Below are 54,605 nucleotides of genomic sequence, written 5' to 3'. Positions count from 1 at the left end.
ATCGGCCCCTTTTCGGTGACCACAGCGGTGATCAGCTCCGCCGGAGTCACGTCGAACGCCGGGTTGAACACATTCGTCCCGGGCGGTGCGACCGGAATGCCGGAAATGGTGGTGATCTCCTCCGGCGCCCGTTCTTCGATGACGATGGATTCGCCCGATTCCAATTCCGGGTCCACTGTGGACGATGGCGCCACGACGACGAACGGCAGCCCGTGCCGCGCGGCGGCGATCGCCAGGCCGTAGGTGCCGATCTTGTTCGCCACATCGCCGTTGGCCGCGATCCGGTCCGCGCCCACCACGACGCAGTCGACCATCCCGCGCGCCATCGCGGCGGCCGCCGCGGAATCCGGCAACACCCGGTGCGGCACGCCCGCCTCGGCGAGCTCCCACGCCGTCAGCCGCGCGCCCTGCAGCAGCGGGCGGGTTTCGTCGGCGAGCACGTACTCCAGACGCCCGGCCGCCTGCAGGTGCCACACCACGCCGAGCGCGGTGCCCCACCCGACCGTCGCCAGCCGCCCGGCGTTGCAGTGCGTGAGCAGGCGCAGCGGGCGGCGCGGGCACTTCTCCAGGATGAGCTCGGCGGCGCGGGCGGAGGCCTCGTGGTTGAGCCGCTCGTCCTCGTCGAGCAGGGCGAGCGCCTCGGCGAGGACGGCGCCGGGACCGTCGACGAGCCGGGCCAGCGCGCGGGACACGCCCCAGCTCAGGTTGACCGCGGTGGGCCGGGCGGCGGCCAGCCGCTCGGCGTCCGTGCGCACCGCCGCCGGGTCGTCGGAGGCGAAGGCCGCCAGCGCGGTGCCCAGCGCCCCGGCGCCGCCGAGCGCGGGCGCGCCGCGCACGGCCAGCCTGCGGATCGCGTCGATCAGTTCGTCCACGGTGGTCAGCCGCAGCGTCCGGTACTCGCCCGGCAGGGCTACCTGGTCGATGATCTCGACGGCACCGTTCACCCAGTCGATGGTCCTGCGCACGTCTTCCATTGAACGCCATCGCGAGCCAAGCTGGGGGAGCCGCCACGAGGGAGGTGCATCCGATGACCGGTCGCACGAAGTACCTGCTCGACGAGTCGGACCTGCCCACGACCTGGTACAACGTGATCCCCGACCTGCCGGAGCCGCCGCCCCCGCCGCTGCACCCCGGCACGCGCGAGCCGGTCGGGCCGGACGACCTCGCGCCGCTGTTCCCGCAGGCGATCATCGGCCAGGAAGTCACTCAAGATCGCTTTGTCGACATCCCCGGCGAGGTGCTGGACGTCTACCGGCTGTGGCGGCCATCGCCGCTGTACCGGGCGCGGCGCCTGGAGAAGGCGCTCGGCACGCCGGCCCGGATCTACTACAAGTACGAGGGCGTCAGCCCGGTCGGCTCGCACAAGCCGAACACCGCCGTGCCGCAGGCGTTCTACAACGCGGCGGAAGGCATCCGGCGGCTGACCACCGAGACCGGCGCCGGGCAGTGGGGCAGCGCGCTCGCGTTCGCGTCGGCGACGTTCGGGCTGGAGTGCGAGGTCTGGCAGGTGCGGGCCTCCTACGACCAGAAGCCCTACCGCAAGATCATGATGGAGACCTTCGGCGCGACGGTGCACCCGAGCCCGTCGAAGGAGACCGCGGCCGGGCGCGCCGTGCTGGACGCGGACCCGGACTCGACCGGCAGCCTGGGCATCGCGATCAGCGAGGCCGTCGAGCAGGCGGCCGCCGACCCGGACACCCGGTACGCGCTGGGCAGCGTGCTCAACCACGTCCTGCTGCACCAGACGGTGATCGGCGAGGAGGCTCTGCTGCAGTTCGCGCAGGCGGGCGACACGCCGGACGTGATCGTCGGCTGCACCGGCGGTGGGTCCAACTTCGGCGGGCTGGTGTTCCCGTTCCTGCGGGAGAAGCTGGCCGGGCGGATCGACCCGGTGATCCGCGCGGTCGAGCCCGCCGCGTGCCCGTCGCTGACGCGCGGCCGCTACGCCTACGACTTCGGCGACACGGCCGGGTTGACGCCGCTGCTGAAGATGCACACCCTGGGTCACGACTTCATCCCGGACCCGATCCACGCCGGCGGCCTGCGCTACCACGGGATGGCGCCGCTGCTGTCGCACATCTACGAGCTGGGCCTGGTCGAGGCGCTCGCGGTGGGGCAGCAGGAGTGCTTCGCCGCCGGGGTGCGGTTCGCCCGCGCCGAGGGCATCATCCCGGCGCCCGAGCCGACGCACGCGCTGGCGGCGTGCATCCAGGAAGCGTTGCGTTGCAAAGAAACCGGGGAGGAGAAGGCGATCCTGACCGCGTTGTGCGGGCACGCGCACCTCGACCTGCCCGCCTACGCCGCGTACCTGTCCGGGCGGATGACCGACAACGAGCTGCCCGAGTCGGCGCTCGCCGACTCGCTGGCGGGGCTGCCGTGACCTCGGGCGAGCACGCGTCCCTGACCTACACGTCGTACCTGGCGCTGGACGACCTGCTGGCCGCGCAGCACCCGCGGTCGGAGGAACACGACGAGCTGCTGTTCATCGTGATCCACCAGGTGTATGAGCTGTGGTTCAAGCAGATGCTGCACGAGCTGGCGCACCTGCAGGCCAGGCTCGAAGCCGGCGACACCGCGCACGCGATCCGCACCCTGCGGCGGGTGCTGACGATCCTCAAGGTCGTGGTCGCGCAGATCGACGTGCTGGAGACGATGACGCCGAGCCAGTTCACCAGTTTCCGCACCCGGCTGGACGCGGCGAGCGGGTTCCAGTCGGCGCAGTTCCGGGAGCTGGAGGCGGTGCTGGGCCGTCGCGACCCGGGGATGGTCGCGCACTACCCCGAGGACAGCCCGGCGCGGAAGCGGATCGCGGCGGCGATGGCGCGCCCGTCGCTGTTCGACTCGTTCCTGACCTACCTGTCGGTGCACGGCTACGACGTCAGCGGCGACCGCCGGAAGCTGCTGCTGGGGGTCTACACGGACGACGGCGGGCCGGCCACGGTGGCCGAGCACCTGGTCGACCTGGACGAGGGCGTGCAGGAGTGGCGGTACCGGCACGTGAAGATGGTGGAACGCACGATCGGCGACAAGGCGGGCACGGGCGGTTCGTCCGGCGCGAAGTACCTGCGGGGGACGCTGTTCAAGCCGCTGTTCCCGGACCTGTGGGCGGTGCGCGCCGACCTGTAGCGGCCGCGAACGACCAGCCCGGCGCGGCACCGGGGAACTCGCCGGGCTGGGGAACTCACCGGGCGCGGCACCGAGACTCGCCGGGCGTGGCGGGTTGGCTGTTCAACGTGGCGAGTTGGCCAGTCCCGGGCGGTCAGGCGTCGCCCAGACGGGCCAGCAGCGGGTCCAGCGCGGCGGGGTCCTCGACGTGCGCGTTGTGCCCCAGCCCCGGCAGGATCACCGCGCCGTCCGGCAGGTTCTCGGCCGGGCACATCGGGTCGTGCTCGCCGGCCGCCAGGATCACCGGCGCTCGTGCCGCCGCCAGCAAGCCGTCCAGGTCCGGGGCGCCCACCCCGAACGCCGCCTGGTCCAGCGCCAGCCGCCAACCCTCGGTGCGCTCGCGGCCAGCGGTCGACGCGCCCCCGCCCGGCGCGTGTTCAACCACCGCCGAGCCCTCCACCAGCCCGCTGTCCACGATCGGCGAGTCGGCGGGCACCAGGCCGTGCAGGCCGGAGACCTTCAGCCACCGCGCCGCGGCCTCGTCGCGGGAGCCGAACACCTTCGCCGGCCGCCCGGCCTGGTCGGCGGCCCGCGCCAGCTCCTCGTCGCTCCAGTGCACCTTCATGCCGAGTCCGCAAGCCCCGCTCACCCGCACCCCGAACCAACCGCTCGCCAGGGTGAGGGCCACCACCCCGCCGAGGGAGTGCCCCAGCACCGCCACCGTCGTCCCGGCAGGCACGACCTCGGCCACCGCGGCGGCCAGCGCCCCGAACGAATACCGGGGGAGCGGTTCCGACCGGCCGTGGCCGGGCAGGTCGGGCACGATCCAGCGGCCAGGCCACCGCTCGACCAGCCCGTTCCACACCGCCCCCGTCGCGCCGAGGCCGTGCAGGGCGAGCAGGGTCGGTCCGTCGGAACCACCGGTGCGCACGTGCATCGCCCGATCTTCCCATGGCTTTTCGCCCGAAGAACGCTAAGTTTCTCCTCAGGAGCCGACGGGAACGACCTTCCCGGGAGCTCCACCCACAACCGGTACCCCTCCGCGGCGCCACGAACGTCGCCGGACGGGTCGCAGATGAGGAGTCACCACCGTGACGGATGGAGTGTTCGGCCGCGAAAGCGGTCACGAACAGGTCGTGTTCTGCCAGGACCAGGCGACCGGCCTGAAGGCGATCATCGCGATCTACTCGACCGCGCTCGGCCCCGCCCTCGGCGGCACGCGCTTCTACCCCTACAGCCGCGAAAGCGACGCGCTCGACGACGTCCTCGCGCTGTCCAAGGGCATGGCCTACAAGAACGCCCTCGCCGGGCTCGACCTCGGCGGTGGCAAGGCCGTCATCATCGGCGACCCGGCGACCACCAAGACCGAGGCGCTGCTGCGCGCCTACGGCCGGTTCGTCCAGTCGCTCGGCGGGCGGTACTACACCGCCTGCGACGTGGGCACCTACGTCGCCGACATGGACGTCATCGCCCGCGAGACCCGCTTCGTCACCGGCCGCTCCCGCGACGACGGCGGCGCGGGCGACTCCTCGGTGCTGACCGCGTTCGGCGTGTTCCAGGGCATGCGCGCCGCCGCCGAGTTCCGGTGGGGCAGCGCGGACCTGGCCGGCCGGCACGTCGGCGTCTCCGGCGTCGGCAAGGTGGGGCACATCCTCGTCGGGCACCTCGTCGACGCCGGCGCCCGGGTGTCGGTCACCGACGTGTCGCAGGCCGCCGTCGAGCGCGTGAAGGCCGCCCACCCGGCGGTCGAGGTCGTCGAGGACAACGCCACGCTGCTGCGGATGCCGCTCGACGTCTTCGCGCCGTGCGCGCTCGGTGGCGCGCTCAACGACACCACGGTGCCCGAGCTGGGCGCCGAGATCGTGTGCGGCGCCGCGAACAACCAGCTCGCCCACCCCGGCATCGAGAAGTCGCTGGAGGACCGGGGCGTGCTGTACGCGCCGGACTACCTGGTCAACGCGGGCGGCGTGATCCAGGTGAGCGACGAGCTGCACGGCTTCGACTTCGAGCGGGCCAAGCGCAAGGCGGCAGGCATCTTCGAGACGACGAAGGCGGTGTTCGAGCTGGCCAAGGCCGAGGGCGTGCCCCCGGCGACGGCCGCCGACCGCCTGGCGGAGCGCCGCATGTCGGAGGTCGGCAGGCTGCGGTCCATCCTTACCGTGTGACACCAGGGAAGATCTTCGAAGCGGCGGGCGTGCGGGGTTGGCTGCACGCCCGCTGCCTCGACTGCGGCGGCGAAACCGGTCACCACCCGGACGAGCCGGTCGTGCTCGCCTCCGTCGTCAAGGTTCCGCTCGTCCTCGAACTGGCCCGCCAGGTCGCCGCGGGGCAGCTCGACCCGGCCGATCGCCTGCGGGTCACCGCGGCCGACCGGCTCGGCGGCACCGGCACCGCGGGCTGCGCCGACGACGTCGAGATGAGCCTGCGGGACGCGGCGTTCTTCGCGCTCTCGGTCAGCGACAACACCGCCGCCGACCTGCTCTTCGACCGCGTCGGCCTGGACAACGTGCGCTCGCTGCTGCGCGAGCTGGGGCTGGTGGACACCCGCGTCATCGGTTCGCCGCGCGACGTCGTCGCCACCATGGCCGAGGACATCGGCGCCCGCGACGCCGCCGACTTCGCCCGCCGCTTCCCGGCTCTGTCCGCCGAGGAGGTCTTCGCCACCCGCGCACTCGACCCGCTCCGGACCTCGGCGAGCACCCCGCGCGACATGACCACACTGCTCGCCGCGATCGCCGGCGACACCGCGGGACCGCCCGAGGCGTGCGGTTGGGTCCGGCAGCTGATGGGCCAGCAGGTCAACTGGCACCGCCTCACCGCCGCCTTCCCGCCCCAGGTCCGGGTGTGGGGGAAGACCGGTTCCCTGCTCGCGGTGCGCAACGAGATCGGCGTCGCCGAATATCCCGCGGGCGAGCGCTACGCCGTCGCGGTGTTCACGAAGGCCCCGACGCTCGAATCGCGCCTGCCGGACGTCGACCACGCCATCGGCGAGGCCGCGAAGGCCGCGATCGAGGAGATCGTTCACGAGCGCCCGAACACCACGCTCCACGGCCGCTGCACCGGGTCCTGAACCGGCGCGAGCGTGGTCACCCCGTCCCGCGCCAGCACGTCCGCCACCACGTCCGCCAGCCGCGCGGCCTCCGGGTGCGGGTTCACCGCCGGCCAGGCGACCGACATCCGCCACGACAGCGACCCCGCCGCCAGCGGCCGCCACACCACGCGCGGCTCCTTGCGCGCCACCAGACCCTGGTCGAACGCCACGCCCTGCCCGGACAACACGAGCCCCAGCACGAACTCCGGGTTCCGCGCGTGCCGCACGTGCGACGGGCGGAAACCCTGCTCCCAGCACGTCCGCAGCGTCGCGTCGTACAGGCCGGGCGCGGCGGCCCGCGGGAACAGCACCAGCCCGTGCCCGGCCAGGTCGCCCAGCGCCAGCTCCGACCGGGCCGCCAGCGGCGAATCCCGCGGCAGGACGACCCCCAGCGGCGTCTGCACCGCCGGACCCAGTTCCAGCCCCGAGACGTCCACCGGGTGCTGCAGCAACCCGGCGTCCAGCTCGCGGTCGGCCAGGAGCCGCACCTGCTCGGTCGTCGTCAGCTCCTGCAGGTCCAGCCGCACGTCCGGGCACGCGCGGCCGAACTCGGTGAGCAGGTCGGCCAGCACTCGCCCCGCCAGCTCCGGCGGCACGCCGACCCGCAGCGCGTCGATCTCGCCGCGGTGCGCCTTCCCGACCAGCGTGCGCATCCGCTCCCACCGGGCCAGCAGGTCCCGCGATTCGGCGAGCAGGATCTGCCCGGCCTCGGTCAGCTCGACGCGACGGCTGTCGCGTTCGAACAGCCGCGCACCGAGGTCGTCCTCGAGCCTGCGGATGCGCTGGCTCAGCGGCGGCTGGGCGATGCCGAGCCGGTCCGCAGCACGTCCGAAGTGGAGTTCTTCGGCGACCACGACGAAGTAGCGCAACGCGCGCAGTGGGTCCACCCTGCGACGATATCCGCCGGCGTATCAGGGCAGGCCAGGACTGGTCTTGGACAGCCGTACCACTTCCGTGCTGGGCTGGCGCCATGACTGATCGACTGAGCAGGCGCGGGGTGTTCGGGGCGGGCCTGGGGGCCGCCGCCGTACTCGCCGGCGTGGCGCCCGCGGCCGCCCGTGCCGCGACCGGCGGGGGACTCACGCTGCGCTGGTGGGGCAACAACAGCTGGGAGATCCGGATGCCCAGCGCCGACGGCACGACCACGAAGACCGTCCTGATCGACCCGTGGCTGACCCGCTTCCGCACCGGCACCTACTCGCCGGAGGGGGCGGACCCGAAGACCCGGCTGTCCGTGGACACCGGCCTCATCGACCACTACGTGGACAGCGGCGAGTTGCGGGCCGACCACATCCTGGTGACCCACGGCCACTACGACCACCTGACCGATGTCCCTTACCTGGCGCGGAAAACCGGGGCGACCGTGTACGGGACGGAAACGCACCTGAACCTGATGGCCGCGCTCGGCGCTCCGGAGGACCAGCTGGCGGTCGCGAGCGGCGGCGAGTTCCTCACCTTCGACGGCTACACGATCCGGATCCTGCGCTCACTGCACTCGGCGTCCGGCGCGCGGGCGGCGGTGCCGTTCCCGGGAACGCGGCCGGGTCTCGGGCTCGGCCACCTGCCAAAACCGAAATATATTCAGGATCTTGTGGAGGGCGGAACGCTCGCGTACCACGTGACCTCCGCCCGCGGCGGCAGCGTGATCGACTTCGGCGGATCGAACTACGTCGAGTCGGAACTGGACGGTCTGCGTCCGGATGTGGTGCTGCTTCCCGCCGGTGGCGGCAAGATCGCCGACTACGTGGGCCGCCTGCTGCGTGTGCTCGGGCAACCGCCCTATGTGATCCCCACGCACTGGGACGACTTCGACCACCCGCTGACCGAACCGGCCCGCGACTGGGGCGGCCTGGACGCGCTGCGGTCGGCGGTGGCGGCGGCGTCCCCGGCCTCGCGGTTCGTCGTGGTCGACCACCTGCGGACCTTCGCGCTCTGACCCGGGTCGGCGTGGGTGCCGGTCAGGGCACCCACGCCGTCCGGTCAGCCGCTCTTGCGGCGGAAGGTGCGCTTGCTGGCCGCTGGGCCGTGTCCGTGGACGTGGCCGCCCTTGCCGCCCCCGCTGTCGTGCTTGCCGGACGACTGGGCGTTCGCCTGCTTGCGTTCGAGGGCTTCGCGGAACCTGCGCTTGACGTCGTCTTCCGAATCATTCGGTGAACTGTTCTCGGACATACGACCTCCTGGGTGTCACGCGCTTGCTCGTCCAGCCTCCCAGGCCCGGTCCACCTTGGCGAGCCGTTTTCGTCACGATTCACGGCGGTGTTGACTGGCGCGCCAACACGAGGGAGCTACTGTTACGCCATGGCGAAGTCTGCTCCCGTGCCCGGCCGTCCGCGCTCCCGTGACGCGGCGGGGCTGCCCGCGGTCACCCCGGGTCGCATCATCGACGCGGCGCTCGAGCTGACGGCCAGGCACGGGGTGGAGTCGTGGACGCTGCGCCAGCTCGCCGGCGCGGTCGACGCCTACCCGGCGGTGATCTACCACCACGTGGGCGACCGGGACACGGTCGTGACGGCGGTCGTCGACCGCGTCATAGCCATGTACGAGCTGCCGCCTGCCGAGATGGAGTGGCGCGCCTGGTGGCGCCAGTTCCTCACCAACCTGCGGCTGGTGTTCATGCGCTACCCCGGCGTGGCCCGGCGGGTCGCGCTCAACGGCCCCTCGGTCGAGGCGGGCGGGCCCACTGTGGACCGTGCGATGAGGACACTGCTGGGCGCCGGGTTCGAGCAGGACGAGGCCGCCATGGTGTGCCGCCTGCTGGTCAGCCAGGCCTGCCTGTTCATCTCGCTGGAGGACGACCAGCGCAAGGCCGGCGAGGTGAAGGCCCAGATCTCCAGCGGGTGGGGCGAGCCGACTGCGGACCCGGACCTGGCCGGTCTGGCCACGCTCAGCGAATCGGTCCACGAGCGCCTCGCCGACCCGGCGAAGAACCGCGACTACTTCGGCGAGCTGTTCGACTACGCCGTGGACCGCGTGCTGGACGGCGTCCAGGTGCGGCTCGACGAGATCGAGCGCGGCTCCTGACCGACGCGAAACGGGGCCGCACCGGATCGGTGCGGCCCCGTTTTCACGTCCCCGTCAGGGGCAGACGATCTTCGGCTGCGGGTTGTAGTGCACGGTGCGGGTCTCGCGCTTGACCTCGCGGCCGGTCTTCGCGTCCCGCAGCACCCGGGTGTCGCTGGTGGTGAAGCCCTGCGCCCCGTTGGAGGGGTGGCAGTTCTCCGCCGGGCCCGGCTTCTCCTGCGGCGGGACGAAGTTCGACCGCGGCCCCGGGATCGACTCGACGGTGTACCGCTTGGTGCCCCACAGCTTCACCGTGATGGACGACGGCGTCCAGATCGTCTGGATCGCCACGCCGGTGTCGGAGTCGTTGGTGAACTTCAGGTCGATCACGCTGCTGCCGCTGGCGCTCTGGAACACCGTCGCCTCCCGCGCGGCGGGGTAGCGGCTGATGTAGTAGCTGTGCTCCTTGTGCCCGGCGTCCTTCAGCCCGGCGAAGTAGGCCGCGTTGTACAGCGTGGTGGCGAACTGCGAGATGCCGCCGCCGACCTCGCGGGCCGGGGCGCCGTTCTCGATCACTCCGGCCTCGACGTAGCCCTGTGCCTTGCCGCGCGGACCGGTGAACCCGTTGAGGCTGAACGTCTCGCCCGGCTTCACGATCGCGCCGTTCACCTTCTGCGCGACGGTCCTGATGTTCACGCCGGAGTCGGCGGCGAACCCGCCCGTGGTGAACTCGCCGATGACCTCGGTGATGCCGAGCTGGTTGGCCTGCTCGGTGGTCACCTTCGCCGGGGTGGTGTGGTACTTCGCGACCAGTTCGTGCGCGCCCGGCGCCTTGAGCAGGTCGAACAGCGGCTGCAGGGTCGGGTTCCAGTCGACGCCCTTGCCATCCACCGACGGCTGCACCGTGGGTCGGCCGCCCTCGAACACGATCTGGGCGTCCTTGCCCTCCTTCTCGGAGGACTTGAGCTGCGGGCCGGCCGCCTCGACGATCTTGTTGTGGTCGACCTTCGGCACCAGCGTGCCGCCTTCGCCCGGCTCGAACGACAGCGCTGCGGCCACGGCCTCGGGGGAGAGCGTCGCGGTGGCGCCCTCGCCTCGGATGACCAGCGGCGTGGACACGGCGGGCTTGGCGAACCCGTCCAGCGTGGCCTGCACGGCCTCGGCCGAGACCTGGACCGGCGTGGTCGTCACCGGGAGGTTCAGCGTCTGCCCGGTCGCCCAGTGGCGCAGCACCTCGTTCTTGGCGCCCTCGGCGTCGAGCTGCTGGCCGGGCTGCGGCGGCACCGCGACCGGCTGGGCCTCCTCGAACCGGATCGTGCCCTCGACGGGGAGGCGGTCCGTGCGGCCGCGCAGCTCCTCGATGGCCGCGGCGAGCTTGTTCTGGTCCGCGTGGGTGACCACGCCGACCTCGCGGTCGCTGAAGAACGACGCGATGCGGGTGAACGGGTTGAGCGGCTGGTCGCCTGCCTGGTCCAAAGTGGACGGCCAGTCGAGCGTGAGGCCGGCCGTGGACGGGTCGATCGCGGCGGTGGCGTCACCGGCGCGCACCGGGATCGTCTGCGTCAGCCGCGGTTCGATCTCGTCCCGCAGCTTGTCCTCGGCCGCGGTGCGCTTGAGCCCGCCGACCTCGACCCCGGCGACGGTGACCCCGCGGGGCACGTTGCCCTGGCTCACCAGCAGGTCGACGGCGTAGAGCGCGGCGAGCACGCCGAGCACCGACCCGGCGATGATCGCGGCGCGCTTGGCGGACTTCTTCTTCCGCGGCGGCTCCTGCGTCACCTTCGGCAGCACGTCGGTGACCGGGGTCATGACCTCGGTCCGCTCGTCGTCGGACGTGGGCCACGCGGGTTCCTGCGTCAAGGCTCACCCCTCCTGATCCGGACAACCCGGATGAAGGTTACGGGCGAGGGGATTCGCGCCCTGCTCCGGGTGGCCCAGCGTGATACACCGGTGACCATGCAGCTCCTCGTCATGTCCGACACCCACGTGCCGAAGCGGGCGCGTGATCTGCCGGAACAGCTGTGGCAAGAGGTCGGGCGCGCCGACGTGGTGGTGCACGCGGGCGACTGGGTGGAGGTCGCGCTGCTGGACGAGCTGGAGAAGCGCAGCAAGCGGCTGATCGGCGTGTACGGCAACAACGACGGCCCGGAGCTGCGCGCACGGCTGCCCGAGGTGGCCAGGGCGTCGCTGGACGGCCTGCGGTTGGCGGTGGTGCACGAGACGGGCCCGGCGAAGGGCCGGGAGGCGCGGTGCGCGCGGGACTACCCGGATGCCGACGTCCTGGTGTTCGGGCACAGCCACATCCCGTGGGACACGGTGGCGCCCAATGGATTGCGCCTGCTCAACCCCGGTTCGCCGACGGACCGGCGCCGCCAGCCGGAGCACACGTACCTGACGGCGCGAGTGCGCGCGGGGCGGTTGGAGCAGGTGAAGCTGCACGCGCTGCCGCCCCGCTGATTCCGGTCTCGCGCGGGGCCGTGCCGCCGCGGTCCCGCTGGTCCCGGCGCCGCTGGCGCTCCGGCGCTGCTGGTCCCCGGCGCTGCTGACAGTTCCGGGCGCTGCTGGTGCCCCGGCGCTGCCGGTGCCGCTGGTGTCCCGGCGCTGCTGGCAGTGCTGGCTCCCGCTTCGCGCGGGGCGTGCCGCTGCGGTCCCGCTGGTCCCGGCGCCGCTGGCGCTCCGGCGCTGCTGGTGGTGCTGGCGCTGGCAGTGCTCGCTCCTGCTCCGCGGGGCGCCGTTGGTGCGGTGCCCCCGCGGTCTCGGCGCTGCTGGTGCCCCGGCGACCCCCGTGCCGTTGGCGCCCCCGGTGCTGCTGACTCCCGCTTCGCGGGGGTGATGTCGTCGGCTGGGCCGCCGCATGCGGTAACCCCGCCGGCCCTGGCGGCCCCGCGGGGCTTGCACCCGCTTCGCGGGGTGCCGCGGGCCGGACCGCCGCAACTGGCAGCCGCGGCGCTGGGCCCGCAGCCACGGGGCGGGTCGTGGTCAGTCGCGGCTCGCGGCCGAGTCCGCCCCGTCTGCCGGTTCGCGGCTCGCCGAGCGCGCCTCCGGCACCTTCACCTCCGCCGGCTGCGCCAGCAGTCGCACGATCGAGGTGAACGAATCCACCCCAATGCCGGGGTCCACCGAGCGCAGCAGGCCCAGCCCGAGCGTGATGCTGAACAGCGCGTAAGCCGCCTGCCGGGCGTCCATCGGCAGCCGCACGCCCAGGCGCCGCGCGTTGGTGTTCAGCAGGCCCGTCACCAGGTCGGCGATCTCGGCGTTGCTCTTGGCCAGCCGCCCGAGGAGCTCCGGGTCGCGGCGGCAGTTGAGCAGGTACTCCGCCTCCAAGCGGATCCACTCCTGGTCGCCGCCGGTGCCCGCTGCCCACACCGCGAAAGCCGCCAGGAGTTCCTCGAGGCTGTCGGTGCCGGCCAGGGTCGCGTCCACCGACGCCGCCTTCTCCGCTCGCACCCCCTCCAGAACCGCCAGGCACAGCTCGTCCTTGTTGCGGAAGTTGGAGTAGACGGCGCCCTTCGAGTACCCCGCCTCCTCGGCCACCCGCTCCAGCGAGGTGCCGGTGTAGCCCTCGCGCAGGAACAGCTCCGTCGCCGTGTCCAGGAGGCGGCGGCGCGTGTGCGCCTGACTTTCAGCGCGCGTCAGTCGAGCCATGCGATCACTGTAAGGCTCGGCTTGAACTGTGTTTAAGCCTGGTCGGGGTTCCGGTTTTGGGTATCCCCCGTCCGGGTGGTTCAGGACGGCAGCGTCCGGAACGCCAGTCCCGCGTTCTTCAGCCGCGTCAGCAGCGCGTCGCCCATCGCGGCGGCCGGGGAGAGCTGCCCGGCGCGGGACGGCAGGTCGTCGTGCGCCAGGCAGAGCGCGGACTCGGCCAGCATCTTCGCCGTCTCGTCGTAGCCGGGGTCGCCGCCGGAGACCTCGGTGACCACCCGCTTGCCGCCGCCGTCGGCGACGAACCGGACCTTGAACCAGGACTTCGCGCGGCGCTGCTCGCTCGGACCCTGACCGGGCTTGCGCAGGTTGCCCAGCGCCTTGCGCACCGGCGGCAGTTGCACGAGCGCGACCGCCGCGCCCAGCCCGGCGAGCCCGCCCGCCAGCACCGGCAGGTGCTTGACCGCGGCGTAGTGGCTGTAGGTGAAGTCCGGCCCGTACTCGGGCAGCTCCCGCGCCGAGCCGACGACGATCTGCGGGTCGATGGTCGGCAGCGGCACCAGCCAGTGGCCGGTCTCGCCGTCGCGCCGCGGGGTGCCGGCCACCGCGCGCACGCGGCGGCCCTCGGGGCGGTGCTGCACCTTCTTGCGTTCCCGCGCGGCCTGGGCCATCGGCAGCAGCCGGGACGCGGCGCCGAGCGCGGAGGCGTAGGTGCCGCCGGAGAACGTCGCCCCGACGCGGACCTGGCCGCGCACCCGGATCGGCACGTCGTCCGGCAGCTGCTTGACCGTGTAGTAGACGCCCAGGTCGTGCGGGATCGAGTCGAAGCCGCACGCGTGCACGATGCGCGCCCCCGTTTCGGCGGCGCGGGCGTGGTGGCGGACGTACATCAGGTCGGTGAACTCGGGCTCGCCGCACAGGTCCACGTAGTCGGTGCCGGCCTCGGCGCACGCGGCCACCAGCGGCTCGCCGTACTGCACGTAGGGGCCCACCGTGGTGATCACGACCGTCGCCGATTCGGCAACCGCTTTCAGCGAGGCGGGGTCGGTGACGTCGGCGTAGAGGAGCGGCAGCTGGGCGAACTTCGGCCCGAGGCCGTCGCGCACGGCCTCCAGCTTGGCGCGGCTGCGACCGGCGAGGGCCCACCGGCAGTCGTCGGGGGCGTGCCGGGCCAGGTACTCCGCGGTGAGCCGGCCGGTGAAGCCGGTCGCGCCGAACAGGACCACGTCGTAAGCCATGCGGGCCACCCTAACGGCTGCCTAGGCTCGATGGATGATCAATGGCGCTCACGTGATCCTGTACAGCCACGACGCGGAGGCCGACCGCGCCTTCCTGCGTGACGTGCTCGGACAGCCGCACGTCGACGCGGGGGGCGGCTGGCTCATCGTGAAACTGCCCCCCGCCGAGATCGCGGTCCACCCCACGGACGCCGCGCAGGCGCACGAGCTGTACTTCCTGTGCGACGACGTGGAAGGGACGGTCCGGGAGCTGACCGCCCGGGGCGTCGAGTTCACCGCGCCCGTCACCGACGCCGGTTGGGGACTGCTGACCAGGCTGCGCCTGCCCGGCGGCGGGGCGGTCGGCCTGTACGAGGCCCGCCACCAGCGGGCCACCGATCTCTGAAATCCGCTGGACGGTCCCGTCACGATGGACCCGTGTGGACGATCAACCCGGTCCCTGTGACCGACGCGGCCGCGCAAGCCGTTCTGCGCGCCTACTTCGACGACGTCGCCAGCCGCTACTACGGCCGCCCCGCGACGGTGGCCGAACTGGACGCCGCGATGGCCGACGACCCCAGCGACGACCTCGTCCCGCCGACGGGCCTGTTCCTGCTCGCGCGGTCGCACGATGAGGTGACCGGCTGCGTCGGCATCCGCGTGCTCGACGTCACGACCGCGGAGCTGACCCGGATGTTCGTCCTTCCCGGAGCGCGTGGCCGGGGAGGTGGTGACCAACTGCTCCGCGCGGCCGAAACCGCAGCTCAGGCAGTGGGTTGTGAGCGGATGAGGCTGGACACGCGGCACGATCTGGTGGAGGCTCGTGGGCTCTACGCCAAACACGGCTACCGCGAGATCGAAGCTCCTGAACAACGCTTGTACGCCGATCACTGGTTCGAGAAGCGGCTGGCGCTCGGCCGACAGGTGTAGTGGCCGAAAAACCGGGGTAGTCCTGCGCGCAACTGAGATGGTCGCGGAGGTGAGGTCGAGATGGCGGACACGTCACGGCTCCCGGTGCCTGTTGCCGAAACGTGGGAGTGGCAGAGGCACGGCAACTGCCGGAACTTGGACAGCTCGGTGTTCTTCCACCCGGACGGCGAACGGGGTTTCGCGCGGGCGGACCGGGTCGCGCGGGCGAAGCAGATCTGCATGTCCTGCCCGGTGATCGTCGAATGCCGGCACCACGCGCTCACCGCGGAAGAGCCCTTCGGCGTCTGGGGTGGGCTCGACGAGACCGAGCGGCGAGCGATGATCTCGCGGCGCAAGCAGCTGCTGGCCGGCGCTGAGAAGGAGCAGGAGTGCGTTTCGGTTACACCCTGATGACCGAACAGGCCGGGCCGAGGGAGCTGGTCCGGCACGCGGCCGCCGCCGAGCAGGCGGGGTTCGCGTTCGAGGTGTGCAGTGACCACTACTCGCCCTGGCTCGACGAACAAGGGCACGCCCCGTACGCGTGGAGCGTGCTGGGCGCGGTCACGCAGGTGACCGAACGCGTCGAGCTGCTGAGCTTCGTGACCTGCCCGCTCATGCGGTACCACCCGGCGGTGGTGGCGCAGAAGGCGGCGACCATCTCCCTGCTGTCGGGCGACCGGTTCACGCTCGGGCTGGGTGCGGGCGAGAACCTGAACGAGCACGTCGTCGGCCGCGGGTGGCCGCCGGTGAACGTGCGGCACGAGATGCTGAGCGAGGCGCTCGCGATCATCGGCGACCTGTTCGACGGCGGGTACGTCAACTACTCGGGCCAGCACTACCGGGTCGACTCGGCGAAGTTGTGGGACCTGCCGGAGCGGCGCACGCCGATCGGCGTCGCGGTGTCCGGCAAGCAGTCGGTGACGCGCTTCGCCCCGGTGGCCGACGCGCTGATCGCCACCGAGCCGAAGCCCGAGCTGGTGCACGCCTGGGACGAGGAGTGCGCCCAGCTGGGGCAGGACTCTTCGCGCAAGTACGCGCAGCTGCCGGTGTGCTGGGACCCCGACCCGGAGGCGGCCAAGCAGCGGGCGCACGAGCAGTTCCGCTGGTTCGGCGGCGGCTGGAAGGTCAACGCCGAGCTGCCCGGCACGTCCGGGTTCGCCGGTGCGACCCAGTTCATCACCCCCGACGAGGTCGCGCAGGCCATCCCGTGCGGCCCGGACGCCGAGCCGATCGTGAAGAGCGCCCAGGCCTTCGCCGACGCGGGCTTCACGGATCTGGCGCTGGTCCAGATCGGCGGCGACCACCAGGACGGGTTCTTCGAGTTCGCGTCGCGCGAACTGCTGCCCGCCCTGAACGAGGCCTACGGCACGGCCTAGTTCGTCTTGACGCGGCGGTCCGCCTCACCACCCGTGCAGCTCGCACCGCCGCGGGTTCCGAGACGGCTCCAGCCACGCGCAGCGTGCCCGTTGAGGGTGGTGGTGGGCTGGCGGGAGGGGTCGCTACCCGCACCGCCACGCCAGCCGGTTGTGGATTGGTTCAGTCGAGCAGGTCGCCGTCGCGGGTGATCATGGCTCGCAGCTTGCCCAGGGCGCGGTGCTGCGTGACGCGGACGTTGCCTGCCGAGATGCCCAGCGCCTCGGCCGTCTCGTTCGCCGACAGGCCGACCGCGATCCGCAGCGTCAGGATCTCCTGCTGCAGCTGCGGGAGGGTGGCCAGCAGCTTGGTCATCCGGTCGCCGAGGTCGACGTCGAGCGCGTGCTTCTCCGGCTCGTTGTCGGCCAGCGGCCGTTCCGGCAGCTCGGCGACCGGGTCCGACCGGTCCCGCGAGACCAGGCGGTAGGCGTCGGCGACCTTGTTGGACGCGATGGCGTGCACCAGGTAGAGGAACGATCCGCCCCGGTCCTGGTACTGCGGCAACGCGTGCAGGACGGCCAGGCAGACCTCCTGCGCGACGTCGTCCGCCGAGAGGTAGGACAGGTCGCGTCCGCCCAGCCGCGCCCGGCAGTACCGGACGGCGACCGGGGTGATCATCTGGATCAAGCGGTCCACGGCTCCGCGTTCACCGGTGGCGGCTTTGCGGACGACCGGGTCGAGCTCTTCTTTCGTGAGCCGCTGTGATGCCCGAGGAAAGGCCTGGGGCGTCAGCCCTGGCGCCTCGGGCTCGGATCTTCCAGCAGTGACGGGCGGGACACTCGTTCGCATGGTCGGCTCCCCAACGACAACAACGATGACCCGTCGACCGGTCGCCGTCGGGGGCCCGCGTTTCTTGTTACTTTCGGTGAACGGGTACTCCCTCTAGGTCCCTGCCGACCCGTTCCCGATGAAACTGTGCGTAATCGTAAGTGGTGGTCGCCCGGCAGTCCAGATTTCAACTAGACATACCCCGTTCGCAGCAATAGCCCGCTCGATCGAGTTCTCCAGGTGCGCGAACCGAGCACCCATGAACAATCAAGCGCAAAAGTGACACACTTCTTGGCTATGTGACAACACGCAGGTCATGGGCGCGGAAGACCCACCAACGCAGTACCGCGAACCGGACGATCCCGCCCAGACCGCTCGCTGCCGCGAGTGCGACCGCCTGGAGAGTGGCCGACGGGTTCGTGGTGAACAGGTGTAGCGAAAGCAGCACGAGTGATCCGTAGCCCGCGTAGAAGGCGAATGTCACCGCGGACTGCAGGTGCAATCGAACGGGTGACGCGGAATGGCCGGCGAACGTTACGCGGCGCTGGAACTCGGTGTTGGCGAGCGTGGTCAGCGCGATGGCGAGCACGTTCGCGGTCACGGCGCCCAGCAGCGGGCGGCCGCCGAGGAAGAGGAGTTCCTGCAGTCCGGTCGTCAGCACTCCGGCGACGACGTACCAGGCGACCGGGTGGTGTTCGGCCGGACGGTGCGCGGCGGGAGCCTCCCGTGCCACCGGCCCGCTGATCCACGTTGCGGTCATACCCAAAACTTACCTACGCTCAGCAATTGTTTGTACTGTACAACCACGTGAGCTTGATCTCGGGTTTGCCCGTTCCGCCGCTCGGGTATCGCCACCGCTAGGACAGCAGGTGAGGAGGACCGATGAGTGAGGCTCATGGCCATCCCGTGCCGGACGCGGTGGAGACCGATCCGGCCGCGTTGAACAGCGCGGAGGACCTCGACGAGGACCGGATGCGCGTCGACCCGCTCGAGGAGGGCGTCGAGCCGCCGGAGCGGTACATGGCCTCCGACCGGTTCGGCACGACCCCGAACGAGGTACGCGAGGGCGAGAGCCTCGACGGGCGGCTGGCGCAGGAGCGTCCGGACGTCCAGCCGGAGGACGTGCCCGCCGACGAGACCGAAACCCGCGACGGCCTGGACGTCGCCGACGCCGGGCAGAACCTCGGCGACGCGGTCGACCAGAAGGCGGACAACCCGCCCGGCTCGGTGCCGGACGCCATCCGGACACCGCCGGACGAAGACCCTGTGTGAAATCGGTCACATCGGCGCTGACCTGGCGAAACCCAGGGTGAACGGCGATGACGGCCGGTGCAGGACAGCGCTCGCGCGGGGGTGCCCCTACGGTCGGAGGTACGAGTGCACGTGACGCGAAGGGACTGACACGATGCTCGCTTTGACCGATGCCGCCGCCGAGGCCATCAGCGCCCTGACGGCACAGGAGGGCCAGACCGACAGTGGTGGCCTGCGCTTCGCCGTGCAGGCCCAGCAGGACAGCGGCGCGCAGCTGGCGCTGTCCGTGGCACCGGCTCCGGAGGACGGGGACCAGGTCGTGGGCGCGGACGGGGGCGCGAAGGTGTTCCTGGAGCCGCAGGCCGCGATCTTCCTGGACGACAAGGTGCTGGACGTCCAGCAGGACGAGCAGGGACAGCTGAACTTCGCCGTCCTGCCGCAGCCGGACGCGCAGCAGCCGGGCCTGTAGAACAACGGACTTCTGAGGGAGGGCGCCCGTGCGGCGCCCTCCCTCAGTGCGTTCCGGGGCCGAACCACCTCGTGAGCGCTTGGTGCAGGCCGTCGCCGTCGGAGCCGGTCCAGGCGATGAAGCAGTCCGGCCGCAGCAGGTACGCGGTCTCCAGCCCGGGCGTCTCGACGACGTCGACGGAGTTCCGCCACGGCCCGGCGTCCAGTGTCCCGGTCGGATCGAACAACAACGCCCGCCCGCCGCGGGCGAGCGCGGGCAGGTCCGGCAGGTCCGGTGCGAACCGCCCGGCCGGTTCACCGGGGCCGCCGACGTCGTAGCGGATGTCCGCGCCGGCCATCAGGTCGGCGATGTGCTGCCGGGTCTCGCGCAGTGCGAGCAGTTCCCCGAACAGCTCCCGCAGCGCGGTCACGTCGCCACCCGGCCGGATGAGCAGCGACTGCGCCTGCGTGTGCATCGCGACCCGTTGCGCGACCGGGCGCCGCTCGGACCCGTAGGTGTCCAGCACGTCCACCTCGCCGCGGACCGCCGCCGCGAGCTTCCAGCCCAGGTTGACCGCGTCCTGCAGGCCGAGGTTGAGGCCGGGACCGCCGATCGCGGAGTGCACGTGCGCGGCGTCGCCGAGCAGGAACACGCGGCGGTCCCGGTAGCGCTCGGCGATCCGGGTGTTCCCGCCGAACAGGCGGCGCACCAGGTGCGGCCCCGCGCCGGGTGGCGGCCCGAGCGGCAGGTCCGCGCCGAGCACGCGGGCGGCGCTGGCGCGCACTTCCGCCAGTGACGCTTCGCCGTTCGCGGGCAGACCCCACTCCATGGTGCTGACCGCCGGGTTCCGGTCGGGGAACGGCGCCCAGGTGATCAGCCCGCGTGCGGTCCGCAGGTGCTGGAACGGCGGCACGGCACCGAACCCCGGGATCTCCAGCTCGCCGCCAGGGCCGATGAGCCCGGGTGGGACGCTGACCTCCGCCGAGTACGACACGGACTCATCGGAGGTCACGCCGGGGAACCCGATCCCGGCCAGCTTGCGGACCACGCTGTGCCCGCCGTCCGCGCCGACGAGGAACCGCGCGCGGACCGGCTCGTGCCCGTCGACCTCGACGGTCACCGCGTCCGCGTCCTGGGTCAGACCGGTGACCTCGTGCCCGCGACGGACCTCGACGCCGAGTTCGGCCGCGCGTTCGGCGAGCACCTCCTCGATGCGCCGCTGGGGCACCATCAGCGTGTAGAGGTGGTGGGTGAGGTCGGCCAGCGGCAACGGGAAGGCGCCGAACACGAACCCGCGCGCGGGTTCGGGAGCGCCGGGCCCGCCGGTCAGCCGTTCGTACAGGCCGCGCCGGTCCAGCATCCGCACGACCTCGCCGACCAGGCCGTTGGCGCGGGGTTCGGTGCGGGGGCCGGCGAGACGTTCCAGGACGACCGCGCGGGTGCCGGACAGTGCGAGTTCGCAGGCGAGCATGAGGCCGTTCGGCCCGCCGCCCGCGATGACGACGTCGATCATGGAAAAATCCTTCCGGGCAGGGGGAACCGGCCCGGGTACCCCGCCCGGGCTGTCCACAGTGGAGTTACCGGCCCGCGGAGAGCAGGTCGAATGCTTCGGTGAGCAGGTCCGCCACCGGGCGATTGGTCCGGAGGTGGTGGCCGATCGCGGTGTGCACGGCGGCCACGACCGCGGCCGCCACCAGGTGCGGGTGCAGGTCCCGCTCGAGCGAGGCGCCGGTGCGCTCGGCGACCGCCGCGGCGATCTCGGCTTCCGCCACCGCGCCCGCCTTGAGCAGATCGCCCTGCAGGGCGGGGTCGGCGAGCATCACGCGCACGCCGGCCGTCCAGGTCGCGGGGTCGGGCACCGGGTTCTCGGCCGCGGCGAGGTCCGGGGTGAGCTGGGCCGCGGCGGAGGCGCTGATCGCGTCCCACAACGGCTCGTCCGCCGGCCGCTCGCGGAGCGCGACGGCGAGGTTGCGGAGGCGGTCGGTGTGGCGAGCCACGATCGCCTCGCCTTTGCTGGAGAAGTAGTTGTTGAACGTGCGCGGGGAGACCCCGGCCGCCTCGGCGATGTCCTCGACCTTGACGTTGCCGAACCCGCGCTCGACGGCCAGCCGGATGGCCGCCCAGCTGATCGCCGAGCGCGTCTCGGCTTTCTTCCGCTCCCGCAGGCCCATGGCTCCACGGTAGCAAAACTTGCGTGCCGCGCAAACATGCGTGACACGCAAGATTCAGAAGTGGCGCACGAGCTCCCGGAACGAACCCAGCGTCAGCACCCGATCGTCGGTCTCGTCCAGCTCGTCGTGCTCCAGCACCCAGGTGTTCGCGTTGGGGATGAACACCGCGTTCATGCCGGCCGCGCGGGCGGGGCGGATGTCCGACTTCGGCGAGTTGCCGATCATCCACGTCGACTCCGGCGCGAGCATCCGCGCCGACGCCAGGCCGCGGTACACCTCGACGTGCTTCTCCGGCACGATGTGCACCTCGCGGAAGTGGTGGGCCACCCCGGACGCGTCGATCTTGCGTTGCTGCTCCTCGCGGTCGCCCTTGGTCAGCAGCATCAGCTCGTGCCGCGAGCCCAGCTCGTCGAGCGTCTCGGCGACGCCCGGGATGAGCTCGACCTCGTGGTTGATCAGCGCCGCCGCCAGCTCCTCGATGCGGGCGCGCTCCGCCGCGGTCGCGGGACGCTCACGCAACTTCTCGAAGCACTCGCCGAGGCTGTGCAGGAACACCTTGGTCCCGTAGCCGTGTGACACCGCGTTCGCCCGCTCGATGTCGTCCAGGATCTCCCGCACCGCGGCGCGCTCCAGCGTGGGATGCGCGATCCAGTCCAGGTAGTCGTCGATGACCCGCTCGAAGATCACGTTGTTCTCCCACAACGTGTCGTCGGCGTCGAGGATCAGGACCTGCCCGTTCAGTCGCACGCTGCGCAGACTAGGAGCGGTCGCCGTCCGGGCGCACCTCATTAACGGCGCCATCGCCCGCCAGCACGGCAGCGACGTTGCGCGCCGCGAGCAGGGCCATCTCGGTCCGGGTTTCGACCGTGGCGGAGCCGAGGTGCGGTGTCACGACCACGTTGTCCATCTCCAGCAGCCGCGGCTCGACCTCGGGCTCCTTTTCGAACACGTCCAGCCCGGCGCCGGCGATCTCCCGCCGCAGCAGCGCGTCGGCCAGCGCGGCCTCGTCCACGACCGGTCCGCGCGTGGTGTTGATCAGGAACGCGCTGTGCTTCATCACGCCCAGCGCCTCGGCGTCGATCAGGTGCCGCGTCTCCGGCGTCAGCGGGCAGTGCAGCGACACCACGTCGGCGGTGCGCAGCAGCTCCAAGAACGACAGGTGCTCCGCGTGCAGCGCCGACTCCACCTCCGGCTTCGCGCGGGACCGTCCGCTGTAGACGATCCGCATGCCGAACGCGCGGGCCCGGTGGGCCACCGCCTGCCCGATCTGGCCGAGGCCGACGATGCCGAGGGTCTTGCCCTGCAGGCCGGAGCCGAGCATGAACCCGAGGTGGAACGACCAGGGTGTGCGGGACCGCAGCAGCCGTTCGCCCTCGCCGATTCGCCGCGTCACCGCGAGCAGCAGGCCGAACGCGAGGTCCGCGGTGGCGTCGGTCAGCACGCCGGGCGTGTTGGTGACCGTCACGCCCCGCGCGGCCAGCGCGGGCACGTCGATGTTGTCGTAGCCGACCGCGACGTTGGCCACGACCTTCAGCTGCGGCCCGGCCGCGTCGGCCACCGCGCCGTCGACGCGGTCGTGCAGCATGCACACCACCGCGTCCGCGCCGCGCACCGCTTCGCGCAGCTCGTCGGGGCTGAGCGGCCGGTCCTCGCCGGACACCCAGACCTCGCCCGCCTCGCGGAGCACCACCATCGCTGCTTCCGGAACCCGCCGCGTCACCACGATTCGCATGGGCTCCAGCTTCGCAGGATCGGCGGCCGTCCGCGCTATTCGGGGTCCATGCCCCCGGGGCCGCCCTCGCCCTCCGGTTCGGCCTCGTTCGTGCCGACCTCGGGGTCCTGGTCGCGGTAGGTGGGTTCGGTGTGCTCGCCGCCGATGTCGGCGTCCTGCTGCTCGCTCTCGGCCGTCACCGGATCGATTTCGGGTCCGCTCATGCGTCCACCCTTCCTTGCGTGGCTCCGGACGGCCAGCTATGTTCATATGTAGAACTTGTGTGCGGAATGCGAACGGAAGCAGCTCAATGGCCGAGATAACGTCGCTCCATGACGCCGTCGCCCAGCTGGTGCACGACGGGGACACGGTCGCCCTCGAAGGATTCACCCACCTGATCCCGCACGCGGCGGGACAGGAGATCATCCGCCAGCGGCGCAGGGACCTCACGCTGGTCCGGATGACGCCGGACATCGTCTACGACCAGCTCATCGGCGCCGGGTGCGCGAAGAAGCTGATCTTCTCCTGGGGTGGCAACCCGGGCGTCGGGTCGCTGCACCGCTTCCGCGACGCCGTGCAGAACTCCTGGCCGGTGCCGCTGGAGATCGAGGAGCACAGCCACGCCGGCATGGCCAACCGCTACGTCGCCGGGGCGTCCGGGCTGCCGTTCGCGGTGCTGCGCGGCTACCGCGGCACGGACCTGCCCAAGCACACGGACACGATCAAGACGATCACCTGCCCGTTCACCGGCGAGGAACTGGCCGCGGTGCCCGCCATCAACCCGGACGTGTCGATCATCCACGCGCAGCGGGCCGACCGGGCGGGCAACGTCCAGATGTGGGGCCTGGTCGGGGTGCAGAAGGAGGCCGTGCTGGCCGCCAAGCGCAGCCTGGTCACGGTAGAGGAGGTCGTCGACGAGCTGACCCCGGTGCCCGGCCAGGTCATCCTGCCGACCTGGGCCGTCACGGCGGTCGCCGAAGTGCCCAACGGCGCGCACCCGTCCTACGCGGCGGGGTACTCCGAGCGCGACAACGAGTATTACGCGTATTGGGATTCCATTGGGCGGGAGAGGGACTCGTTCCAGCGCTGGCTGGACGAGAAGGTGTTCGGCGTGGAGGTGGCCCAGTGACGACGGTCGAACGGACGTACACGTCCGACGAGATGATGTCGATCGCCGCGGCCCGCGCCCTCACCGGCGGCCAGCGGGTGTTCGTCGGCATCGGCCTGCCCTCCACCGCGGCCAACCTCGCGCGCCGCACCCACGCCGAGGACCTGGTGCTCATCTACGAGTCCGGCACCCTCGGCTCGAAGCCCACCCGGCTGCCCGCGTCGATCGGTGACGGCATCCTCGCCGACACCGCCGACGCCGTGATCAGCGTGCCGGAGGTGTTCAACTACTGGCTGCAGCCCGGCCGGATCGACGTCGGCTTCCTCGGCGCGGCGCAGCTGGACAAGTTCGGCAACATCAACACCACGGTCATCGGCGCCGACTACGCCGACCCGAAGGTCCGCCTGCCGGGCGCCGGTGGCGCGCCGGAGATCGCCGCGAACTGCCACGAGGTCTACGTCGTGGTGCGGCAGAGCAAGCGCAGCTTCGTCGAGCAGGTCGACTTCATCACCTCCTTCGGCCACGGCCGCGGCAAGGGCGAGCGCGAGAAGCTGGGCCTGCCCGGCGCCGGCCCGACCCTGGTGATCACCGACCTCGGCGTGATGCGCCCCGACCCGGAGACCGCCGAGCTGGTGCTGACCCAGATCCACGAGGGCGTCACGGTGGAGCAGGTCAAGGAGGCGACCGGCTGGGACCTGAAGGTCGCGCCCGAGCTGGAGACCACGCCGCCGCCGACCGAGGCCGAGCTCAAGGCCCTGCGGGAGTTGAAGGCCGCCAAATGAGTGACGCATACGTTCTCGACGCCATCCGGACCCCGTTCGGCCGCTACGGCGGCGCCCTGGCGGGAGTCCGCCCCGACGACCTCGCCGCGCACGTGCTGCGTGAGCTGGCCTCCCGCAACGACCTCGACCCGGGCACGGTCGACGAGGTCGTGCTGGGCGACGCCAACCAGGCGGGGGAGGACAACCGCAACGTGGCGCGCATGGCCGCGCTGCTCGCGGGCTGGCCGACCTCGGTGCCCGGCACCACCGTGAACCGGCTGTGCGGCTCCGGTCTGGACGCGGTCATGCAGGCCAGCCGCACCATCGCGACCGGCGACGCGTCGCTGGTCGTCGCGGGCGGCGTGGAGTCGATGACCCGCGCGCCGATGATCCTGCTCAAGCCGGAGAAGGCGTACTCCCCGGCGACGCAGACCCTGCATTCGAGCACGCTCGGCTGGCGCATGGTCAACCCGGAGATGCCCGAGCAGTGGACGATCTCGCTGGGCGAGAGCACCGAGCGGCTGGCCGAGCAGTACGGCATCACCCGCGAGGCACAGGACGAGTTCGCCCTGCGCAGCCACCTCAACGCGGCGAAGGCGTGGGACGCCGGCTTCTACGACGACCACGTCGTGCCCGTCCCCGGCACCGACCTGACCCGCGACGAAGGCATCCGCGCCGACTCGACCCTGGAGAAGCTGGGCAAGCTCAAGCCCGCGTTCCGCAAGAACGGCACCATCACCGCGGGCAACGCCTCGCCGCTCAACGACGGCGCGTCCGCCGTCCTGCTGGGCGACCAGGCCGCGGCTGACCGGCTCGGCAAGACACCGCTGGCACGCATCGCGGGTCGCGGTGCGGCGGGTGTCGACCCGGACGTGTTCGGCGTCGGCCCGGTGCGGGCCGCGGAGATCGCGCTGGAGCGCGCCGGGATCGGCTGGGAGCAGCTGGCCGCGGTCGAGCTGAACGAGGCGTTCGCCGCGCAGTGCCTGTCCTGCTTCGCCGACTGGCCCAAGCTCGACCCGTCGATCGTGAACGTCAACGGCGGCGCGATCGCGATCGGGCACCCGCTGGGCGCCTCCGGTGGCCGCATTCTCGCGTCGCTGGCCTACGAGCTGCGCCGCCGCGGCGGTGGCTACGGGCTGGCCGCGATCTGCATCGGCGTGGGCCAGGGGCTCGCGGTCGTGCTGGAAGCGTGAGGAGAAAGGAAACCGTGCTATGGCAGCACCGACGAGTAACAAGCTGATCCTGCCGCGCTACCGGCGGGACCCGGAGGGCACGCACCCGCCGCTGGACTCACCGGGCTACCGGTCGACGGCCCTGCGGCACCCGAAGCAGCCGCTCGTTCTGCTGCCGCAGATGCTCACCGAGGTGACCGGCCCGCTGCTCGGCCCCGGCCGCCTCGGTGAGTTCGACAACGACCTGACCCGCCAGCACGCGGAAGAGCCGCAGGGGCAGCGCATCCTGGTGCACGGCCGCCTGCTCGACGGCGACGGCCGGGGCATCCCGAACTCGCTGATCGAGATCTGGCAGGCCAACGCGGGCGGCCGCTACCGGCACATCGGTGACAACTGGCCCGCGCCGCTGGACCCGAACTTCGACGGCGTCGGCCGCACCATCACCGACTCGGAAGGCCGGTACGAGTTCACCACCATCAAGCCGGGCGCGTACCCGTGGAAGAACCACGACAACGCCTGGCGGCCCGCGCACATCCACTTCTCGGTGTTCGGGCAGGCGTTCACGCAGCGCCTGGTGACGCAGATGTACTTCCCGGACGACCCGCTGTTCTTCCAGGACCCGATCTTCAACTCGATCCCGGACGAGAAGGCGCGGCAGCGGATGATCTCGCGGTTCGACTACAGCCGGACCACCGATCACTGGGCGCTGGCGTTCGAGTTCGACATCGTGGTGCGCGGGCGCGAGCAGTCGGTTTTCGAGAACGAGGAAGAGGAGGACGAGTGAGCGACACTTGGCCCTTTTCGCGCTTGCTCGTCCGACCGGGTGCGGGTGTCCCGCAGAACACAGAGGAGGACGAATGACGACCCCTTCGCAGACCGTCGGCCCCTACCTCGCGATCGGCCTGCCCTGGGAGGACGGCCCGACCGTGGTGCCCGAGGGCACCGAGGGCGCGGTGTGGATCCGCGGCACCGTCACCGACGGCGAGGGCAACCCGGTCCCGGACGCGATGATCGAGACCTGGCAGGCCGATCCGCAGGGCCGCTTCGACCACCCGGACGACCCGCGCGGCCGCGTTCCCGGGTTCCGCGGGTTCGGCCGTTGCCCGACCAAGCCGGACGGCAGCTACGAGATCCTCACCCTGCTGCCGGGCGCGATCCCGGGCGAGAACGGCGCGACGCAGGCCCCGCACATCGACGTGTCGGTGTTCGCGCGCGGGCTGCTGCACCGGGTCGTCACGCGCATCTACTTCCCGGAGAACACCGAGGCCAACGCCGCCGACGCGGTGCTGAACTCGGTGCCGGAGGACCGGCGCGGCACGCTGATCGCGGCCAAGACCGACGACGGGTACCGCTTCGACGTGCGTCTCCAGGGTGAGGCTGAGACAGTGTTCTTCGATGTCTGACCTGTTCGACCCGATTCTCGCCGCCGGGCCGGTCCGCGACGAGGTCTCCGACGCCGCCTGGCTGCGGGGCCTGCTCGACGCGGAAGCGGCGCTGGCGGAGGCGGAGGCGGACGCGGGCGTGATCCCGCGCGAGCACGCCGATCGGATCGCCGCCGTGGCTCGTGACGGGAAGTTCGACCCCGCCGCGATCGGTGCGAAGTCCGTCGGCGTCGGCAACCCCGCCGCGCCGCTCGTGCGGGAGCTGACCGCGCAGGTCGGCGGCGAGGCGGGCCGGGTGGTGCACCTTGGCGCGACCAGCCAGGACATCGTGGACACCGCGGCGATGCTGGTGTCCGCGCGTGCGGTGGACGTGCTGCTCGGCGAGGTCGAGGCGTGCGCGGACCGGCTCGCCGACCTGGCGCGGGAGCACGCCGGCACTGTCCAAGCGGGACGGACGTTGCTGCAGCAGGCGCTGCCGGTGACGTTCGGGTTCCAGCTCGCCGGCTGGCTCTCCGGGCTGGACACGGCCGCGGACCGGTTGCGGGTGCAGCGGTTCGCGGTGCAGCTCGGCGGGGCGACCGGCACGCTGGCGTCGCTGGGCGAGCGGGGGCCGGCGGTGCTGGCGGCCTTCGCGCGCAGGCTCGGGCTGGCGGAGCCCGCGATGCCGTGGCACACCGAGCGGACGCGCATCGCGGAACTCGCCGGGGCGCTCGGTTCGTTGGCGGGTGTGGTCGCCGGTGCGTCGCGGTCGCTGGTGCTGCTCGCGCAGACCGAGGTCGGCGAGATCGCCGAGGTCGCCGAGGGCAGCGGCGGCTCGTCCACCATGCCGCACAAGCGGAACCCGGTCGCCGCGGTGGCGGCCGGGGCGGCCGCGCAGCAGGCGCCCGGACTGGTCGCGACCCTGCTCGGCGCGATGGCGCAGGAGCACCAGCGCGCCGCCGGTTCCTGGCACGCCGAGTGGCGGCCGCTGACGGAACTGTTCCGCAGCACCGGATCCGCCGTGCACTGGCTGCGCACGAGCCTGGACCGGCTCCAGGTCGACGCGGACCGGATGCGCGCGAACTTGGACATCACGCGCGGTGCGCTGCTGTCCGAACGGGTCACGACCGCGTTGGCGGCCGAGACCGGGCGGCTCGAAGCACACGACGCGGTGAGCGCGTGCACTCGCCGCGCTCTGGCCGGCGAGGGCGAGCTGGCCGATCTGCTGGCCGAGGACGCCTTGGTGGGCAAGCACCTGTCGCGCGAACGCATCGGCGAGCTGCTGGACCCGGCCGGTTACCTGGGGAGCGCGCGTGTCTTCGTCGAACGGGTGCTGGAGAAGCGAAAGGGGACTTCGTGAAGGTCCACTACGAGACCGCGGGCGACGGCGAACTCGTCGTCCTGAGCAACTCCATCGGCAGCAACCTGCGCATGTGGGAGCCGCAGGTGAAGCCGTTGGTGGACAACGGTTTCCGCGTCGTCCGCTACGACACGCGGGGTCACGGGCAGTCGCCGGTGCCGCCGGGGCCGTACTCGATCGCCGACCTCGGGCGTGACGTCGTCGAGCTGCTGGACACGCTCGGCGCCGAGTCCGCGCACTTCGTCGGCCTGTCACTGGGCGGGATGACCGGCGCCTGGCTCGGGCAGCACGCGCCGTCGCGGATCCGGTCGCTGGCCCTGACGTTCACCTCGGTCAAGCCCGGCAACGTCGACATGTGGACCGGGCGCGCGAAGCAGGTGCGTGCCGAGGGCATGGCGACGATCGCCGAGGGCAGCATCGGCCGGTGGTTCACGCGGGACTGGATCGACGCGAACCCCGAACTGGCCGAGGAGCTGCGGCAGATGACGGCCACGACCCCGGCCGAGGGCTACGCGTCGTGCTGCGAGGCCATCGCCGGGCTCGACCTGACCGCCGGGCTGGGCACGATCACCGCACCGACCCTGGTGATCTCGGGAGCCGACGACGCCGCGCTGCCGCCCTCGCACGGGCAGGTCATCGCCGACGGCATCCCGGGCGCGAAGTTCGAGGTGATCGACCACGCCGCCCACCTGGGCAGCTACCAGCAGGCAGGCAAGTTCACCGAACTGCTCCTGGAGCACCTGAAGGGGGCGCGATGAGCGACGAGCTGTACGACGCGGGCATGAAGGTCCGGCGCGAGGTGCTCGGCGACGCGCACGTCGACCGTGCCACCGCCAACGCGACCGAGTTCACGCAGAAGTTCCAGGACTACATCACCCGCGCCGCGTGGGGCTCGATCTGGACCCGCGAGGGCCTGGACCGCAAGACCCGCAGCTGCATCACGCTGGCCGTGCTCACCGCGCTGCACTGCCACGGCGAGATCGCGATGCACGTCCGCGCCGCCGTCGGCAACGGGCTGACCGCCGACGAGATCGGCGAGGTGCTGCTGCACGCCGGCGTGTACGCGGGGGTACCGGCGGCCAACGAGGCGTTCGCCATCGCGCAGAAGACACTGGCCGAGATGGGAGAGCCCACCGCCCAGCCGCGCGCCCACTAATCCCGCCCGTCGCCCGCCACCACCCTCGACGGAGGCGCTTCGCGCCGCAGTTAGATTGGGAATATGGAACCGACCGAGCGCGGCGCGCACCACGTCCAGTCGCTGGAACGCGGCCTGGCCGTGATCCGCGCGTTCGGCGCCGGGTCGCCCGAGCTGACGCTGTCCGACGTGGCGCGCTCGACCGGCCTGACCCGCGCCGCGGCCCGGCGGTTCCTGCTGACGCTCGTCGACCTCGGGTACGTGCGCACGGACGGGAAGTACTTCTCGCTGACCGCGCGTGTGCTGGAGCTCGGCTACGCGTTCCTGTCCAGCATGACGCTGCCCGAGGTCGCGCAGCCGCACCTGGAGCGGCTGTCCGCGGAGGTGCGCGAGTCGAGTTCGGTGTCCGTGCTGGAGGGCGCCGACATCGTCTACGTCGCGCGTGTCGCGGTGTCCCGGATCATGACGGTGAGCATCAACGTCGGCACCCGGTTCCCCGCCTACGCCACCTCGATGGGGCACGTGCTGCTCGCCGGGCTCGACGACGAGGGGTTCGCCCGGTACCTGGAGCAGGCCGAGTTGCAGCGGCTGACCTCGCACACGCTCACCTCGCCCGCCGCGTTGCGGGCCGAGCTGGCCGCGGTGCGGCAGCAGGGCTGGGCGCTGGTGGACCAGGAGCTGGAGGAAGGGCTGCGGTCGGTCGCGGCGCCGATCCGGGACCGGCAGGGCCGCGTCGTGGCGGCGGTGAACGTGTCCACCCACGCCAGCCGCACCCCGCGGGAGACGGTGATCGAGGAGATGGTGCCGCCGCTGCTGGCCGCCGCGAAGCGCATCGAGGACGACCTGGCCGTCGCACCCGCGCAGGCGCGCCGTGGGTGAGTGCGCCGGGCTGCTGCTGGCGGCCGGCGCCGGACGGCGGATGGGGCGTCCGAAGGCGCTGGTCGAACTGGACGGGGAACCGTTGCTGCGCCGGGCTTTGCGCGCGTTGACCGACGGTGGCTGTGCGCCGGTGCGGGTGGTGGTTGGCGCGCAGGCTTCGGATGTGCGGGCGTTGCTGCCCGATCCGTCGTGGGCGGTCGAGTCGCCGGACTGGGCCAGCGGAATGGGCGCGTCGCTGCGGGCCGGGCTGCGGGCACTGCCGGACGCGTCGGCCGTGCTGGTGCACCTGGTCGACCTGCCCGGGGTGGACGCCCGCATCGTGGCGCGGCTGCGGGCGCTGGCCTCGCCGGACGTGGTCGCGCGCGCTGCCTACGACGGCGTGCCGGGGCATCCGGTGCTGTTCGGCCGCCGCTGGTGGGACGAGGTCGCGGAGAGCGCCTCGGGCGACCGCGGAGCCCGCGACTGGCTCCGCGGCCGTACCGACGTGCGGCTGGTGGAGTGCGCCGACCTGGGCGGCGGCCAGGACGTGGACACCCCAGCGGACCTGCGGCGTTAACCGGCGACCACCCCGCCGACACCGGTTCGTCCGCCGGGTGTCCCGTGGAGTTCGGTGGTCACCCATGGCCGGACGTGGATACCCCCGCGGACCTGCCCCGCCAGGCGGCGACAACCCCGGGCCACGCCGGTTCACCGGCAGGTGCACTTCGCCGGGATTCCGGCCTGCAGATGCTTCCTGCTGGACCCCGGACCTGCCCACCAGGCGGCGACCCCCCGCCGATACCAGGCCGCCCGCCGGGTGTCCCGTGGAGTTCGGTGGTCGCCCTTGGCCGGAGGTGGACACCTCAGCGGACCCGGCCCGCTAGGCGGCGTCGACTCCGCGGAGGCTGGCCGGTCCGGCGGGTGTGCCGCCGAGTTCGACTGTCCCCCTTGGTTGCATGAGGACCCCCGGCGGACCTGCCCCGCTGAGCGGCGCCATGCCGTAGGTGCACTTCGCCGGACCCGGGCCCCGAACCCGCCCCGCTAAGCGGCGACCACCCCGCCGACACCGGTCCGCCCCGCGGGTGTCCCCACCAGTTCCACCGTCACCCCGGCCCGCACGCGCTCCCCGAACACCGCCACGATCGCGTCGGTCACCCCGGCCACCAGCCGGGCCACGAGGTCGTCCGCGTCCGGACGCTCGAACGCCGCTTCCCGGATCCCGAAGAGCACCGACGGCGCGGGCGCGGACGCCGGCTTGCCCCCGATGCCCCACCGGTTCGACGGCACCCCGACCAGCCGCACGACCGCGATCTCCCGCGCCCACTCCCCGTACACGGCGACGATCGCCTCGGTCAGGCCTTCGATCAGCTCGGTCTCGCGCCCGGCCAGGTCGCTCTCCAGGACGTGCACGGTCAGATGAGGCATCTCAACTCCCAAAGTAGATTTGCAAGCAAAGATAATTCCGGGCGGAGTGGCTGTCAACGGCGGGCGAACCCCTTAGGGTGGAGGGGTGAAGGTCAACTCACCCGAAGAGCTGGCGACGGAGCTGGACCGGGTCGGCTACCTGGCCGACGAGGGCGTCGCCACCGCCGCGTTCCTCGCGTTGCGCATGCAGCGCCCGCTGTTCTGCGAAGGCGAACCGGGCACGGGGAAGACCTCGCTGGCCGTGTCGCTGTCGGAGGCGCTCGGCCTGCCGCTGGTGCGGTTGCAGTGCCACGAGGGCATCGACGCGGCGCAGGCGCTGTACGAATGGGACTTCCCGCGCCAGCTGCTGCACCTGCGCGCGCTGGAAGCAGGCCGCGAGCACCTGGACGTCGAAGCCGCGGAGCAGTCGCTGTTCACCGAGCGGTTCCTGCTGGCCCGGCCGTTGCTGCGGGCGCTGAAGGAGTCGCCGTGCGTGCTGCTGGTCGACGAGATCGACCGCGCCGACGACGAGTTCGAGGCGTTCCTGCTGCAACTGCTCGACGAGAACGCCGTGACGATCCCGGAATTCGGCGAGATCCGGGCCGCGCAGCCACCGCTGGTGCTGCTGACCTCGAACCGGACGCGCGAGGTGCACGACGCGCTGAAGCGGCGCTGCCTCTACCACTGGCTGGAGCACCCCGACCTGGCCCGCGAGGTCGCCATCCTGCGCCGCAGACTGCCCGGAGTCGGCGAACGGCTCGCGACGCAGGTGGCCGCGGCCGTCCGCCGGCTGCGTGAGCTGGAGCTGCTGAAACCGCCTGGGATCGCCGAGTCGCTGGACTGGGCGCAGGCGTTGCTGGCGCTCAACCGCAGCGAGCTGGACGCGGAGATCGCCGCCCGGACCCTCGGCGCGGTCCTCAAGTACTCCGAGGACCTCGACCGAGTCCGCGCCAAACTCGACACTGTGCTGGCTTAGCCGACCCGGGCGAGGGCTTCCGCGGTCGCCTCCGCCTCCGTGCGCCCGCGCCCGCCGATCCACCCGCGCCCGTCCGGCGCCGCGTACTCCACGAACGCGAGCACCTCACCGGACGCCGTCGGGCACGTCGCGCGCTCCAGCACCTCCCCGGACACCGCGGGCGCGTCCAGGTACACCTCCTGCAGCAGCTCCCACAGCTCCTTCGCCGTCACTTCCGCGCCGGTCCGGTCGGTGTGCCGCTGGACGTGCCGCGCGAAGTCGATCTGCAGCCGCCGTGGGAGTTCGACGCCGTAACCGGTGCTCAGCAGGTGCGCGATGCCGCCCTTGCCGGACTGCGAGTTCACCCGGATGACGGCCTCGTAGGTGCGGCCGAGGTCCGCCGGGTCGACCGGCAGGTACGGCACCCGCCACTCCAGCTCCCGTTCCGGCACACCGGCCGCCGCCGCGCGGGCCCGGTGCTCGGCGAGGCCCTTGCGGATCGCGTCCTGGTGCGTGCCCGAAAACGCCGTGTGCACGAGGTCGCCCACATAGGGGTGCCGTTCGTGCACGGGCAGCCGCGTGCAGTGCTCCACCGTCCGCCGGATCCGGTCGATGTCCGAGAAGTCGATCATCGGGTCGATCCCCTGCGCGTGCAGGTTCAGCGCGAGCGTGGCGATGTCGACGTTCCCGGTGCGCTCGCCGTTGCCGAAGATGCAGCCCTCGACGCGCTGCGCCCCGGCGAGGAGGGCCAGCTCGGCGCAGGCGATCCCGGTGCCGCGGTCGTTGTGCGGGTGCACCGACAGGATCACCGAGTCGCGCCGGTCGAGGTTCTTCGACACGTACTCGATCTGGTCCGCGTAGACGTTGGGCGTGGCGACCTCGACGGTGGCGGGGAGGTTGAGGATCACCGGGCGGTCCGGGCTCGCGTCCCACAGCTCGGTCATCGTCGAGCACAGGTCGAGCACGTAGTCGGGCTCGGTCAGGTTGAACACCTCGGGCGAGAACTCGAACCGGACCCGGTCGCCGGCCAGCCGCAGCACGTCCTCGCCGGCGGCCACGATCAGCGCCTTCAACTCGTCCCGGTCGCGGCCGAGGACCACCTCGCGCCAGACCGGCGCGGTCGCCGCGTACAGGTGGATCACCACCGGGTTCGGCATCCCGGCGACGGACTCGGCGGTGCGCTCGATGAGGTCGCGCCGGGCCGGGGTGAACACGACGATCGTGACGTCCTCCGGCGCGAGGCCGGTTTCCGCGATGAGGCGGACGAAGTCGTAGTCGGTCTGCGAAGCCGACGGGTAGCCGACCTCGATCTCCTTGTAGCCCATCTCGACCATGAGCTCGAAGAAGCGCCGCTTGCGTTCCGGGTCCATCGGTTCGGCGAGTGCCTGGTTGCCGTCCCGCAGGTCGACCGGGACCCACAGCGGCGCCTGCGTGAGCCGGTTGGCCGGCCAGTCCCGTTCGGACAGTGGCACCGGCACGCGGGCGTACACGTCGCGGTACCGGTGGGAGGGCATCGGGGAGGGGTGCTGGGTGTTCCAGCGGTACATGTTCGCGTTCCTCTGGTCGTGGGGTGACGACCGGCGCAGCACGGCTCCCACGGCGGGGAGCCGGTCCGGTCAGGCCCCGCCGTGGCGGCGAAGGAGGAGAACGCGCGTGATCATGAGCTAGAATCTTACACAACTCCGCAGACAAGTAGAGGAGCTGTCGGTGGAACAGGTGCGGCGGCACCGGCTGGCCGAGCAGGCCGCGGATCTGCTGCTGACGCGGATCCGGTCGGGCGAGTGGCCACTGGGCGCGAAGCTGCCCGGCGAGACGACGCTCGCGCCGCAGCTCGGCGTGGGCCGGTCGACGGTCCGGGAAGCGATCCGCGAGCTGGCGGCGAAGGGTGTGCTGGAGACGCGTCAGGGCGCGGGCGTGTTCGTCCTCGCCCACGACGTGCGGGAGGACTGGGACGCGGTCCTGCGGCGCGCCGGGATCGTCGCGGTGGTGGAAACCCGCATCGCGATCGAGTCCGAAGCGGCAGCGCTGGCGGCCGCGCGCCGCACGCCCGCGGACCTGCGCCGGATCAGGCGCGCGCTGGCCGGCCGCCTGGATCCGGGGTTCGGGATCGAGGAACTCGTCGACGCGGACACGGCCTTCCACCGCGCCGTCGTCGTGGCCGCGCACAACGAGATCCTGGTGGAACTGTTCGACACCGTCGCGCCCCGCGTCCGCCAGGCGATGGTCGACATGCTGCGGCTGCGCCCCGGCGGCCCCGACCACGAGGCGCACGCCGGACTGGTGGACGCCATCGCGGCCGGGGACGCGGCCAGGGCTGCCGTGGTGAGCCGGGCTCACCTGGTGTCGATGAAGGAGGCCCTCAGCGCGGGCGGTGCGCGAGCAGGTACGCCTGCGGAGTCGTCTCGTACTCGAACGCGGGCTCGCGGATCAGCCGCGCGGTCACCGGGAGCCCGGCGTCCGCCAGCAGTTCCGTGATGCGGTCCGGCGGCAGGCGGTAGGCGTCGTAGGAAACCGTGTGCCCGTAAGCCTGTTCGAGGCGCTTGCGCTCGTCGCCGACCTGGAACGCCACCATCAGGTGCCCGCCCGGCGCGAGGACCCGCGCGAACTCCGCGAACACCTCCGGCAGCAGCTCCGGCGGGGTGTGGATGATCGAGTAGAACGCGAGGATCCCGCCCAGGCTGGCGTCCTCCAGCGCCAGGTCGGACATGGAGCCGACCTCGAACCGCAGGTGCGGGTAGCGCCGCCGCGCCTCCGCCAGCATGCCGGGCGACAGGTCGATGCCGAAGACTGGAACCCCCAGCGAGTCCAGGTACGTCGTCACCCGCCCCGTGCCGCAGCCGATGTCCGCCACCTGCCCGCCGTCGCGGCGCACGTAGTCGGCGAAGAGCCGCAACATCGCCAGGTCCTCCGGAGTCTGCTCCAGGAGGCCTTCGAGGAGCTTCGCGTAGTCGACCGCCACGGTGTCGTAGGCGGCGCGGGTCATGTCGAGATGGGTCACCCGGCGACCGTATCGAGGGCGAGTGGCCGGGGTGGCCCGACTCGCCGCCGGTGCCGGAGAAATCTTTGTCCCGCAACAGTTTCAGCAATGCGCGAGGCGCAGGCGGGTCACCAGGTCCGGGTTGGCGGGGAACGTGCGGCCGAGGGAGACGAGGTCTGCGCCCGCCGCGTGCACCTCGACACCGGCGAAGCCCGCGTCGATCGCGTTGCGGGCGTTGGCCGCGAAATTCGCGAGAGTGGGCTGGTGGCCGTCGCGCGTGAACACGGTGATCGGCGAGCCGGCGCGGCGCGCCGGCGTGAGCGAACGTTCCCCGCGGTACTCCGAGAAGCCGGTCGCCGATCTGCGCGGCGAGCGCGGGCGGATCAACCGGATGGCCGGCGATCCGCCGCGCTCGCGCGAGGTGATCGCGGCTTCGCCCCGCCGAGGCCGTGCTGCAGCAGGTCGAAGGCCCGGTCGATCACCGCGGGCTGGTCGCGGTGCACGTCGTCGGGGTCGTCGCCGTCCAGCATGCGGCTGGTCGCCCGCTCGTAGATCGAGTCGATCGCGGCGGTCAGCAGGTTCGCCGTCAGCCGCGCTTCCACCGGGTCGCCGGTCTCCTCGGTCAGCACGTCCGCCAGCATCGCGGCGATCTCGCGGGACTGCTCGTAAGTGCGCGTGACGAGCGCCGGGCTGGCGCGCAGGATCGACAGGAACCCCACCGTCCCCGGCCGCGTCCCGGACAGCGGGTGGCGTTGCCGCACCAGTTCGTGGTGGTACCGCCGCAGCGCGGTCACCACGTCCTGACCGGCGGGCCGCTCCCGGACGACCCGCTCCAGTTCGCGGAGCCGGTCGTCGTGCCGGTCGAGGAACAGGTCCTCCTTGCGCGGGAAGTAGTTGAACACGGTCATCTTCGAGACGCCCGCGGCCTCCGCGACCTCGGCGACGGTCACGTTGTCGAAGCCCTTGACGGCGAACAGACCGGTCGCGACGTCGGAGATGTGCCGTCGCGTGGCCCGCTTCTTCTCTTCGCGCAGTCCCACAGCGGAATCCTATACCGAACCAAAAGTTTGACCGAGTAAAAGTTTGTGGCACGATGGGGCCATGGACTTCGACGTGGTGATCTCCGGGGGCGGGCCGGTCGGCCTGATGCTGGCGGGCGAGTTGCGGCTCGGCGGGGTGGACGTGCTGGTCGTGGAGCGGCGGACCGAGATCGATCCGACCCTCAAGGCGGGCTCGATCAACCTCGCGACGGGTGAGGCGCTCTACCGGCGCGGCCTGCTGGAGCGGCTCGAACACGAGACGCGGCAAGGCATGGCGCAGGTGAAAGCGATGCTGTCGCGGGCGAAATCGGCGCCGCCGCCGATCGCCGGGCACTTCGGCGGGATCATGGTCGGCCTCGACCTGGTCGACTTCGCCGACCCCGCGTTCCGGGACGCGGGTCCGGCCGCCAACCTGCAGCTGGTGGGCCAGCAGACCGTGGAGAAGGTGCTGGCGGAGCACGCGACCGGCCTGGGGGCGGTCGTGCGCCGGGGCGCCGAGGTCACCGGGTTCGAGGCGGACGACGACGGCGTGACGGTCTTCGTCGGCGGCGACCGGGTCCGCGCGGGCTGGCTCGTCGGCTGCGACGGTGGCCGCAGCCTGGTGCGCAAGCTGGCCGGGTTCGACTTCCCCGGCACCGATCCGGAGATCACCGGGCGCCAGGCGCTGGCCGACCTGGACGGCGCGGACGCGCTCGGATTGGGCTGGCACCGCACGAGCACCGGCGTCTACGTGCACGGCCCGCTGCCGGGACGGATCCTGACCGTCGAGTTCGACGGCCCGCCCGCGGACCGCACCTCGCCGGTCACGGTCGCCGAGCTGCAGGACAGCATCCGCCGGGTGTCCGGAGTGGACGTCACGGTCAGGTCGATCCGCAGCGTCACGCGGTTCACCGACAACGCCCGCCAGGCCACCACCTACCGCCGGGGGCGGGTGCTGCTCGCCGGCGACGCGGCGCACGTCCACTCGCCGTTCGGCGGGCAGGGGCTCAACCTCGGCATCGGCGACGCGGTCAACCTCGGCTGGAAACTCGCCGCGACGGTGCGCGGCGACGCGCCGGACGGGCTGCTCGACACCTACCCGGTCGAACGGCACCCGATCGGCGAGTGGGTGTTGGAGTGGACCCGTGCGCAGATCGCGGCGATGCGGCCCGATCCGCACGCCAAGGCCCTGCGGTCGGTGCTCACCGACCTGCTCGCCACCGGCGACGGGGCGACGTACCTGGCGAAGAAGCTGTCCGGCGTGCTGCACCGCTACCCGGTCGGCAGCGACCACGACCTGGCCGGCAAGAGCGCGCCGGACTTCGAGTTCACCGACGGCAGCCGTCTCGCCGACCACTGCGGCGACGGCCGGGCCGTCCTGATCGGCGCGCGGATCGACGACGAGCGGGTCCGCCTGGCGCCGGGGGAAGTCGTCGGGCGGCCCGATCTCAAGGCCCTGATCAGGCCCGACGGGCACGTCGCGTGGGCAGCAGAGGACGGCGGCACGGCCGGTCTGGAGGAGGCGTTCGCGACCTGGTTCGGCACGCGGAACCCCTCACATCGGATTTTCGCGTAACAATGAAGACGTGAGCACCCAGGACCCGCTGGCCGGATTCGTCGGCTTCGCCACCGCGCTGCGCGAAGCCGGCGTCGCCTGCGGGCCGCAGCGGGTGCAGGCCTACCTCGACGCGGTCGAGCGGCTGGACGTCGGCGAGGTGGACCAGCTGTACTGGGCGGGCAGGCTGACGCTGTGCTCGGACCCGGACGACCTGATCCGCTACGACGACGCGTTCGCGCAGTGGTTCGCCGCCGCGCCACCGGAACCGCGGCCGGCCACCGTCCGCCGCGAGCAGCGGTCCCGCATGGCCGCCCTCGTGTCGCAGTCCGCGGGCCAGGGCGAGGCCGAGTCGGACGACGAGCAGCTGCGCGTCGCCGCCACCGACGCGGAAGTGCTGCGGGAACGCGATCTCGCGGAGCTGACCAAGGCCGAACGCGAGCACCTGCGGGAGCTGATGGCGGTGCTGCGGCCGCAACCGCCGATGCGGAAGTCCCTGCGCAGCAGGCCCGCGCGCCGCGGCGCGCTCGACCCCGGCCGGACGTTGCGCGCGATGCTGGCGGGCGGTGGCGAACCGGTCCGGCTCGCGCACCGGAACCGGTCCACCCGCCCGCGCCGGGTGGTGCTGCTGCTCGACGTGTCCGGGTCGATGAGCCCGTACGCCGACTCGCTGCTGCGGTTCGCGCACGTGGTCGTGCGCCGCGCGCCGGCCGCCGTCGAGGTGTTCACCCTCGGCACCCGGCTGACCAGGGTGTCCCGGCAGCTGCGGCAGCGCGATCCGGAACGCGCGATGCTCGCCGCGGGCACCGCGGTGCCCGACTTCGCCGGCGGCACCCGGCTCGGCGAGACGCTGCGGATCTTCCTGGACCGGTGGGGGCAGCGCGGGCTCGCGCGCCGCGCCGTCGTCACGGTGTTCTCCGACGGCTGGGAGCGCGGCGACCCCAGCCTCCTCGGCGAGCAGATGGCCCGGTTGCGCCGCCTGGCGCACGCGGTGTTCTGGGTGAACCCGCACGCGGGACGCGAAGGCTACGCTCCGGTGCAGTCCGGCATCGCGGCCGCGCTCCCGCACGTCGACCGCTTGCTGGCCGGCCACAGCCTGGCCACCCTGGAACGACTGCTGCTGGAGATCCGCGATGCATGATGTGCTCGACGAGTTGTACAAGCGCTGGCGCGAGGGCGAAGCCGTCGGCGTCGGCACGGTCGTGGCGACCTTCTCCTCGGCGCCCCGCGCGCCGGGCGCCGCGATGCTGGTCACCGAGGACGGCACGGCGGTCGGCAGCGTGTCCGGCGGCTGCGTCGAGGGTGCGGTGTACGAGCTGGCGCAACAGGTGGTCGCCGACCGCGAGCCGTTGCTGCAGCGCTATGGCGTGAGCGACGACGACGCGTTCGCGGTGGGCCTGACCTGCGGCGGGATCATCGACATCTACGTCGAGCGGATCGACAGGGAGACCCTGCCCGAGCTGGGCGACGTCGTCGACTCGGTGCACCGCGGGGAGCCGGTCGCCGTGGTCACCGTGATCGAGCACGAGGACCCGGAGCGGCGCGGGCGGCACATGATCGTGTGGCCGGACCGGACCGCGGGGACGCTCGGCAGCGACCGGATCGACGACGCGGTCGCCGACGACGCGCGCGGCCTGCTCGCCAACGGGCGCACCGGAACGCTGCACTACGGGCTCGAGGGCGAGCGGCGCGGTGAGGGCATGGCGGTGTTCGTCAACTCCTTCGAACCGCAGCCGCGGATGCTGGTGTTCGGCGCGATCGACTTCGCGGCCGCGATGGCCCGCATGGGCGCCTACCTCGGTTACCAGGTCACGGTGTGCGACGCGCGTCCGGTTTTCGCCACCGCGTCGCGGTTCCCGGACGCCGACGACGTCGTGGTGGACTGGCCGCACCGCTACCTCAAGGCGGAGGCGGAGGCGGGCCGCATCGACCGGCGGACCGTGATCGCGGTGCTCACCCACGACCCGAAGTTCGACGTGCCGCTGCTGGAGGTCGCCTTGCGGCTGGACGTCGGTTACATCGGGGCGATGGGGTCGCGGCGCACGCACGACGACCGCCTCACCCGCTTGCGGGAGGCGGGATTGACAGAGGCGGAACTGTCGCGATTGGCCTCGCCGATCGGACTCGACCTGGGCGCCCGCACACCGGAGGAGACCGCGGTGTCGATCGCCGCGGAGATCATCGCGTTGCGGTGGGGCGGCGGCGGGAAGCGGCTCACGGAGTTGTCCGGGCGGATCCACGGCTGACCCTGTCGTGCGGCCACGACTGGCCCTTTCGCAGGCCTGCGACTGGTCAATTCGTACGAGCCGTTTCCGCGGTTGCGGTGGTGGAGCTGGGTTTTTCCGTGCAGGTGCGGGAGTCGGGGTGAAGTGTCACCCAACCAGGACTTGTCCGAACGGCACGGAAGTAGCACGCTCGCTTGTGAAGCCGATCACCCAGCTCCCACCACTGGAGGCCTCATGCGCATCACCGTCAACGTGGACGGAACCAGTTACACCGACGAGGTCGAACCCCGCACGTTGCTCGTTCACTACCTGAGGGAGACGCTCGGGAAAGTCGGCACCGTCATCGGGTGCGACACCAGCAACTGCGGTGCCTGCACCGTGCACCTCAACGGCCAGAGCGTGAAGTCCTGCTCGGTTCTCGCCGTGCAGGCCGACGGTGCCGAGGTGACGACCATCGAGGGCCTGGCCCGCGACGGCAAGCTCCACCCGGTCCAGGAAGCGTTCCACGACAACCACGCCCTGCAGTGCGGGTTCTGCACGCCGGGCATGATCATGCAGTCGATCGACCTGCTCGCCGACAACCCGAACCCGGACGAGCACGCCGTGCGCGAGGGGCTCGAGGGCAACCTGTGCCGCTGCACCGGTTACCAGAACATCGTTCGCGCCGTGCGGGACGCGGCGCAGCGGATGAGCCCGGGCGCGGGGCCGGAGGCCGAGCGCGTGTCCGGTGACGACGTCACCCGCGCGCCCAGCGCGTTCGCGGGCGGGGGCGAGTGACATGACGTCGACGATCGAACCCGAGGTCGGCAAGGCGCGCACCCGCAAGGAGGACGCGCGGCTCATCACCGGCCGCACCCGCTGGACCGACAACATCACGCTGCCCGGGATGCTGCACGTGGCGATCCTGCGCAGCCCGTTCGCCCACGCCCGGATCAGTTCCATCGACACGGCCGCGGCGCGGGACATGCCGGGCGTCGTCGCCGTCTACACCGCCCGCGACCTCGACCCGGACAGCGCGATCGGCATGCCGTGCGCCTGGCCGATCACGCCGGACATGAAGCAGCCGCGGCGGCCCGTGCTGGCCGCCGACCGGGTCAACTTCGCCGGCGAGGGCGTCGCGGTGGTCGTGGCCCGCAGCAAGGCCGAGGCCGCCGACGCGCTCGAGGCGATCGACGTGGACTACGAGGAACTGCCCGTGGTCCTCGGCCTGGAGAACGCGATCGCCGACGACGCGCCGCTGGTGCACGAGGAGCTGGGCACCAACAAGCAGGCGACGTGGGTCTTCGACTCGGCCGAGGCCGGCACGGGCGGCAACGTCGAGGAAGCGCTGTCCGGCGGCGAGGTCGTGCTCAAGCGGCGGTTCCGCCAGCAGCGCCTGGTGCCCGCGTTCATGGAGCCGCGCTCGGTCGTGGTCGACCCGACCGGCACCCAGATCACCATGTGGTCGGCCACCCAGGTGCCGCACATCCTCAAGACGATGACGGCGCTGACGCTCGGCATCCCCGAGCACAAGCTGCGTGTCATCGCGCCGGACGTCGGCGGTGGGTTCGGCGGCAAGATCGCCGTGCTGCCCGAGGAGACCATGGCGGTCCTCATCGCGCAGAAGCTCGGCAAGCCGGTCAAGTGGACCGAGACCCGCTCGGAGTGCATGCAGACCGCGCACCACGGCCGCGACCAGATCCAGGACATCTCGATCAGCGCGAACCGCGACGGCACGATCACCGGCCTCAAGGTCGAGCTGCTGGCCGACATGGGCGCCTACAACGGGCTCGTCGGGCCGGGCGTGCCGATCCTGGGCGCGTTCATGTTCAACGCGATCTACAAGATCCCGGCCTACCACTTCGCCTGCACGAACGTGTTCACCAACACCACGCTCACCGACGCCTACCGCGGCGCCGGGCGGCCGGAGGCCACGTTCGCGATCGAGCGGATGATGGACGAGCTGGCCGCCGAGCTGGGCATGGACCCGCTGGAGCTGCGCGAGAAGAACTGGATCAAGCACGAGGAGTTCCCGTTCACCACGGTCTGCGGGCTGACCTACGACTCGGGCAACTACGAGGCCGCCACCGAGCGCGCCAAGGAGCTGTTCGACTACGAGGGCCTGCGCCGGGAGCAGCAGGAACGCCGTGAGCGCAAGGATCCGGTGCAGCTGGGCATCGGCATCTCGACGTTCACCGAGATGTGCGGGCTGGCGCCGTCGCGGGTGCTCGGGTCGCTGGACTACGGCGCAGGCGGCTGGGAGCACGCGGCGATCCGCGTGCTGCCGACCGGCAAGGTCGAGGTCGTCACCGGCGCCTCCGCCCACGGGCAGGGGCACGAGACGGCGTGGAGCCAGATCGTGGCCGACCGGCTCGGCGTCGCGTTCGAGGACATCGAGGTCATCCACGGCGACACGCAGTCCTCGCACAAGGGCATGGACACCTACGGGTCGCGGTCGCTGGCCGTCGGCGGCATCGCGGTGGTCAAGGCCGCCGAGAAGGTCGTCGACAAGGCCCGCACGATCGCCGCGCACCTGCTGGAGTGCTCGCCGGACGACCTGGAGTTCGAGGGCGGCAAGTTCACCGTCCGCGGCACGGACACGTCGACGACGATCCAGGACGTCGCGTTCGCGACGTTCGCCGCGCACAACCTGCCCGAGGGCATGGAGCCCACGCTGGACTCCGAGGCCGTGTTCGACCCGGAGAACTTCTCGTTCCCGCACGGCACGCACCTGTGCGCCGCCGAGGTGGACACCGAGACCGGGCGGGTGCGGCTGCGCTCGTACGTGTGTGTGGACGACGTGGGCAAGGTGGTCAACCCGCTGATCGTGGAGGGGCAGGTGCACGGCGGTCTCGCCCAGGGCATCGCGCAGGCCCTCTACGAGGAGGCGGTGTTCGACGAGAGCGGCACGCTGACCACCGGCACGTTCGCCGACTACCTGCTGCCCTCGGCGGCCGACCTGCCGTCGTTCGTCACCGACCGCACCGAGACGGCGGCGACGTCGAACCCGCTCGGCGTCAAGGGCGTCGGCGAGGCGGGCACGATCGCCTCCACCCCGGCGGTGGTCAACGCGGTCGTGGACGCCGTGCGGCAGTTCGGGGTCAACGACATCGAGATGCCGTGTTCGCCCATGCGGGTGTGGTCGGCGATCCACCGCGGTCGTACCGACGCCGGCGGTGTCGGCGCGGAGGCCGGCGGCGGACTGGGTTCCATCGACGCTTCGGGAGGTGCGCAGTGATCCCCGCTGCCTTCGACTACGTCGCGCCGTCCACTGTGGACGAGGCGGTGCAGGCACTGGCCGCGGCCGGTGAGGACGCCAAGGTGCTGGCCGGTGGGCAGAGCCTGCTGCCGGTGCTGCGGATGCGGCTGGCCGCGCCGACGACCCTCATCGATCTCGGCAGGATCACCGAGCTGCGGGGCGTCCGCGACGACGGCGACGCGATCGTGATCGGCGCCATGACCACGCACTACGACGTGCAGCGCGACCAGCTGGTCGCCGAGCACGCCGCGCTGCTGGCCAGGGCGACCGACACGGTGGCCGACCCGCAGGTGCGGCACCGCGGCACGTTCGGCGGTTCGATCGCGCACGCGGACCCGGCAGGCGACCTGCTGGCCCCCGCGCTGGCGATGGACGCCGAGATGGTGATCGCGAGCAGCAGCGGCAGGCGGACCGTGTCGGCGGCGGAGTTCTTCCAGGACTTCTTCACGACGGCGCTGGAGCCGGGCGAGATCCTGGTCGAGATCCGCGTGCCGAAGCACACCGGGTGGAAGGCACACTACGAGAAGTTCAACCGGGTCGCCCAGGCGTGGTCGATGGTCGCGGTGGCGGCCACGGTCCGCACGGACGGCGACACGATCGCCGAGGCCCGGGTCGCGCTGACGAACATGGCGTCGGTGCCGGTGCGGGCCACCGCGGTCGAGCAGGCCCTGGTGGGCCAGTCGGCGTCCGACGACACGATCCGCGCCGCGGCCGCCCACGCCGCCGAAGGCACCAGCCCCACGGCGGACGGCAACGCGGACGTGGAGTACCGGCAGGAGCTGGCCAAGGTGCTGACGGGCCGCGCGGTCTCGGCAGCGCTGGCCGCCGTGTAGGCCCAGCCCCCGCGGCCGCCCCCGCCCGGGGCGGCCGCGGGCGCAGGCCACCACCTGCGAGGCGGCCGCGGGGAGGTCGTGCCCCCGTCAGCCACCGGCGGCGCGCGCGTGGAGCTCCCGTCGGCGGGCGCTGGCCGTGCGAGTCTCGTGCCCCCGGTCGGGCACCCGGCCGCGCGGGCCTCCTCACTCCCACCGCGCGTGCCTGGCCACCACGCCGACCCCTCACATCTGGAGACCCCCGTTCCACCCGGCTCCCAACCTCGTCCGGCGCCAGGCCCCGAACGCACCAATGTGATCATCCGACCGCCAGACCCCACGCAGGGAGCGCCGATCCGGGTCCCTCGAAGTCACGCACACGCCGGTTCCGGCACTAAGGTGGCTGCGAGGGACTTGAAGCTTTCTGGAGAAGGGAGGTCGGCCCGTGCGGCTCGACCATGAATTCACCGTTCCGGCCCCGCCCGCCGAGGTGTGGAAGGCGGTCACCGACCCGGAACGCGTTGCCCCCTGCATGCCGGGTGCGACCCTGACGAAGGTCGAGGGCGAGACGTTCACCGGCACGGTCAAGGTGAAGCTGGGGCCGATCTCCCTGCTGTACAAGGGCTCCGGCGAGTTCCTGGAGACCGACGAGCAGGCCCGCAGGATCGTGATCAAGGCCTCCGGCAAGGACTCGCGAGGAGCAGGCACCGCGGCGGCGACCGTCACGGTGACGCTGTCCGAGGAGAACGGCGGGACGAAGGGTTCCGTGGCGACGGACCTGAACGTGACCGGCCGCCCGGCGCAGTTCGGCCGCGGCATGATCTCCGAGGTCGGCGGCAAGATCCTGGACCAGTTCGCGACGAACCTGGCCGACCGCCTCGGCTCAGCGGAGACCCCAGCGACCCCGGCCGAGGAGAAGCCGGCCGAGTCCGGGGTGACCACCGAACCGGCCCCGGAGAAGCCCAAGCTGGAGACGGTGAAGCCCCAGCCGCAGGAAGCCGAGGCGATCGACCTCTTCGAGTACGCGGGCAGCTCCATCGGCAAGCGCCTGGCCCCGGTACTCGCCGGAGTCGCCGCGGTACTCGGCATCGTGGCGATCGTGCGCCTGATCCGCCGCCGCTGAGGCCCAGCGCCGAGCGGGCGCCCCACCTGCTCGGCGCACCTCCACACGACACCCGGGCACGCCAGCCGCCCACCTGAGTTCACCACGCACTGCCCGCCACGCGGCGCGCCCTGTCGGGCCCCCAGATCCAGCCGCCCGGCTGGCGACTGCCTACCGGGCCCCCGCGCGGGCGTGCGCGCCCGCTTTGCGCCATCACGCCCTCGCGCGCCGCAGCCCCTCTGACTGGTCACCCCCGCGGGCGAGCGCGCCCGCTTTGCGCCATCACGCCCTCGCGCGCCGCAGCCCCTCCGACTGGGCACTTCCGCGCGCTCGCGCCCGCATTGGGACACCGCGGCCAGGCTGCGACACCACGCCGTCGTGCCAGCCCCTCCGACCGGGCACGCCCGCGCGCCCGCGTTGCGACACTGCGCCCGCGTTGCGACACTGCGCCCGGGCTGTGACACCACGCCTGCGTTGCGACACCGTGACCGCGCTGCGACATCGCGCCCGCGCGCGACAGCGCGGCCGCGGCGTCGCGCCCTACCCCCGGTGCAAGCCCGCTTCGCGCCCCTGGCATCCACCCGGCGCAGCCCGCGCCAGGTCCACTGCACACCACGCGTGCCGGTCCCGCCCCGGCGTGCTGCGCGCCACGCTGGGGAAGTGGGTCGCCGCAGGCGATGTTGTACCTCTTGTGCGTACCGAAACCGACGTCGTGGTGATCGGGGCGGGGCAGGCCGGCCTGTCGGCCGCCTACTTCCTCCGGCGGTCCGGCCTGGAGTTCGTCGTCCTCGATCGGGACTCCTCGCCGGGCGGGGCGTGGCAGCATCGGTGGCCCTCCCTGCGGCTGGACAAGGTTCACAAGTTCCACGACCTGCCCGGCATGGCCTTCGACGAGCAGGACGAGCACCGGATGGCGTCGGAGGTCGTCGCGGAGTACTTCGCGCGCTACGAGCGTGCCTTCGAGCTGCCGGTGCGGCGCCCGGTCGAGGTGGTCGCCGTCCGGGACGCCGGTGAGCGGCTCCTCGTCGAGAGCGCCGGCGGCGATAGCTGGGCCGCCCGCGCCGTGATCAACGCGACCGGCACCTGGACCCGCCCGTTCTGGCCGCACTACCCCGGCCAGGAGACCTTCACCGGTCGCCAGTTGCACACCGCCGACTACCGCGGCGCGGAGGAGTTCCGCGGGCAGCACGTGCTGGTCGTCGGCGGCGGGACGTCGGCCGTGCAGCTGCTCATCGAGATCGCCGAGTTCGCGAGCGGCACCACCTGGGTGACCCGCCGCCCGCCGGTTTTCAAGGACGTCGAATTCAGCCCCGAGCTGGGCCGCGAAGCCGTGGCGCAGGTCGAGCGCCGCGTGCGGGCTGGGCTGCCCCCGGGGAGCGTGGTGAGCGTGACCGGCCTGATGCGCACGCCCCAGGTGCGCGAGGCCGAGGCCCGCGGGATCCTCGACCGGAAGCCGATGTTCGACCACCTGACCCCGACGGGCGTGGTGTGGCCGGACGGGACCGAGCAGCGAGTCGACGCGATCCTCTGGGCGACCGGTTTCCGCGCCGCGCTGGACCACCTCGCGCCACTGCACCTGCGCGAACCCGGCGGCGGCATCCGCATGGACGGCACCCGCGCAGCCGCCGAACCCCGCCTGCACCTGGTCGGCTACGGCCCATCAGCGAGCACGATCGGCGCGAACCGAGCGGGCCGCGCAGCAGTCCGCGAGATCCGGCAGCTGCTCGCGACCCCCAAGGTGGCCGCGGCGAGCTGAGCGGCTCGCCTGGCGCGGCTGCCCGGGGGCGAGACCGGCCCGAGCGCACCGGGGGTGGTTGCGATGCGGCTGGGTACTGGGGGTTGCGCGGGATGGGGCGGCGGTGCGGCTGGCTGGAGTGGCTGCTGGGTAGCTGCGGTGGCGCGGGGTGGGTCCGCAGGGGACGGCGCGGGTTTACCGGGGGGCCGCTTTACCGGGGGTGGCCGCGTTGCGGCTGGTTCCGTGTGGGTGCCGGGGGCTGCACGGGATGGGGTGGTTGGACGCGCCAGGGGGCGGCGGTGTGGATGGCTGGAGTGGCTGCTGGGTAGCCGCGGTGGCGCGGGGTGGGTCCGCAGGGGACGGCGCGGGTTTACCGGGGGGCCGCTTTACCGGGGGTGGCCGCGTTGCGGCTGGTTCCGTGTGGGTGCCGGGGGTTGCGCGGGATGGGGTGGTTGGACGCGCCGGGGGCCGCGTTGCGGCTGGCTGGAGTGGCTGCCGGGTAGCCGCGGCGGTGCGGGATGGGCCCGCAGGGACGACGCGGGTGCGCCGGGGGTGGCCGTGTTGCGGTGGTTCCGTGTGAGCGCCAGGGGTTGCACGAGATGGAGTGGACGCGCCGGGGGGCGGCGGTGCGGCCGGCTGGAGTAGCTGCAGGGCAGCCGCGGCGGCGCGGGGTGGGCTCGCAGGGGACGGCGCGGGGCGCACCGGGGGTGGCCGCGACGCGGCTGGTCCGGAGCGGGTACCGGCGAGCGGGCCTGCACAGACTGAGGGATTGGGACCGTCACTTCGGCAGCGCGAGCTGGGGGGATTGCGACCGTCAGTTCGGCAGCGCGAGCTGGGGGGATTGGGACCGTCAGTTCGGCAGCGCGAACACCCTCCGCGCGTTCCCACCCAGAAAAGCCTCCCGCGCGGAAACCCCCAGCTCCAGCGCCGGCAGCTGCTTCAGGGCCTGGGCCGGGGTGAGCATCGGGTAGTTGCTGCCGAACATGACGCGCGTCCGGCCGCGGTCGCGCATGTACTCGACCAGCTCGGCGGGCAGCCGGTGCACCGCGTAGGCCGACGTGTCCACGTAGAAGTTCGGGTACTTCGCCGCCAGGGACAGGACCTCCGCCATCCACGGGTAGCCCACGTGACCGCCCACTACGACCAGCTCCGGGAAGTCCAGCAGCACCTCGTCGAGGTACGGGATCGGCCGCCCGGGCTCCGACGGGCACCGCGGGCCGGTGTGGCCGATCTGCGTGCAGAACGGCACGTCCTCCTCCACACAGGCCACGTAAACCGGGTAGTAGCGGCGGTCGTTCGGCGGCAGGTTCCACAGCCACGGCACCACCCGCACCCCGACGAAACCGTTCCGCACGCACCTCCTGATCTCCCGGACCGCCCGCACCGGGTCCGTCAGGTCCACCGTCGCGACCCCCGCGAACCGGTCCGGGTGCGCCGCCACCAGCTCCGCCACCTCGTCGTTCGTGATCAGGGCACCACCCGGCCCGTGCCAGGCCGACAGCAAGCCGACCCGCACCCCGGCCTCGTCCATCGCGTCGAGCGTCGCCCTCAGCTGGGGCGCCCTGCGGGACATGTTCGTCCACCGCACCAGCGTCTCCAGCCACGGCTGGTCCATGAAGCGCTGGTTCGGCTGCTGCATCCACACGTCGACCACGTCAGCCATCGCTCACCCTCCCAGCGGCCCCGGCGAAGATCCGCTTGACAGCATCCCACGCCCACCCCAAGGGTTGTCACATGAACAAGGGCATGCTCACCCTCGACCAGCTCCGCGAACTGGCCGAGGAGGGCACCGTGGACACCGTGCTCGTCGCGATGACCGACATGCAGGGCCGCCTCCAGGGCAAGCGCTGCTCGGCCGCGTACTTCCTCAACGAGGTCGTCACCCACGCCACCGAAGCCTGCAACTACCTCCTCGCCGTCGACGTCGACATGAACACCGTCGACGGCTACGCGATCTCGAGCTGGGAAAGCGGTTACGGCGACTTCGTCCTCCGCCCGGACCTGTCCACGCTCCGCCGCGTGCCCTGGCACGACGGGACCGCCCTCGTGCTTTGCGACGTCGAGCGCGTCGAGGGTGGAGAGGTCACCGCGTCGCCCCGGCAGATCCTGCGCCGCCAGCTCGACCGGCTCGCCCAGCGTGACCTCGCCGCGTTCGTCGGCACCGAGCTGGAGTTCATCGTCTTCGACGACACCTACGAGCAGGCCTGGCGCGGCGGCTATCGCGACCTGACACCCGCCAACCAGTACAATGTGGACTATTCGATGCTCGGCACCGCCAGGCTGGAGCCGTTGCTGCGCCGCATCCGCAACGACATGGCCGGCGCGGGCATGTACGTCGAGTCCGCCAAGGGCGAGTGCAACCCCGGCCAGCACGAGATCGCGTTCCGCTTCGACGAGGCCCTGCGCACCTGTGACAACCACAGCATCTACAAGACCGGCGCGAAGGAGATCGCCGCGCAGGAGAACCGCAGCCTCACCTTCATGGCCAAGTACAACGAGCGCGAGGGCAACTCCTGCCACATCCACCTCAGCCTGCGCGGCACGGACGGCACCCCGGTGTTCGCGCAGGATCCCGCGCTGATGCGGCACTTCATCGCCGGGCAGCTGGCCTGCCTGCGCGAACTGACCTACTTCCTCGCGCCGAACATCAACTCCTACAAGCGGTTCGTGCCCGGCAGCTTCGCGCCGACCGCCGTCGCCTGGGGCACCGACAACCGCACCTGCGCGCTGCGCGTCGTCGGGCACGGCGAGTCGCTGCGGGTGGAGAACCGGGTGCCCGGCGGCGACGTCAACCCCTACCTCGCCGTCGCCGCGATCATCGCCGCCGGCCTGCACGGCATCGAAAACGAGCTGCCCCTGGACGACGAGTTCACCGGCAACGCCTACCACTCGGACAAGCCGACCGTGCCGACTACGCTGAGGGAGGCGGCGGAGCTGCTGGCCGACAGCAAGGTCGCCCGCGAGGCGTTCGGCGAGGACGTCGTCGAGCACTACCTCAACGCGGCCAGGGTCGAGCTCACCGCCTTCGATGCCGCCGTCACCGACTGGGAGCGCCAGCGTGGGTTCGAACGCCTCTGAAAAGCCGGTCATCGGGCTGACCACCTACACGGAAAAGGCGAGCTGGGGCGTCTGGCACACCGGCGCCGCACTCCTCCCGCGTTCCTATGTGGACGCGACAAGCAACGCCGGTGGCATCCCGGTCCTGCTCCCAACCGGGGACACGCAAGCACTGTCCGCTGTGGACGCCCTGGTCCTCACCGGCGGGGCGGACGTCGAGCCCGCCCGCTACGGCCAGGAGCCCGGGGACAAGACCGTCACCCGTCCCGAACGCGACGACGCCGAGTTCGCCCTCGCACGCGCCGCCCTCGACCGAGGTCTGCCGGTGCTCGGCGTGTGCCGCGGCATGCAGGTCCTCAACGTCGCCCTCGGCGGCAGCCTGATCCAGCACCTGCCGGACCGCGTCGGCCACACCGGGCACCAGCCGTCGCCGGGCGTCTACGGCCCGACGCACGTCACCCTGGCCGAAGGCAGCCGGATCGCGGGCATCCTCGGCGCCGACGCGAAGTGCCAGTGCTACCACCACCAGGCCGTCGACCGGCTCGGTGACGGCCTGCGCGCCGTCGGCCACGCCGCGGACGGCACGATCGAAGCCGTCGAGCTGCCGGGCGCGGGGTTCGTGGTCGGCGTGCAGTGGCACCCGGAAGAAGACACGCAGGAGACCCGGTTGTTCGCGGCGTTGGTGGAGGCGGCGTGCAGGTGATCGACCCGGCCACCGAGGACGTCATCACCGACGTCCCGCTGGCCACGGAAGAGGAAGCCGACACCGCGATCGCGAAGGCGCGCAAGGCGTTCCCCGCGTGGCGGGACGCCGCCCCCGGCGACCGCGCCCGCCTGCTGCGCCGCTTCGCCGAAGCCGTCGACGGCGACCTGGAGAACCTCGCGCGCCTGGAGGTGCGCAATTCCGGCCACACCATCGGCAACGCCCGCTGGGAGGCCGGCAACGTCCGTGACGTGCTGCACTACTACGCCGCCGCGCCGGAACGCCTGCTCGGGCAGCAGATCCCCGTCGCGGGCGGGCTGGACGTCACCTTCCACGAGCCGCTGGGCGTGGTCGGCCTGATCGTGCCGTGGAACTCCCCGATGCCGATAGCGGGTTGGGGCCTCGCGCCCGCCCTCGCCGCCGGCAACACCGTCGTCCTCAAACCCGCCGAACTGACCCCGCTCACCGCGCTCCGCCTCGCCGAGCTGGCCCGCGACGCCGGGATCCCTGAGGGCGTCTTCCAGGTCGTGGCCGGCGCGGGCCCGGTCGTCGGGCAGCGGTTCGTCACCCACCCGGACGTGCGCAAGGTGGTCTTCACCGGGTCCACCGCGGTCGGCAAGCAGGTCATGGCAGGCTGCGCCGAGCAGGTCAAGCGCGTGACGCTGGAGCTGGGCGGCAAGAGCGCGAACATCGTCTTCGCCGACGCCGACCTGGAGAAGGCCGCCGCCACCGCGCCCTACGGCGTGTTCGACAACGCGGGCCAGGACTGCTGCGCCCGCTCCCGCATCCTCGTCCAGGACACCGTCTACGACCGGTTCCTGGAGCTGCTGGAGCCCGCCGTGCGGAACCTCGTCGTCGGCGACCCCGGCGACGAGAAGTCCGAGATGGGCCCGCTGATCTCGGCCGCGCACCGCGAAAAGGTCGCCTCCTACCTCGACGACGCCGAGGTCGCCATCCGCGGCAGCGCACCCGACGGCCCGGGCTTCTGGTTCCCGCCCACCGTCGTGACGAAGCCGGGCGAGCGCCTGCTGACTGAGGAGGTCTTCGGCCCGGTCGTCGCGGTGGTGCCGTTCCGTGACGAGGCGGACGCGGTGCGCATCGCCAACGACACCACGTTCGGGTTGTCCGGCTCGATCTGGACCCGCGACGTGGGCCGGGCTCTGCGCGTGTCTCGCGCCGTCGAGGCGGGCAACCTGTCGGTCAACTCGCACTCGTCGGTGCGGTACTGGACGCCCTTCGGCGGCTTCAAGCAGTCCGGTCTCGGCCGCGAGCTGGGCCCGGACGCACTGCACGCGTTCACCGACGTCAAGAACGTCTTCATCAGCACGGAGGAATAGATGCAGCGGTTCGACGGCCGGGTCGTCGTGATCACCGGCGGCGGCAGCGGGATCGGCCTGGCGACCGCCCGCCGCCTGGCGAGCGAGGGCGCGAAGGTGGTGGTCGCCGACATCGACGCCGACGCGGGCAAGAAGGCGGCCGCTGAGGTTGGCGGCGAGTTCGTCCCCACCGACGTGACCAGCGAGGAGCAGGTCGAGGCCCTCTTCCAGACCGCGGTCGACCGCTTCGGCTCCCTCGACGTCGCGTTCAACAACGCCGGCATCTCCCCGCCGGAGGACGACTCGATCCTCACCACCGGTATCGACGCCTGGCAGAAGGTCCAGCAGGTCAACCTGACCTCGGTGTACCTGTGCTGCAAGTACGCCATCCCGCACATGCGGCGGCAGGGCAAGGGCTCGATCGTCAACACCGCGTCGTTCGTGGCGGTGATGGGCGCCGCGACCTCGCAGATCTCCTACACCGCGTCCAAGGGTGGCGTGCTGGCGATGACCCGCGAGCTGGGCGTCCAGTTCGCCCGCGAGGGCATCCGGGTCAACGCGCTGTGCCCCGGCCCGGTGAACACGCCGCTGCTGCGCGAGCTGTTCGCCAAGGACCCGGAGCGGGCCGCGCGCCGCCTGGTGCACGTGCCGTTGGGCCGCTTCGCCGAGCCGGAGGAGATCGCCGCCGCCGTGGCCTTCCTGGCCAGCGACGATGCGTCGTTCATCACGGCGTCGCAGTTCCTGGTGGACGGCGGTATCTCGGGCGCGTACGTTACCCCGCTGTAGACTGAAGCCGGACAACTGAACAGCAGGCCGTCACGAGCCGGAGCGGGAGAGTCCCCAGGTCAGCCCTGGGGCGCCGAAGGAGCAACTTCCCCGCCAATCTCTCAGGTACCAGTTACCGCTCCGCGCCAGGCCACTCTGGAAAGCAGGCGCGCGCCGTCGCGTCTCACCCAAGGTGAAAGCCGCGAGCGCGGTGAAACTCTCAGGTGCCGATGACAGAGGGGGAGTTCCCGCACCCGTAGATGAGGAGCTCCCGATGTCCTTCGCCGATCGCCACATCGGACCTTCCGAGCACGAACAGGCCAAGATGCTCGCCGAGTGCGGGTTCGGGAGCCTGGACGCGCTGGTCGAGGCCGCCGTCCCGGCGTCGATCCGCACCGCGGGCGCGCTGGACCTGCCCCCGGCCTCCGAGCAGGAGGCGACCGCCGAGCTGCGGGCGCTGGCGGCGAAGAACCGCCCGATGACCCAGATGATCGGCCTCGGCTTCAGCGACACCGTCACCCCGCCGGTCATCCGCCGCAACGTGCTGGAGAACCCGGCCTGGTACACCGCGTACACGCCGTACCAGCCGGAGATCTCGCAGGGGCGGCTGGAGGCGCTGCTCAACTTCCAGACGGTGGTGTCGAACCTGGCCGGCCTGGACATCGCCAACGCCTCCCTGCTCGACGAGTCCACCGCGGTCGCCGAGGCCGTCCTGCTCATGCGCCGCGCGTCGAAGGCGAAGTCGTCGCGCGTCGTGCTGGACGCCGAGTGCCTGCCGCAGACCATCGCGGTGGTGCGGACGCGGGCCGAGGCGGTCGGCATCGAGGTCGACGTGCGGGACCTGGGCACCGGGCTGCCGGAGGACTTCTTCGGCGTCGTCGTGCAGTACCCGGGCGCGTCCGGCGTGCTGCGCGGCAAGGGCTTCTACGAGGCGATCGGCAAGGTCGCCAAGGACGCCGGCGCGCTCTACACCGTGGCCGCGGACCTGCTGGCGCTGACGCTGGTCACCGCGCCGGGCGAGTTCGGCGCCGACATCGCGGCGGGCACCACCCAGCGGTTCGGCGTGCCGCTGGGCTACGGCGGCCCGCACGCCGGATACCTCGCCGTGCGCAAGGGCCTGGAGCGGTCGCTGCCCGGCCGCCTGGTCGGCGTGTCGGTCGACGCGGACGGAACAAGCTCTCCCAGTACTGCACCGGCGCCGGCCGCGCGCCCACCACCACGATCGGCCTGGCCGACACCAACGCGACGATGCTGATATCTGAAG

Annotated in this window: 57 protein-coding genes, 1 pseudogene and 1 riboswitch (1 of these 59 running past the window's edge); of the genes and pseudogenes, 38 read left to right on the top strand and 20 right to left on the bottom strand. The window is 72.0% G+C overall.

Going from position 1 to position 54,605, the window contains the following annotated elements:
• Positions 1 to 974 carry the 5' portion of an S-methyl-5-thioribose-1-phosphate isomerase gene (mtnA, locus tag ABZ215_RS18305; RefSeq protein ID WP_354950374.1) on the bottom strand. It extends 10 nt beyond the left edge of the window, so the window shows 974 of its 984 coding nt (coding positions 1-974); its start codon is at positions 972 to 974; the stop codon falls past the left edge of the window.
• A gap of 53 nt (positions 975 to 1,027) precedes the next feature.
• On the opposite strand from mtnA, the gene ABZ215_RS18300 reads away from it, so the two are divergent.
• The gene (locus ABZ215_RS18300) at positions 1,028 to 2,380 is read left to right on the top strand and encodes a TrpB-like pyridoxal phosphate-dependent enzyme (RefSeq protein ID WP_020421735.1); all 1,353 of its coding nucleotides are present in this window, start codon (positions 1,028 to 1,030) and stop codon (positions 2,378 to 2,380) included.
• A complete protein-coding gene (locus tag ABZ215_RS18295; RefSeq protein WP_237336002.1) occupies positions 2,377 to 3,126 on the top strand; it encodes a tryptophan 2,3-dioxygenase family protein in 750 nt (249 codons plus the stop codon). Before ABZ215_RS18300 ends, ABZ215_RS18295 begins: the two co-directional genes overlap by 4 nt.
• A 133-nt stretch (positions 3,127 to 3,259) precedes the next feature.
• Here the strand turns inward: ABZ215_RS18295 and ABZ215_RS18290 are convergent, their stop codons facing one another.
• Complete coding sequence (locus ABZ215_RS18290; RefSeq protein ID WP_354950373.1) at positions 3,260 to 4,042, bottom strand: alpha/beta hydrolase; 783 nt, start codon at positions 4,040 to 4,042, stop codon at positions 3,260 to 3,262.
• Positions 4,043 to 4,196: 154 nt separating this feature from the next.
• Here ABZ215_RS18290 and ABZ215_RS18285 point away from each other — a divergent pair, with 154 nt between their 5' ends.
• Positions 4,197 to 5,270 carry a Glu/Leu/Phe/Val dehydrogenase dimerization domain-containing protein gene (locus ABZ215_RS18285; protein ID WP_354950372.1) on the top strand — a complete coding sequence of 358 codons (1,074 nt, stop codon included), beginning with the start codon at positions 4,197 to 4,199 and terminating at the stop codon, positions 5,268 to 5,270.
• The gene (locus tag ABZ215_RS18280; protein ID WP_354950371.1) at positions 5,267 to 6,175 is read left to right on the top strand and encodes a serine hydrolase; all 909 of its coding nucleotides are present in this window, start codon (positions 5,267 to 5,269) and stop codon (positions 6,173 to 6,175) included. The genes ABZ215_RS18285 and ABZ215_RS18280 overlap by 4 nt, the downstream gene beginning before the upstream one ends.
• Here ABZ215_RS18280 and ABZ215_RS18275 read toward each other — a convergent pair.
• Positions 6,127 to 7,083: a LysR substrate-binding domain-containing protein gene (locus ABZ215_RS18275; protein ID WP_354950370.1), complete on the bottom strand. Its 957-nt coding sequence runs from the start codon at positions 7,081 to 7,083 to the stop codon at positions 6,127 to 6,129. The two genes, ABZ215_RS18280 and ABZ215_RS18275, sit on opposite strands and share 49 nt — an antisense overlap.
• Positions 7,084 to 7,166: 83 nt before the next feature.
• On the opposite strand from ABZ215_RS18275, the gene ABZ215_RS18270 reads away from it, so the two are divergent.
• On the top strand, positions 7,167 to 8,132 hold the full coding sequence (locus ABZ215_RS18270) for an MBL fold metallo-hydrolase (protein WP_354713435.1): 966 nt from the start codon (positions 7,167 to 7,169) through the stop codon (positions 8,130 to 8,132).
• Positions 8,133 to 8,176: 44 nt separating this feature from the next.
• Here the strand turns inward: ABZ215_RS18270 and ABZ215_RS18265 are convergent, their stop codons facing one another.
• A complete protein-coding gene (locus tag ABZ215_RS18265; RefSeq protein ID WP_020421728.1) occupies positions 8,177 to 8,365 on the bottom strand; it encodes a DUF5302 domain-containing protein in 189 nt (62 codons plus the stop codon).
• Between the two features lie 129 nt (positions 8,366 to 8,494).
• Here ABZ215_RS18265 and ABZ215_RS18260 point away from each other — a divergent pair, with 129 nt between their 5' ends.
• Positions 8,495 to 9,217 carry a TetR/AcrR family transcriptional regulator gene (locus ABZ215_RS18260; protein ID WP_354950369.1) on the top strand — a complete coding sequence of 241 codons (723 nt, stop codon included), beginning with the start codon at positions 8,495 to 8,497 and terminating at the stop codon, positions 9,215 to 9,217.
• 54 nt (positions 9,218 to 9,271) lie between these two features.
• Here ABZ215_RS18260 and ABZ215_RS18255 read toward each other — a convergent pair whose 3' ends face one another.
• The gene (locus tag ABZ215_RS18255; RefSeq protein WP_237335996.1) at positions 9,272 to 11,056 is read right to left on the bottom strand and encodes a VanW family protein; all 1,785 of its coding nucleotides are present in this window, start codon (positions 11,054 to 11,056) and stop codon (positions 9,272 to 9,274) included.
• Positions 11,057 to 11,152: 96 nt separating this feature from the next.
• On the opposite strand from ABZ215_RS18255, the gene ABZ215_RS18250 reads away from it, so the two are divergent.
• Positions 11,153 to 11,653: a metallophosphoesterase gene (locus ABZ215_RS18250; protein ID WP_027936404.1), complete on the top strand. Its 501-nt coding sequence runs from the start codon at positions 11,153 to 11,155 to the stop codon at positions 11,651 to 11,653.
• Positions 11,654 to 12,175: 522 nt separating this feature from the next.
• On the opposite strand, the gene ABZ215_RS18245 is transcribed toward ABZ215_RS18250, so the two are convergent.
• Both ABZ215_RS18245 and ABZ215_RS18240 read right to left on the bottom strand, forming a co-directional pair.
• Complete coding sequence (locus tag ABZ215_RS18245; protein ID WP_020421724.1) at positions 12,176 to 12,841, bottom strand: TetR/AcrR family transcriptional regulator; 666 nt, start codon at positions 12,839 to 12,841, stop codon at positions 12,176 to 12,178.
• A gap of 80 nt (positions 12,842 to 12,921) precedes the next feature.
• On the bottom strand, positions 12,922 to 14,076 hold the full coding sequence (locus tag ABZ215_RS18240) for a saccharopine dehydrogenase NADP-binding domain-containing protein (protein WP_354950368.1): 1,155 nt from the start codon (positions 14,074 to 14,076) through the stop codon (positions 12,922 to 12,924).
• 34 nt (positions 14,077 to 14,110) lie between these two features.
• Here ABZ215_RS18240 and ABZ215_RS18235 point away from each other — a divergent pair, with 34 nt between their 5' ends.
• From ABZ215_RS18235 to ABZ215_RS18220, 4 genes are read left to right on the top strand one after another with little or no spacing between them, the layout of a single operon-like run.
• A complete protein-coding gene (locus tag ABZ215_RS18235) occupies positions 14,111 to 14,461 on the top strand; it encodes a VOC family protein (RefSeq protein ID WP_354950367.1) in 351 nt (116 codons plus the stop codon).
• A gap of 32 nt (positions 14,462 to 14,493) precedes the next feature.
• Entirely contained in the window at positions 14,494 to 14,985 is a 492-nt protein-coding gene (locus ABZ215_RS18230) for a GNAT family N-acetyltransferase (RefSeq protein WP_354950366.1), read from the top strand.
• A 60-nt stretch (positions 14,986 to 15,045) separates the two neighbouring features.
• The gene (locus ABZ215_RS18225) at positions 15,046 to 15,375 is read left to right on the top strand and encodes a WhiB family transcriptional regulator (RefSeq protein ID WP_020421721.1); all 330 of its coding nucleotides are present in this window, start codon (positions 15,046 to 15,048) and stop codon (positions 15,373 to 15,375) included.
• On the top strand, positions 15,354 to 16,340 hold the full coding sequence (locus ABZ215_RS18220; RefSeq protein WP_354950365.1) for a TIGR03557 family F420-dependent LLM class oxidoreductase: 987 nt from the start codon (positions 15,354 to 15,356) through the stop codon (positions 16,338 to 16,340). The genes ABZ215_RS18225 and ABZ215_RS18220 overlap by 22 nt, the downstream gene beginning before the upstream one ends.
• A gap of 160 nt (positions 16,341 to 16,500) precedes the next feature.
• Here the strand turns inward: ABZ215_RS18220 and shbA are convergent, their stop codons facing one another.
• On the bottom strand, positions 16,501 to 17,166 hold the full coding sequence (gene shbA / locus ABZ215_RS18215) for an RNA polymerase sigma factor ShbA (protein WP_354950364.1): 666 nt from the start codon (positions 17,164 to 17,166) through the stop codon (positions 16,501 to 16,503).
• Positions 17,167 to 17,440: 274 nt separating this feature from the next.
• Complete coding sequence (locus ABZ215_RS18210) at positions 17,441 to 17,905, bottom strand: GtrA family protein (RefSeq protein WP_354950363.1); 465 nt, start codon at positions 17,903 to 17,905, stop codon at positions 17,441 to 17,443.
• A gap of 122 nt (positions 17,906 to 18,027) precedes the next feature.
• On the opposite strand from ABZ215_RS18210, the gene ABZ215_RS18205 reads away from it, so the two are divergent.
• On the top strand, positions 18,028 to 18,417 hold the full coding sequence (locus ABZ215_RS18205) for a hypothetical protein (RefSeq protein WP_354950362.1): 390 nt from the start codon (positions 18,028 to 18,030) through the stop codon (positions 18,415 to 18,417).
• Between the two features lie 133 nt (positions 18,418 to 18,550).
• Entirely contained in the window at positions 18,551 to 18,865 is a 315-nt protein-coding gene (locus ABZ215_RS18200) for an iron-sulfur cluster biosynthesis family protein (RefSeq protein WP_017984337.1), read from the top strand.
• 43 nt (positions 18,866 to 18,908) lie between these two features.
• Here the strand turns inward: ABZ215_RS18200 and ABZ215_RS18195 are convergent, their stop codons facing one another.
• From ABZ215_RS18195 to ABZ215_RS18175, 5 genes are all read right to left on the bottom strand, one after another.
• A complete protein-coding gene (locus tag ABZ215_RS18195) occupies positions 18,909 to 20,357 on the bottom strand; it encodes an FAD-dependent monooxygenase (RefSeq protein WP_354950361.1) in 1,449 nt (482 codons plus the stop codon).
• 64 nt (positions 20,358 to 20,421) lie between these two features.
• Positions 20,422 to 21,015 carry a TetR family transcriptional regulator gene (locus ABZ215_RS18190; protein WP_354950360.1) on the bottom strand — a complete coding sequence of 198 codons (594 nt, stop codon included), beginning with the start codon at positions 21,013 to 21,015 and terminating at the stop codon, positions 20,422 to 20,424.
• A 54-nt stretch (positions 21,016 to 21,069) separates the two neighbouring features.
• Positions 21,070 to 21,762, bottom strand: coding sequence for an HAD family hydrolase (locus tag ABZ215_RS18185; protein WP_237335986.1), 693 nt, complete (start codon positions 21,760 to 21,762; stop codon positions 21,070 to 21,072).
• 10 nt (positions 21,763 to 21,772) lie between these two features.
• On the bottom strand, positions 21,773 to 22,747 hold the full coding sequence (locus ABZ215_RS18180) for a D-glycerate dehydrogenase (RefSeq protein WP_354950359.1): 975 nt from the start codon (positions 22,745 to 22,747) through the stop codon (positions 21,773 to 21,775).
• 35 nt (positions 22,748 to 22,782) lie between these two features.
• Positions 22,783 to 22,950 carry a hypothetical protein gene (locus ABZ215_RS18175; RefSeq protein ID WP_354950358.1) on the bottom strand — a complete coding sequence of 56 codons (168 nt, stop codon included), beginning with the start codon at positions 22,948 to 22,950 and terminating at the stop codon, positions 22,783 to 22,785.
• A gap of 86 nt (positions 22,951 to 23,036) precedes the next feature.
• On the opposite strand from ABZ215_RS18175, the gene ABZ215_RS18170 reads away from it, so the two are divergent.
• From ABZ215_RS18170 to ABZ215_RS18125, 10 genes are all read left to right on the top strand, one after another.
• A complete protein-coding gene (locus ABZ215_RS18170; protein WP_354950357.1) occupies positions 23,037 to 23,855 on the top strand; it encodes a CoA transferase subunit A in 819 nt (272 codons plus the stop codon).
• Positions 23,856 to 23,887: 32 nt separating this feature from the next.
• Positions 23,888 to 24,616 (top strand): CoA-transferase subunit beta, encoded by a 729-nt coding sequence (locus tag ABZ215_RS18165; RefSeq protein ID WP_051123640.1) that lies wholly within the window; start codon positions 23,888 to 23,890, stop codon positions 24,614 to 24,616.
• The gene (locus ABZ215_RS18160) at positions 24,613 to 25,788 is read left to right on the top strand and encodes a thiolase family protein (RefSeq protein WP_354950356.1); all 1,176 of its coding nucleotides are present in this window, start codon (positions 24,613 to 24,615) and stop codon (positions 25,786 to 25,788) included. Before ABZ215_RS18165 ends, ABZ215_RS18160 begins: the two co-directional genes overlap by 4 nt.
• Positions 25,789 to 25,807: 19 nt before the next feature.
• Entirely contained in the window at positions 25,808 to 26,551 is a 744-nt protein-coding gene (gene pcaH, locus ABZ215_RS18155; RefSeq protein WP_020421709.1) for a protocatechuate 3,4-dioxygenase subunit beta, read from the top strand.
• Between the two features lie 73 nt (positions 26,552 to 26,624).
• Positions 26,625 to 27,170, top strand: a complete 546-nt coding sequence (gene pcaG, locus ABZ215_RS18150; RefSeq protein ID WP_020421708.1) for a protocatechuate 3,4-dioxygenase subunit alpha — start codon at positions 26,625 to 26,627, stop codon at positions 27,168 to 27,170.
• A complete protein-coding gene (pcaB, locus tag ABZ215_RS18145; RefSeq protein WP_354950355.1) occupies positions 27,163 to 28,488 on the top strand; it encodes a 3-carboxy-cis,cis-muconate cycloisomerase in 1,326 nt (441 codons plus the stop codon). The genes pcaG and pcaB overlap by 8 nt, the downstream gene beginning before the upstream one ends.
• Positions 28,485 to 29,246, top strand: coding sequence for a 3-oxoadipate enol-lactonase (pcaD, locus tag ABZ215_RS18140; RefSeq protein ID WP_354950354.1), 762 nt, complete (start codon positions 28,485 to 28,487; stop codon positions 29,244 to 29,246). The genes pcaB and pcaD overlap by 4 nt, the downstream gene beginning before the upstream one ends.
• Positions 29,243 to 29,644, top strand: coding sequence for a 4-carboxymuconolactone decarboxylase (pcaC, locus tag ABZ215_RS18135; RefSeq protein WP_020421705.1), 402 nt, complete (start codon positions 29,243 to 29,245; stop codon positions 29,642 to 29,644). The genes pcaD and pcaC overlap by 4 nt, the downstream gene beginning before the upstream one ends.
• Positions 29,645 to 29,707: 63 nt before the next feature.
• The gene (locus ABZ215_RS18130) at positions 29,708 to 30,502 is read left to right on the top strand and encodes an IclR family transcriptional regulator (RefSeq protein ID WP_017984324.1); all 795 of its coding nucleotides are present in this window, start codon (positions 29,708 to 29,710) and stop codon (positions 30,500 to 30,502) included.
• Positions 30,495 to 31,058, top strand: a complete 564-nt coding sequence (locus tag ABZ215_RS18125; protein WP_354950353.1) for a nucleotidyltransferase family protein — start codon at positions 30,495 to 30,497, stop codon at positions 31,056 to 31,058. The genes ABZ215_RS18130 and ABZ215_RS18125 overlap by 8 nt, the downstream gene beginning before the upstream one ends.
• Positions 31,059 to 31,522: 464 nt before the next feature.
• Here the strand turns inward: ABZ215_RS18125 and ABZ215_RS18120 are convergent, their stop codons facing one another.
• Positions 31,523 to 31,906 carry a tautomerase family protein gene (locus ABZ215_RS18120; protein WP_354950352.1) on the bottom strand — a complete coding sequence of 128 codons (384 nt, stop codon included), beginning with the start codon at positions 31,904 to 31,906 and terminating at the stop codon, positions 31,523 to 31,525.
• Positions 31,907 to 31,991: 85 nt separating this feature from the next.
• On the opposite strand from ABZ215_RS18120, the gene ABZ215_RS18115 reads away from it, so the two are divergent.
• Positions 31,992 to 32,861, top strand: coding sequence for a MoxR family ATPase (locus tag ABZ215_RS18115; protein ID WP_354712578.1), 870 nt, complete (start codon positions 31,992 to 31,994; stop codon positions 32,859 to 32,861).
• Here ABZ215_RS18115 and ABZ215_RS18110 read toward each other — a convergent pair.
• Positions 32,858 to 34,387 (bottom strand): 2-isopropylmalate synthase, encoded by a 1,530-nt coding sequence (locus ABZ215_RS18110; RefSeq protein WP_354950351.1) that lies wholly within the window; start codon positions 34,385 to 34,387, stop codon positions 32,858 to 32,860. The two genes, ABZ215_RS18115 and ABZ215_RS18110, sit on opposite strands and share 4 nt — an antisense overlap.
• 160 nt (positions 34,388 to 34,547) lie before the next feature.
• Here ABZ215_RS18110 and ABZ215_RS18105 point away from each other — a divergent pair, with 160 nt between their 5' ends.
• The gene (locus ABZ215_RS18105) at positions 34,548 to 35,315 is read left to right on the top strand and encodes an FCD domain-containing protein (protein WP_354950350.1); all 768 of its coding nucleotides are present in this window, start codon (positions 34,548 to 34,550) and stop codon (positions 35,313 to 35,315) included.
• On the opposite strand, the gene ABZ215_RS18100 is transcribed toward ABZ215_RS18105, so the two are convergent.
• From ABZ215_RS18100 to ABZ215_RS18090, 3 genes are all read right to left on the bottom strand, one after another.
• The gene (locus ABZ215_RS18100; RefSeq protein WP_027934495.1) at positions 35,200 to 35,823 is read right to left on the bottom strand and encodes a class I SAM-dependent methyltransferase; all 624 of its coding nucleotides are present in this window, start codon (positions 35,821 to 35,823) and stop codon (positions 35,200 to 35,202) included. The two genes, ABZ215_RS18105 and ABZ215_RS18100, sit on opposite strands and share 116 nt — an antisense overlap.
• Before the next feature lie 96 nt (positions 35,824 to 35,919).
• Positions 35,920 to 36,204, bottom strand: a complete 285-nt coding sequence (locus ABZ215_RS18095; protein ID WP_354950349.1) for a hypothetical protein — start codon at positions 36,202 to 36,204, stop codon at positions 35,920 to 35,922.
• Positions 36,201 to 36,857 carry a TetR family transcriptional regulator gene (locus tag ABZ215_RS18090; RefSeq protein WP_354950348.1) on the bottom strand — a complete coding sequence of 219 codons (657 nt, stop codon included), beginning with the start codon at positions 36,855 to 36,857 and terminating at the stop codon, positions 36,201 to 36,203. The genes ABZ215_RS18095 and ABZ215_RS18090 overlap by 4 nt, the downstream gene beginning before the upstream one ends.
• Positions 36,858 to 36,918: 61 nt before the next feature.
• On the opposite strand from ABZ215_RS18090, the gene ABZ215_RS18085 reads away from it, so the two are divergent.
• The 8 genes from ABZ215_RS18085 to ABZ215_RS18050 all read left to right on the top strand — a co-directional run bounded on the left by ABZ215_RS18085 (position 36,919) and on the right by ABZ215_RS18050 (position 47,521).
• Complete coding sequence (locus ABZ215_RS18085; protein ID WP_354950347.1) at positions 36,919 to 38,412, top strand: FAD-dependent monooxygenase; 1,494 nt, start codon at positions 36,919 to 36,921, stop codon at positions 38,410 to 38,412.
• Positions 38,413 to 38,422: 10 nt separating this feature from the next.
• Entirely contained in the window at positions 38,423 to 39,532 is a 1,110-nt protein-coding gene (locus tag ABZ215_RS18080) for a VWA domain-containing protein (protein ID WP_354950346.1), read from the top strand.
• The gene (locus ABZ215_RS18075) at positions 39,525 to 40,637 is read left to right on the top strand and encodes an XdhC/CoxI family protein (RefSeq protein ID WP_354950345.1); all 1,113 of its coding nucleotides are present in this window, start codon (positions 39,525 to 39,527) and stop codon (positions 40,635 to 40,637) included. Before ABZ215_RS18080 ends, ABZ215_RS18075 begins: the two co-directional genes overlap by 8 nt.
• A 213-nt stretch (positions 40,638 to 40,850) precedes the next feature.
• On the top strand, positions 40,851 to 41,393 hold the full coding sequence (locus tag ABZ215_RS18070) for a (2Fe-2S)-binding protein (protein WP_020422544.1): 543 nt from the start codon (positions 40,851 to 40,853) through the stop codon (positions 41,391 to 41,393).
• A 1-nt stretch (position 41,394) separates the two neighbouring features.
• Positions 41,395 to 43,833, top strand: coding sequence for a molybdopterin cofactor-binding domain-containing protein (locus ABZ215_RS18065; RefSeq protein ID WP_020422543.1), 2,439 nt, complete (start codon positions 41,395 to 41,397; stop codon positions 43,831 to 43,833).
• Positions 43,830 to 44,687, top strand: a complete 858-nt coding sequence (locus tag ABZ215_RS18060) for a xanthine dehydrogenase family protein subunit M (RefSeq protein WP_237335970.1) — start codon at positions 43,830 to 43,832, stop codon at positions 44,685 to 44,687. The genes ABZ215_RS18065 and ABZ215_RS18060 overlap by 4 nt, the downstream gene beginning before the upstream one ends.
• Positions 44,688 to 45,108: 421 nt before the next feature.
• Positions 45,109 to 45,786, top strand: coding sequence for an SRPBCC family protein (locus ABZ215_RS18055; protein WP_020422541.1), 678 nt, complete (start codon positions 45,109 to 45,111; stop codon positions 45,784 to 45,786).
• Between the two features lie 670 nt (positions 45,787 to 46,456).
• Positions 46,457 to 47,521, top strand: coding sequence for an FAD-dependent oxidoreductase (locus ABZ215_RS18050; RefSeq protein ID WP_354950344.1), 1,065 nt, complete (start codon positions 46,457 to 46,459; stop codon positions 47,519 to 47,521).
• A gap of 829 nt (positions 47,522 to 48,350) precedes the next feature.
• On the opposite strand, the gene ABZ215_RS18045 is transcribed toward ABZ215_RS18050, so the two are convergent.
• Positions 48,351 to 49,163 carry an amidohydrolase family protein gene (locus ABZ215_RS18045; RefSeq protein ID WP_237335967.1) on the bottom strand — a complete coding sequence of 271 codons (813 nt, stop codon included), beginning with the start codon at positions 49,161 to 49,163 and terminating at the stop codon, positions 48,351 to 48,353.
• Between the two features lie 83 nt (positions 49,164 to 49,246).
• Between ABZ215_RS18045 and ABZ215_RS18040 the strand changes: the two genes are divergently transcribed.
• From ABZ215_RS18040 to ABZ215_RS18020, 5 genes and pseudogenes are all read left to right on the top strand, one after another.
• The gene (locus ABZ215_RS18040; protein WP_354950385.1) at positions 49,247 to 50,578 is read left to right on the top strand and encodes a glutamine synthetase family protein; all 1,332 of its coding nucleotides are present in this window, start codon (positions 49,247 to 49,249) and stop codon (positions 50,576 to 50,578) included.
• Positions 50,559 to 51,260, top strand: coding sequence for a gamma-glutamyl-gamma-aminobutyrate hydrolase family protein (locus ABZ215_RS18035; RefSeq protein WP_237335965.1), 702 nt, complete (start codon positions 50,559 to 50,561; stop codon positions 51,258 to 51,260). The genes ABZ215_RS18040 and ABZ215_RS18035 overlap by 20 nt, the downstream gene beginning before the upstream one ends.
• Complete coding sequence (locus ABZ215_RS18030; protein WP_354950343.1) at positions 51,251 to 52,597, top strand: aldehyde dehydrogenase family protein; 1,347 nt, start codon at positions 51,251 to 51,253, stop codon at positions 52,595 to 52,597. Before ABZ215_RS18035 ends, ABZ215_RS18030 begins: the two co-directional genes overlap by 10 nt.
• Positions 52,598 to 53,362 (top strand): 3-oxoacyl-ACP reductase, encoded by a 765-nt coding sequence (locus ABZ215_RS18025; protein ID WP_354712667.1) that lies wholly within the window; start codon positions 52,598 to 52,600, stop codon positions 53,360 to 53,362. It begins immediately after the preceding gene.
• A gap of 33 nt (positions 53,363 to 53,395) precedes the next feature.
• Positions 53,396 to 53,490, top strand: a riboswitch (glycine riboswitch).
• Between the two features lie 81 nt (positions 53,491 to 53,571).
• Positions 53,572 to 54,512, top strand: a pseudogene (locus ABZ215_RS18020) (glycine dehydrogenase (aminomethyl-transferring)); the annotation flags it as partial.
• Positions 54,513 to 54,605: the final 93 nt, after the last annotated feature.

Origin of the sequence: Amycolatopsis sp. NPDC006131 (assembly GCF_040614175.1) — a bacterium.
Lineage (GTDB): Bacteria > Actinomycetota > Actinomycetes > Mycobacteriales > Pseudonocardiaceae > Amycolatopsis_E > Amycolatopsis_E tucumanensis.
This window is presented reverse-complemented; position numbering and strand designations above follow the sequence as displayed.

Excerpts from the sequence above, each read along its gene's own strand:
- ABZ215_RS18300 (WP_020421735.1), top strand. The coding sequence starts at position 1,028 with ATGACCGGTCGCACGAAGTACCTGCTCGACGAGTCGGACCTGCCCACG.
- ABZ215_RS18290 (WP_354950373.1), bottom strand. The coding sequence starts at position 4,042 with ATGCACGTGCGCACCGGTGGTTCCGACGGACCGACCCTGCTCGCCCTG.
- ABZ215_RS18270 (WP_354713435.1), top strand. The coding sequence starts at position 7,167 with ATGACTGATCGACTGAGCAGGCGCGGGGTGTTCGGGGCGGGCCTGGGG.
- ABZ215_RS18265 (WP_020421728.1), bottom strand. The coding sequence starts at position 8,365 with ATGTCCGAGAACAGTTCACCGAATGATTCGGAAGACGACGTCAAGCGC.
- ABZ215_RS18260 (WP_354950369.1), top strand. The coding sequence starts at position 8,495 with ATGGCGAAGTCTGCTCCCGTGCCCGGCCGTCCGCGCTCCCGTGACGCG.
- ABZ215_RS18250 (WP_027936404.1), top strand. The coding sequence starts at position 11,153 with ATGCAGCTCCTCGTCATGTCCGACACCCACGTGCCGAAGCGGGCGCGT.
- ABZ215_RS18245 (WP_020421724.1), bottom strand. The coding sequence starts at position 12,841 with ATGGCTCGACTGACGCGCGCTGAAAGTCAGGCGCACACGCGCCGCCGC.
- ABZ215_RS18240 (WP_354950368.1), bottom strand. The coding sequence starts at position 14,076 with ATGGCTTACGACGTGGTCCTGTTCGGCGCGACCGGCTTCACCGGCCGG.
- ABZ215_RS18235 (WP_354950367.1), top strand. The coding sequence starts at position 14,111 with ATGATCAATGGCGCTCACGTGATCCTGTACAGCCACGACGCGGAGGCC.
- ABZ215_RS18225 (WP_020421721.1), top strand. The coding sequence starts at position 15,046 with ATGGCGGACACGTCACGGCTCCCGGTGCCTGTTGCCGAAACGTGGGAG.
- shbA (WP_354950364.1), bottom strand. The coding sequence starts at position 17,166 with ATGCGAACGAGTGTCCCGCCCGTCACTGCTGGAAGATCCGAGCCCGAG.
- ABZ215_RS18210 (WP_354950363.1), bottom strand. The coding sequence starts at position 17,905 with ATGACCGCAACGTGGATCAGCGGGCCGGTGGCACGGGAGGCTCCCGCC.
- ABZ215_RS18205 (WP_354950362.1), top strand. The coding sequence starts at position 18,028 with ATGAGTGAGGCTCATGGCCATCCCGTGCCGGACGCGGTGGAGACCGAT.
- ABZ215_RS18200 (WP_017984337.1), top strand. The coding sequence starts at position 18,551 with ATGCTCGCTTTGACCGATGCCGCCGCCGAGGCCATCAGCGCCCTGACG.
- ABZ215_RS18195 (WP_354950361.1), bottom strand. The coding sequence starts at position 20,357 with ATGATCGACGTCGTCATCGCGGGCGGCGGGCCGAACGGCCTCATGCTC.
- ABZ215_RS18190 (WP_354950360.1), bottom strand. The coding sequence starts at position 21,015 with ATGGGCCTGCGGGAGCGGAAGAAAGCCGAGACGCGCTCGGCGATCAGC.
- ABZ215_RS18180 (WP_354950359.1), bottom strand. The coding sequence starts at position 22,747 with ATGCGAATCGTGGTGACGCGGCGGGTTCCGGAAGCAGCGATGGTGGTG.
- ABZ215_RS18175 (WP_354950358.1), bottom strand. The coding sequence starts at position 22,950 with ATGAGCGGACCCGAAATCGATCCGGTGACGGCCGAGAGCGAGCAGCAG.
- ABZ215_RS18170 (WP_354950357.1), top strand. The coding sequence starts at position 23,037 with ATGGCCGAGATAACGTCGCTCCATGACGCCGTCGCCCAGCTGGTGCAC.
- ABZ215_RS18165 (WP_051123640.1), top strand. The coding sequence starts at position 23,888 with ATGATGTCGATCGCCGCGGCCCGCGCCCTCACCGGCGGCCAGCGGGTG.
- ABZ215_RS18160 (WP_354950356.1), top strand. The coding sequence starts at position 24,613 with ATGAGTGACGCATACGTTCTCGACGCCATCCGGACCCCGTTCGGCCGC.
- pcaH (WP_020421709.1), top strand. The coding sequence starts at position 25,808 with ATGGCAGCACCGACGAGTAACAAGCTGATCCTGCCGCGCTACCGGCGG.
- pcaG (WP_020421708.1), top strand. The coding sequence starts at position 26,625 with ATGACGACCCCTTCGCAGACCGTCGGCCCCTACCTCGCGATCGGCCTG.
- pcaB (WP_354950355.1), top strand. The coding sequence starts at position 27,163 with ATGTCTGACCTGTTCGACCCGATTCTCGCCGCCGGGCCGGTCCGCGAC.
- pcaC (WP_020421705.1), top strand. The coding sequence starts at position 29,243 with ATGAGCGACGAGCTGTACGACGCGGGCATGAAGGTCCGGCGCGAGGTG.
- ABZ215_RS18130 (WP_017984324.1), top strand. The coding sequence starts at position 29,708 with ATGGAACCGACCGAGCGCGGCGCGCACCACGTCCAGTCGCTGGAACGC.
- ABZ215_RS18120 (WP_354950352.1), bottom strand. The coding sequence starts at position 31,906 with ATGCCTCATCTGACCGTGCACGTCCTGGAGAGCGACCTGGCCGGGCGC.
- ABZ215_RS18110 (WP_354950351.1), bottom strand. The coding sequence starts at position 34,387 with ATGTACCGCTGGAACACCCAGCACCCCTCCCCGATGCCCTCCCACCGG.
- ABZ215_RS18100 (WP_027934495.1), bottom strand. The coding sequence starts at position 35,823 with ATGACCCGCGCCGCCTACGACACCGTGGCGGTCGACTACGCGAAGCTC.
- ABZ215_RS18085 (WP_354950347.1), top strand. The coding sequence starts at position 36,919 with ATGGACTTCGACGTGGTGATCTCCGGGGGCGGGCCGGTCGGCCTGATG.
- ABZ215_RS18075 (WP_354950345.1), top strand. The coding sequence starts at position 39,525 with ATGCATGATGTGCTCGACGAGTTGTACAAGCGCTGGCGCGAGGGCGAA.
- ABZ215_RS18070 (WP_020422544.1), top strand. The coding sequence starts at position 40,851 with ATGCGCATCACCGTCAACGTGGACGGAACCAGTTACACCGACGAGGTC.
- ABZ215_RS18065 (WP_020422543.1), top strand. The coding sequence starts at position 41,395 with ATGACGTCGACGATCGAACCCGAGGTCGGCAAGGCGCGCACCCGCAAG.
- ABZ215_RS18045 (WP_237335967.1), bottom strand. The coding sequence starts at position 49,163 with ATGGCTGACGTGGTCGACGTGTGGATGCAGCAGCCGAACCAGCGCTTC.
- ABZ215_RS18040 (WP_354950385.1), top strand. The coding sequence starts at position 49,247 with ATGCTCACCCTCGACCAGCTCCGCGAACTGGCCGAGGAGGGCACCGTG.
- ABZ215_RS18025 (WP_354712667.1), top strand. The coding sequence starts at position 52,598 with ATGCAGCGGTTCGACGGCCGGGTCGTCGTGATCACCGGCGGCGGCAGC.